Below are 57,671 nucleotides of genomic sequence, written 5' to 3' on the forward strand. Positions count from 1 at the left end.
ATAACTGTGAGCTTACGAAGCGAACAAGTGGATTCACATCTTTATATTCTTGATCAAGATAAGGAGAGGCTATATCAAAACAAGAACCTATAAAGTGACTGGCTAAGCCAGCCCAAGAACGAAATATTATTTTTAATTCTCCGTTATTTGATTCGAGCATATAAATTATCCTTACATAACTTTAATTATTTAATGAATGAGAACTCATCATGCCCTTAATTTATCAATATTTTAAAGTCATATAAGTAAATCATTTCTATATCATATTAATGATCTCAGAAAGTCAGCGTAAGCTCGTAGTTGTTCTACATCATGAAGCAACTGTCTTTTCTTTTTCATGATTTCACACGTTAGTTGAGGAAATTCTATTAGAGCTTGTTCAGAAGCTCTAATTTGGTTTTCATAAAGTTTTTGCTTTTCTAGTAATTCTTTAGTCTTCAATCCAACTCGTAAAAAGTCATTTTGGGCGCTTTGATCGTTAAATTGTTGTCTAATTGAATTCATGCTTTCGGTTTCAATAAATATTGAAAGTCTTGGGTTATCTAGATTAATTTTTTTTGTTAAATAACCTTGCTTTATGAGCTTTCTTAGAAGTCTATAAAGCTGTTGTTGATTCATTCTTTGCTTTTCTTCCTTAGAAGGATTCAATGTGTTCCAAATTTGATTACAGGTCCATCCATCGATCTGGTTTTGAGATAGAAGTACAAGAAAAGATTCAAAGATAGGAGAAGCTATTGGTTGCATGAGTGAAAACTAGAAAACTTAAAAAGAGGATTATAATCCGTGGATATATAGTCCTCAAATAGTGATAGTTCTGTTTTTTAAGCATTTAAATGTTTATGTCAGAACTTACTATTCAATTTGGGCAATTGGTTCGCAAGTACAGAAAAGAAATAAATATGTCACAAGAGCAATTAGCATTGCTCTGTAACATAGATCGTAGCTATCTGGGGAGGATTGAAAGAGGGGAAGTAAATCCTACTCTTGAGAAAATTTATGAACTATCTAAAGTCCTAGGAATCAGTCCACAAAATTTATTACCTTAGTTTTTTTAAGGTTTAGATACGAATAATTCAGCAATACCAGGTCTTGAAGCATGGTTACTTGCTCTTAAAATTAATTGATTGAGCAATTGCTCTCTTAGTCTATATTTCGCTTCAAACATTGAAGTTTTATATTTGGGTAAAGAAATTAAATATTTTAAGTTCACTACAATATGAAAAGGTTCTTTCTCTTGATCAGTAAAGAATAGCGGTGATACCCACTCAAAATCATATTTTCTCTTAAGCTTTTCTTTTATTGATATTTTATATCCCAAATAATATGGAATAAGCCCCTCTTTTTGTTGTGCATAATCACAAACTGCACCCAATCTAACAAATATGGGTTCATAGCTTGTAGAGGTTTCAATTTTGAGACCAAAAACCTCTGTTTGAATTTGTGAAGTGGTTAGTCCAAATAAATCACATGTCATTTCATTACCCCAATAGATTGGTTTTAATACTGCACCCCAATCTAAAGGAGACATATTCTCGTATCCAGTAACAGCAAGATGTAGCATCTTATTATATTTACCCACAGCTTGCGGATCTGTGATTTTGGAATCTGGTGTATTGACCTTTGTAATAGCATCTTTCCAAATTTGTGTGCTTGAATTTTTATTATTTAAAATCTTGTCCGTTAAAATTGGTGCAATTGTAATATTGAAAGCCTGTTGCGGATCTTTATTAACATGCCCATCACCCAAAGTAGAACTTGTAATAAAACTGAGTACCTTATCTATTTCAGATGGATAATCATTGAAATTTCTTTTATCACTTGGAACTAGATTCATTAGTTCAATTAGAGTTTGATTTACAGCTTCTAAGACTTTCGACTCCCAATCAAAAAGTGCTGCTATTTGTGGAACAGATGAAAAAAAACTTTTAATTTCTTCTTTGAATGCTTCACGATTACTTTCTTTTATTGAACTATTAGCATCAATATACATAGTTTTAGATAAAGATTTGATAAGTAAAGGTTTGCAATATTTTTTATTCGGATCTAAACGAGTTTCAATATATTCAATTAATTGATCACACTCTTGTGGATTATCTGTCCATAGAATCATTATAAAAGGGCCGTTATCACATGAAATAACTGTCTCTAAAATTCTAGTAATTTCAGCATAATGGGTACTTGATCCTAATGAACTACTACCAGATAAATTTAAATCTACAAATAAACCTCTCACACCTTTGTAATAGTCTTGATGTAAATGAGAGGCATCTTCTTCATTATATTGAACCCCAATACATGAAGAACCAATAAGTTTAAATGTCTCAATAATAGGCTCTAGGTGTTCTTTTTTATCATCAAGTACAACAAAACGTGGAGGTGTTAACATTATTAATTTAACCCAAAAAATTAATCAAAAACTAAAGCCATAGCTGCACCATCAAACTCTTTTGGTACATCATCCTGATCATCAAGAATAACTAGACGCCCTTTATTTACCTCCATTGCAAGATTTACATAATATAAACCAATTCCCATTCCATTTGGTCTTCTAGTGAAGAATGGTTTTACTAACTGCTCTTGCTCATCTTGGAAGCCTGGACCATTATCGGCAACAATAATTGCTGTTTTACCATAAAAGTCTCTACGTACATCTATATAAATCTTTCTCTGACCTATAGTATCTTCAGGCCAACGTGCTTGAAGCCAATATATTGAATTATCAAAGATATTGTTTAAACAACCAATTAATATTTTAAAAATATATTTTTGTTCAATATCAGGAATATTATCTTCCAAGAATGGACAAACGAATTGAACCTTATGTGCTCTGAATCGAATCGAGGCAATATCTCTTGCACGACGAATCAAGTTTTTTAAACTCGCAGGCTTATTATCACCTTTTCTCAATAAGTCAGAGAAACTATCTAAAATTTTCACAAGTTCATAGGCATGATCTTTAATTAAAGTAATATCTTCACTATGCTCAATAGTCCGATATAAAGATCTAACACCATGTTCAACTTCATGAAAAACAATAGCTAGTCCCATATTATTAAAACCTGAAGTAAGCATTACTTCACGCATTTCATTATAATTTTTCTCAGTTTTCTCAATTAATGGTTCTAATTCCTCAGTTAAATTATGTTTCTTTGCCAGTTTTCTGAGCTCAGTTAATGGCTTTTCAATTTTTTTCTCTTCTATATTTTTACCAGTTTCAGTTACTTGTCTTATACGTTCTTTATCTTTTTGGCGCTCTGTCTCAACAATAGTTAGTACACTTAATACAATTTGTTGGAATCTTTCGTACGTCTCATTTTCAATAAAGCCTTCTCGATTAGTTTTCTCTTGAAGATCAAAACTATCTTCAACACTAAGATCTAAAGATCCAACAATGATATTACGACTAATATGCCTACCAGGTACATTGACTCGTCGCAAATCTAAACCGAGCCAATCATCACCAGGTTCACCATAGTTATAAACTCGTATGTTATCTCGATATACACGAATACCGCCATTTTCATTTAGGAAGCTTTCAACAAGTTGCTGCTCTCCAAACTTAGATATAACTAGTTTATCGCGATCATAGATAAAAAATTCACCGCTTATATCACCAATTCCATGTAAGTCCTCAGGCTCCACAACAACTTTGTTTTTTTTCAAATTTGATGGTAATAAAAGTTTCTCATTTTCTAATAATTCTTGACGAGGCTCTACTTTGATTCCAGGAACACCAATAAAATTATAGTTTAAAGATAGTAAACCATTGGCGATTGAAAATGAGATATGCCAAGGAGCTCTTTCCTTTAATTTATCAATATCTGAAACACCTTCAGTCCAGTCAGGATGTCCTTTAACTTCAAGTAATGTTTCAAACTTGTCACTTCGCTTTTCATTAAAAGGTGTAGAGATCGAAGTAATTTGGCGTAAAAGTTTTCTTACATCGCCACGAGACCAGCTTTGTTCTCTCAAATTACTTATAGTAATTTGAGTACCTGTATTTTCTCCCGTAAAGACTATAGGTGTTCTTGTAATTACTTCTACACGGGTATCTTCTAGAAAAGGTTTGTCAATTAAATCTTGCCAGTTAATGTGAAGAACACATTCATCAGAGTTTTCAGATCTGGTGATTAATTGAATTTCATTTCCTAATTTATGTACTGCGAATCTTCCTAAACCTTTCTCCCCTAAAGGTAAACGACCAGCTTTGGTTCGTCTTTTTTCTTTTTTTTGCTGTTCCTTATGATCATGAGCAGGGACAAGCCAAATATTTTTAATAATATCAGCTGACATACCCTCACCATTATCTTCAACAATGATTTTTGCACTTGGGGTGTTGATTTTATCTAATGTAATTAAGACAGTATCGGCATCAGCATCATAAGCATTTTTCACAAGCTCAAAAATTGCTAGGCGAGAAGAACCGATTAGTTGATCACCTAACATTTGCAATAAGCGTGCTCGTGGGCGAAATGCCAAATCTTCGGAAGTAATATAATTTTCAGTCATTACCAATCCTTTAATAATTTTTCTGCAATTTTTTGCGCAAGTAAAACAGGTACAGCATTACCAATTTGTTTAAAAGCACTAGTACGTGCAGGCTTACCTGATACATTTTCAAAATAGTAGTCGTCAGGAAAACTTTGAATTCTAGCGGCTTCTCTAGGTGTAATCGACCGATTTTGCTCAATATCTGGATGAATATAATGATGTCCATCTTTAGATATATGTGCAACAACAGTATGGCAGGCAGCTAAATTACCAGCAACTACTTTAAAGCGGTCGACAAAGGAATTTCTACCTTTATGACTTTTTAAATATTCAGGTAAATCATCATAATGTAATCGTCTTTTCTCAGTATTCCATAAATTGACAGCATACTGATAAATTTCTAAATCTTGTTTAGAATGTGGACGAGCTTCATGCCAAGTTAGGGGAAGATTTGAATAAATTTGAGCTTGTTCAAGCCATTCTGACGGCTTACTGATCGGCTCTACTGGCCTAGTTTGACCTCCACCAGCAGGTATTTGAGGGAGATCTTTAAATAGATCCCACACATTAGCTTGTGGCAGCCATTGTTCAGGTTCAGGATAAAAAGATTTCTTACTGCGATGACCTCGTTTGCCTACCAAAATAATGCGTTTACGATTTTGTAGAACACCATATTCATTTGCAGATAGTACTCTATACTCAATTGTATAACCTATTTCGACAAATAGGGCTCTCATCTTATCAAAGTAGAGTTCACCATTAGGGTTTGTTGCAGTCAAAAGTCCCAGCACATTTTCAAAGACAAAATATTTAGGTTTATATCTTTTCAAAAACTCAGCATAGTATTTGTATAAATGATTTCTGGGATCATCATCCATATTTCCACGTGCCCTACCAATAAGAGAATAGGCTTGGCAAGGTGGCCCTCCAATAATTAAATCTAATTTAGATTTACCTAATTGTTCATCTACTTTTTGAAAAATATTATCTAGAGTATCTGGACCAATAAATTCGTTGATAACAGAGTCGATTTCACTTATTGGAACAGCACTATACAGCTCATTTCGAGTAATCTCATTTTTTAAATATTTTGAATATAAATCTATCGAATTATTGTTTTTTAACCAATGAAAAGCTTGGCGCGTTTTTAGCGTAAAGCATGCTGAGGCATCTGCTTCAACGTGGGCAATTGGTTTGAACCCAGCACGAATAAACCCCTCTGACAAGCCGCCAGCACCAGCGAATAAATCAAGAAATTTTAAAGTGCTAGACATAATACATCAATAGAAAATAAATAAGTGCCAGGATACCAGGAAACTTAAGATTTAGCAAAAATATAGTAACTAATTTAAAAGGCTAAAACCCTAGCACCCCAACGGTTTCTATTCAAAATCTATCGGTTCTTACGATCGATCTTTAGTGGTCCCAAATGCTATTTGAAAGCAAAATCTGTAAATTGCTTAAAACTTAAAGGTCGATCAACAACGTAGAGTTGCCCAAACTCAATCTGCCCAGCTTGCATAGCTAGAATTAATCGAACTATTGAGTAGCCTCTACGCTGCATGCTTATCATTGAGAGTGATCCCGAAAGTGTGGGGCTCTTCCGTGCTTTCTGGCTCAAGCTTACTATCAGCTCCTGACATTGTGCTTTATCAATGATCCAATCACGGTTGAACGCATCTGGGCGCTGAAACGTATGTAATATTCCGGCATCTAACAACTGCTTTAGCTGGTATCTTGTGAGCTGTAATGCCTCACAAGCCTCATCCATCGACCAATTTGAGTATATCTGTATTGCAAGGCCCTCAACCTGTTCACGGGAATAGTGCTTTTTCCCTTCAAAAACACGAGGTTTAAGCTTTTGTTGTTGTACTAATTTATCTACTCTATCTGGATGACAATTAAGAATTTTGGCAGCTTCCTTTTTGGAAACAATATTTCGTTCTCGGGTAGTTAACTGAATACGTGTTACACGCGTCGACTCTAAGACACTAGGCCAATATTTCTCTATGTAATAGTCAAATTCAACTTTTATCCGAGCAATCCCCTTATTTTCACCCTGACGATGTAGAGACTCATATAAATCCCTAAAATGTTTATGTAGGCCCCCAACACCTTTATTGCTCATCGGATGCTCAAGATATTGGTTGAGAAACTTGTAGTAAGTATCTGGCCAATTTTCAAGCATTGCCCATACGTACTGATAATGTTGAACAAGCTCACCATTCGTTATCGAAAGAGGTTGAAATGAACCATCCAATAACCTTGATCTATAATGAGCAATAAAATGAATTAAGCTAAGAGATTCTCGGAGCTCCAAACCATGTAGAATTTCAGGACAAGAAATTCTATTTCCTCCTTGTAACAGTTCTTCAATATATTGACTGAGTTTGATTGCCTCAGTCGGAGCAACATCACTTAATGAGTTGATAACATCAGTATCATCAAACTTATTTAAATACCTACGATACCAATTTAGTCGTTTGCCAGTACCAGAAATATCTATCAATAATTTTCCATGTCGAACACATGCAAGGTATGGCAATAAGCTCCATTCAAATCTACAGAATCCAAATTCTTCAATACAATCTGGACATACCTTTGGATATTTAACAAGTAGATAGTGCGTATCAATAACATTTTGAAAAGATTGAGATATTGGCCCAATTTTAGAGGAGAAAGTTGTTAACCCAAGCTGCAATAAATACACATTAAGATCAAACTCACCAGTTAAAATCTGATGAACTGGTACACGATTATTTTTCCAAGCCAAACCAGCGTGACGCAGCAAATGACCTATGTGCTTAAAGCCATTTTTCTCTGATATTCGAATTAAATAACTAACTAAGCATTCATTTGGTTCGATTCTAGGTCTGGCGAGAAGCATCTCAATGATCTCACAATCAATAGTAAAGTATCCAATACCCACCAAAATCTTAAGACTATCAGTCTATCTATAGATATTTCTTTATCAATCCATATTTCTTTGAAGATAAAGTTCCTTCTGGGATTAGATCAGCGAAATAAGTCCTATCTGACAGAGGTGAAGTATTTAGCCCAAGCTTACTCATAGAACACTGTATCAAACCACAATATTCTTCTTTATTTTTAGTTTTAAATAATTGCTGTAATGGCTCATATTTTTTACTAGTAAAAGTCGGCCCTACACATGGATATTCAGCTATCTGACTCCACGACCAGTTTTCTGGGTATCGATCAAGGCATCTGAAACATTGTGTCCGCATAATATCTGGATCTTCTACTTGATCAATACCAAGTTCAATATAAAGCCCAGAAATAATTCTAAATATATTAATACTATCAATAGAATAGATGTAATACCGTTTTTTAGAGGAATTTATTAGAAATTTTTTAAAGGTTTGGATATCAGTGAAACCATTTTTCTTTCCCAAATCATTCAAGTAATCACTAAATTTTTGCTGATCATTTGGTCGTAATCGATCAAGTAACACAATGCTTCACCTTGAAACAATTTATCATTTATCCTGCCAAACAATACACTTTATTGCTTTTTGATACGCCAAACTCAATATATTCAGCATCGATGATCGCATTTTTATTTGCCCTATACCCAAAATGCCAATCTGAATGAACAATGAGCTCTCTCAAAACCAACTTCTCAATAGGCTGTAAAAAAGCATTATTTCGCTCATCAATACCATAGCTGCTAAGAACCTCAGCAAACAAATCAGTATCTACCTTCATATCTTCCATTTCAGACATCATCTTAGCATCTCGAACAATGTTAACCGTAGTTGCTAGATTTCCACTCGTTGCGCTAAAAAACCTTAGCGACATTGTAACTTCTTCCAATTTAATCTTTTTAGACAACCCATATGCTTCTGATAGGCACATCAAAAGTCTTCTGTAATCATCACGATCCTCGTTACTACTGATCCTAAAGGGTGGAATGGTGTAACGGTATGATATTCGACGTGCTAATTGCTGATTCGATTCAACAAGATATCTACTCCAAGGCATTCCCATAAAAATAATCGGTATTTCAGTATCATTGATTAGATCTTTGAATAAATCTGCAATTCCTGTAACAACCTTTGCACTACGACGTTCAATGATCACTTGAATTTCATCAAGGATTAGCAACTCGATACCAACCACTTTAAGTAGCGTAATCAATCGCTCATAAAGCTCACCTTTGTTTCTCGCACCCCGTCCACACTGTGGATCACCAATAGTAACTAACAACGATCTTAGGAATTCTTCTGGTGTAGAAACTGATCTTAGTTCGTAGTGTAGAACGGGGATATGTGTCCGCTCCGCTTGTTCTATTTTCGGATTATTCTTTGCATAATATTTTGCTAACTCAGATTTCCCGCTCCCAGATTCTCCAGTTACCAACATACAAGAAGCAACACCGTATTTTTTCTTCTTATTGCGCAAAGAATCAAATAGATTCACCATCTTCGTAAGAAATGGACTTTTAATGAATGGATGATCCTCAAATGTAGTTCTCATTAACCCATACTCCATCCATTTAAGCTGAGATTATCCCCATCATCCTCAAAATCAACTTTCATCGTGCGATGTGAGTTATCCCCCACAAGACTAATATTAGGGATACCTGTTTTATCTGATCTTGCTACTTTTGATGTTGTTACTTGCTTATTTTTTCGAGCATTTCTTGCATGATACTCTTCACGTTCTTTAGCAAGTTGAACTTTAGCCTTTTGGAGATTCAAGTTATCAAATTTGGATTGTCGAACAGCTTTTGCAGCAGCTCGGATCTTCTTATGCTCAAACTCAGAAAGATTGGAGGCATAAGAATATTTCAAGCAATCTACTTTTAAATAGACCTTGTTAATCTTATCTAGCACCAATATATAACCAATATCAAAAGGATTGTATTTTACAGTTACCTCTCCAGGCCCATCTCTTCTATATAAGTCTTTGAGAAGGCTTGAGTCATAGTTCATCGAAAAAATTTCGATACCACCTTTATGTAGTGTACGTGTAGTAGTAGCCAATAAAATAGTAGTCAACTCTTCTTTATCTTCTACTGGTACTGGAAAGCATTCCTCCGAACTCATCCAAATTTCATACGGTGTTAAATCTGAATCTTCTATAGGTGTATGGTGATAATCTTCTGTCACCCACTTCACGAAATAGCGTTTAAACTCTGAAAATGTGAGCACAGCTTCCTGCCGTGCATCATAGCCGTCCCCAGATTTACCAATTTTTCTAACCACACCAGGCAAATCATCAAGCACTAGTGCATTAACTATACCGAAGAAACGTTCAATACGACTTTTATAATTACCTTTACGAATCGGACAATACTGAAAAACGGCCCCTAATTCATCTGCAACAGCAATAAACTTCTGTCCCCAAAACTCATTACCATTGTCTGTTACAAGTGTAGAAGGAATACCGTGAGCAGGCCACAAATTGTTTAAGCCCAACTCTTTCACACAATCATCTTTTGGCAAAAATGCATTCAAACAAGCCAAACAAACTGATGCATATGAAGGCTCTTCAAAAGACATTTGAAACCCAAGTAACATTCCAGAATAATGATCTATCAAAGCAGTAATATAAGGCCGGCCAAGTAAGGTTTTATAGTCGTCATGCAGAACATGAATATCCAACTGAGTATGATCAAGTTCAACACGTTCTAAGACTCTAGTGGTAGTCATTCCACTTAATGCTTTAGCAAGTTCAGCCTGCAAAACTCGAGCTCCATGTCGCCCTTTTCTCTTAGTTTGGTAAAGTCCACGTAAAACACGATCCTGAACGGTATGATATGTAGGTTTCTGAAGCGGCGCATCAGGATGATCTAAATTGTGTGACATAATTTTAGCTTCAACATTACGAACTACCGAAGCCATTGACGACTGGCTAAGTGTGTAATATCGCTTTGCAGCATCTTCAATAATTTCAATAACTTTTATATCAATCTTAGGGTTTCTATGACCTTTAAATCGATGCTTAGGATAAAGACCTCGTATCTTTAGACCTGCCTCGACAAAACTCACGTACCAACTTCTTACTGATTGCCAATGTGGTGCTTTTTCACCTAATTCTAAAGCAACTTCATCTATCGTATTTCTGGCACTTTTCTCAGTGATTTTGCTAATACCATTTTCCTGAAGCCTTTTGATATATTTATATTTTCTATTGGTTTCACGCTGCTCAGCTTCTGAAAGATCAATAAGCTTAAGATCCCCGAAATCTCGTGACTCAGCAAGAAATTTGATACCTCCTGAAGCATACACTGTACCCAGTTCTTCTCGACTCAATCTAGATACGGCCCCATTCTCGATATCTGCTAAAACAACTTCTGCTTTTCCTACAAACCTGACCATAGCACGATGAAAAGGAATGCCATTGTTAAACTCAATGATTACACCTTGTTCCCATAACTCAACAGACATCAAATTTCACCTCTGTTGTCATACTCAATGGCTCAGAGCTCATATCAAATCGCAAATACCCCAGCGCAATCCATGAATATATTTCTCTCAAGTGTGCACGATCACCAAGTCTATTTACTAACTGTACTAATGGCATCGAATCTTTAATATCTTCGGCACACTGCTGAAGATTCTTCATTTTTAATAAGGGGCGTTTTCTATATTGATAAAGCTTTTCATAGTTTGATAGCAATGGCTGCTGATAGATTTCAATTTCACTCACTATCAGAAAGTCTGTATTAGTATCCTGCAAGAAATTGGAAAAGCGAGAAAAGAGGGACTTATAGTGTTCGGTTTGAGTATTTTCAGAGGGTTTGACCTCAACATATTTCCGAACACCAGAAGTATAAATAACTTCAAAATCAGGTGTATAGATACTACTACCACCATCATCTTTAGGAATCTCAAATTTTCGAGGTTGCGGAAAATACCTTTCAACCTCTGCGTCAAATTCTAGGTAAAGACAATATTTCGACTCTAAGATGGATTCAACAAGAATTGTCTTTCCATCATTAGCCTTTATTGAAGGGAAGCGAACAATATTTTTAACAGCAGATTTCTGAATTTTACGCGCAGGGCTATTCATTTTCTAGCTCATCCTGAACTTCCTTGTTCAAATTATAAGCTTTTTTATAAGTTTATCCTACATAATTTATAGACTATTCCTACAATTTTATAAACTTATCCTACAATCTACATTAAACCACTAGCTCTGCCAAATTGCCTTTTTGCTCTAACCACTCTTTACGGTCACTCGAACGTTTTTTAGCCAGCAATTTATCCAATAAACCTGCGGTGAAATGACTATCATCCAAGTCCAACTGCACCAAACGGCGTGTATTCGGATCCAGTGTAGTTTCCCGTAGTTGGCTAGCATTCATTTCACCCAAACCTTTGAATCGGGTAATTTGTGGGTTCTTGGTTTTACATTTTTTTAAAATGCTTTCCAGCTCTTCATCATCCAAGGCATAGTGCACATCTTTGGCATCATCAATTCGATACAGCGGTGGCATCGCCACATACAGATGTCCTTCTTCAACCAAGACAGGAAAATGCTTCACAAACAAAGCACACAGTAGCGTCGCAATGTGTAGACCATCCGAGTCAGCATCGGCCAAAATACAAATCTTGCCATAACGTAGTTCTGATAAATCATCCGACCCCGGATCGACTCCTATGGCAATCGCAATGTTATGCACTTCTTGCGAAGCCAAGACTTCATCGGAAGAGACTTCCCAAGTATTTAAGATTTTCCCACGAATTGGCATGATCGCTTGGAAGTTTTTATCACGTGCTTGTTTAGCTGACCCCCCCGCAGAATCCCCTTCCACAATAAACAGTTCAGACTCTTCTAAGGTATGTCCAACACAGTCTGACAGTTTTCCGGGTAATGTTGGCCCTGCCACAATCTTCTTACGTTCAACCTTTTTCGCAGCTTTCAGACGACGACCCGCTTTCGAGATCGCCATTTCCGCTAACTGCATGGCAATATCGGAGTTTTGGTTTAACCACAGTGCAAAAGCATCTTTGGCGATATTTTGGACAATCCCTGCTGCTTCACGACTGGATAAACGTTCTTTAGTTTGCCCTGAGAACTGTGGCTCTTGGAACTTGAGCGACAAAATATAGTTCACACCATCCCAAACATCTTCAGCAGAAAGCTTCATGTTTCTTGGCAATAAGCTACGAAGCTCACAAAACTCGCGCATTGCATCGGTCACGCCTGAACGTAGGCCATTCACGTGGGTTCCGCCCTGCGCGGTTGGAATCAAGTTCACATAACTTTCTTGAACCAACTCACCGCCATCAACATTCCAGCAAATGGCAAATTCGGCACTGGCACGCTCAGCATCTCCTGTAGCCACAAAGGCTGGATGAGGCAGAATCTCACGATCTTCTATTTCATCCATCAAATAATCGACGAGGCCATTCTCAAACTGCCAAACAATTTTTTCATCATTGATTTGGTCAACATAATTGATTTGTAAGCCTGCAGCCAAAACGGCTTTGGCTTTTAAATTATGCTTCAGCGCTTTCAGGGCAAATTTCGGTGAATCAAAATATTTGGCTTCAGGCCAAAAGTGAACAGAAGTCCCTGTCGCACGCTTCGGTGCTTTACCTTCTAATACCACCAAGGGCGCAGTCGGCTCCCCCTGCTCAAACGCCATTTGGTAAAGGTTGCCCTGACGTTGAACTTCCACCTCAACTCGGCTAGATAGCGCATTGACCACGGAAATTCCAACACCATGCAAACCACCTGAGAACTGATAGTTGTCAGTACTGAATTTACCCCCTGCATGCAGTTTGGTCAGAATGATTTCAATGCCGCTTTGACCATATTCAGGGTGGATATCGACAGGCATACCACGACCATTGTCTTCCACCGACAGCGAACCATCTTTATAAACGGTGACAGTAATTTTATTGGCATGACCTGCAAGTGCCTCATCGACCGCATTATCAATAACCTCTTGCGCCAAATGGTTTGGGCGTGTGGTATCGGTATACATGCCAGGACGACGACGTACCGGATCTAAACCAGATAATACTTCAAGGGATTGGGCCGTATATTGAGACACGTTGTACTGTTTCCTTATTTTAAGCAGTCCGATAAAAACTGTAATGCCATCGGTATTTTGTCTGCGAAATCTTCCATCGCATGATTGCCTTTCGTTTCCGAAATCACAAGCGCTGCGCCATTATAATAGCGCTCTGCGTCACGATAATCCAAAACTTCATCGCCTTGTTGCAATAACACTAAAATTTTGTCTGCATCTTGCACAAATGGCAGTTCGATCTGCTCAAGATAATCCAACTGTGCATCATCCAGCGTCCAATGTTCATTCACCTTATAAGGCAACTGAGCCACACCAAATAAATCTCTGAACAATTGCCATGGTTGCATAGCAGGGTTAATCAGCACAGCAGGGACTGCCAACTTCGCGACCAATTGTGTCGCATAAAAACCGCCTAAACTGCTCCCCACGAGCACCACTTGATCCAACTCTTGAATCAAAGCCGTTAATTTTTCCAAGGCCAAATGCGGAGGCATATTCAAGTCAGGTAAATGTACTTGCCACCCTGAATGGGCTTCACAGTAGTGTTTCAGCAATTGACCTTTTATTGATGAAGAACTGCTTTGAAAGCCATGTAAATAAATTATATTCATGCTGTAAATTTACTCTTCCACATCATCATTTATATTGTGCACTCAAAGGAGATCCTTTTAACTGACTGATTTTTTTTGTATGTATCGAATATTGTCAGACAAAAAAATAAGATCAACCTTACATTCATCGCTATTGTAAAAGTTATTCGAGATGAATTAGATAAGCTAGAGTGCTAAGAATTTATACCGTGATCGTTGAAAAAAATAAAGTCCCTGCCGACACAGAAACTCAAGGGTAGAAAAAATGCCAAGTTTAACGCCTCTGCACGAGACCTATTGTAAATGGGATCGTACTCCTCCCAGCCAAGCCGATGTGCTTGAAGGGGTTGCTCAGCTGCTTACCACGCGCCTAGGCGACGTTGTCCATGATTTAATTCAGGCCATTCAGCGTGAAATTTTAATCAGTTTGTTTGGGATGAACGAGGCCAGCTCAAAAAAGTTTCTATCTACCCGCTACATTGAGAAGCTTTACCAATTTTCTTTCAATACCCTACAAAACTACGGTAGCTATTTATTAGCACCGAGTTTACGCCATATTATTGAAAAATTTCCCAATTTACACCATAAACCCTTAACCCCAACCTTGCATTATTTAGTTGGGGCGCTGAATGGTGTTTTGGGTGACTATTTACTCAAATACCATAACCCTGTGGCACTACCGATGGTGCTGTATGATCATTATGGCGCTGTCCAACAAGGTGAGTTATCTGGCCGTGTGGTAATTATGGTTCATGGTCTATGCATGAATCATTTGTACTGGAGTACAGCGCGTTATGGCGGTATTGGGGAAAAGCTGTTGGCACAACGTGCCCAAAACACGATGTTGTATTTGAACTACAACACAGGGCGTCGTATTTCAGCCAATGGACGTAGCTTTTCTAATACTTTACAAGACTTGCTCAACCGTAACCCCCGTATCAGCTCAATTGATCTGATTGGACACAGCATGGGTGGGCTGGTTTCACGCAGCGCACTGTTCTATGGCAAACAGAATATGCAAAGCTGGATTCATGTAGTGGAAAACATGGTCTGTATCGGTTCTCCACACCATGGCGCAGTTTTAGAACGCTTTGGCTTTCATTTACAAGATAAACTCGGGCGTTTCCCATTTGTCAAAATTATCGGGCATGTCGTCAATATTCGCAGTAATGGCATTCTAGACTTGCGTCATGGCAGTGTGCGTGATGACGACTGGGAGCACAATGAAGCACGTATTGGTCAAGTTGATGACAACCGTAAACCTGCCCCATTGCCCTCACATATCAATACATTCTTGATCGCAGGTACGATTGAATTTGAAAAGCGCAAATATCGCGCGCTGAATGTGATTGGCGATTATCTAGTTAGTGTAAAAAGTGCTTTAGGCGAACACATGAATCCACGCTTTCAATTGAAAGTGCCTGATTCGCATAAAGCAATTTTCTATGGCTTAAACCATTTTGAACTGCATACCCATGCCAGTGTGGCAGAGCAAATCGTACATTGGTTCTATCCAAATCCAACTGAAACGGAATATGGTCAGGTGCATGAATACATGGTTGGGCTGGATGATTTTGAGGGTATTGCGCTGACCTAAGCCCCTCATACAGCTCATAAAAAAGCCAACATGACGTTGGTTTTTTTATCTTTATTATTTTTTCTTTGCGTGGTTCGGATATTTACGGAACAGCTGCCACAAGCTAATCAACGCCAGTGCCACAAAAAACACCAAAGACCATACAGGTAAGGACTGACCCAAGAACGTCCAATCCACAAGTGCACATTCACCAGAACCTGTCAGTACCTGTTCAAACACTGAACGCAAAGGCAAGGTGTCTAACCAATAATCCAGACCTGGTCCACAACTCGGCACTTGATCAGGTGGTAAGTTTTGTAGCCAAACATGACGTGCTGCCACACCTGCAGACCATAAGACCGATACACTACCAAGAAACGTATAAAAACGTTTAAAACCATTTGATGCCGGGTTATGTAAAAAGGCAATCAGTGAAATTAACCCAAGTCCAATCAGTCCCACACGCTGGAACACACAGAGTGGGCAAGGGTTCAACTGTGCAGGGCCATGCTCTAAATACAAGGCAAAGGCCATACCAATAATACTGGCTAAAACCAACACACCACTCACGAAGCGATAACTCCATTGCATGGTTAATCCTCTTAATTTTTTATCTAAATTGTGCAAGATACTGCTCAAAACTCAGTTGGCTGTCTTGCTCTAATTGTGCTTGCTGTTGTAAAGATACCGTAGCCAAATCATCAAAATAAGCCCATGTCTCTGCACTCAGCTGATGACGCTCATAACTTGATGCATGTTGTGCGGCCATTTGGCTACCAAAGCCCCATGTCCCACCCGCTTCCAAAGTATCTTCGATCATCTGCGCCGACAAAGTATCATCAACTTCGGCCACTCTCTGTTGCATGACTGTCATTGCTTTACTGTAGAGTGTGGTGTCATAGCACTGATCTAACAACACAACCAGTTCTTGCATAGCCTCTAAATGAGACTGACTCCATGCTTCAATCGGGAACGATTGCTCACCCACGGCAATTGTGGCATTCGGTGCGCGCCCACGATTGACCACTTCCGCTTGGTTTTTCTCGATTTGATCTTGCTCTGCGGACAAAAGTTCTGGGCTATCTAACAGTAAGCAATACAGTGCCAGTACTTCTAAGAAACCAGCGGTATCTTCATTGATTCCAATCGGGCTATACGGATTGATATCCACCGCGCGAAGCTCGACATAACCAACGCCTCGATTACTCAGCGCTTGGGACGGTGTTTCCCCTGCTTGTGGTACTTGCTTTGGACGTACCAAACTGTAGTACTCATTTTCTATTTGCAAGACATGATCATTAATCTGAATCGGTTCGCCCTGCGCATCATTGAGGCCTAAACGACTAAACGGTGCATAAGCTGTTTTGACTGCTTTTTGTAGACCTTCGAGATAACCGTCGATATTGTTATAATGAATCCCGAGTTGCTTTTGTGCTGAGTTTTGATAACCAAAACGTCCCATCCGCAGAGCAGTTGCATAGGGCAAATATAAGGTTCCGCGCAACAACGGCAATAGGTGGTGTTCACGTCCTGTCATAAAACACTGGCAGACCGATGGGCTTGCCCCGACCAAGAACATCACCAATGGCGTGAGACGAATAAAGTTGCGGATCAAACCAAAATAACGATGACTGCGATAATCCTGTGCAGACAAGGCTTTCAGCGCTTCATCTGTCTCATGTTGTTGTAATTGTTCAAACAGCTGATCGGGAAAGGACAAATTATAGTGCAGTCCTGAAATGGTTTGCATCCGTCGCCCATAACGAACACCTAAACCATGACGGTATAGGGTTTTAAACTTTCCAATATTAGATGTGCCATATTGAGCGAGACGGATTTTTTCGTCATCGTCATCCAACATACAAGGCATTGACAAGGGCCACAATTTTTCACCGCTTTCCAAGTGTCGATGTGCCACCGTATGGATATCTTTTAGATAATCCAAGGCCTCAGTAATAGTCGGCTGTGGTGGGGTAATAAATTCTAATAACGCTTCTGAATAATCTGTCGTGATGTGTGGGTGAGTCAGTGCAGAACCCAAAGCTTGGGGATGATCAGCTTGAGATAAAAAGCCATTACTTTGCATACGCAAACTTTCACGCTCAATTCCGCGTAACATCCCTTGCAAAAGTGATGAATTGAACCAAGTCGGTAACACAGCTGTAGATTTAGATGCGGGTTGACCCATTACAATCTCACTTTTTGGAAGAAACAACGACCACGACGAATAAAATAAAATCATCAGTTTAAATCAGTATAACGTGATTTTAACTCGGCACATTACACCCAGTCCTATTTTCAAGTAAACCATCTGTTCTATTTTTCGGAAAATATTTATCACAAAGTTACGCTATTAGACATGTCAAAAGTGTGATTCTATTGAAGAATAAATGCTAAAGAATTGTAAACTTTATGAATTATCAAGAAATTTTAGACTTTTGGTTTGATCCTCAACACCAAACTTGGTGGTTTAGCCAAAATGATGCCTTTGATGCCCTGATCGAAGAAAAATTTAAGAGCATTCATGAGCAAGCCATACATGCTGAGCTCTGGTCTTGGCGCAGTAGCGCTGAAGGACGTTTGGCTGAAATTATTGTACTCGATCAACTGTCGAGAAACCTGTATCGCAACAGCCCTTTGGCCTTTGCTCAAGATGCGCTGGCTTTGGCTTTGGCACAAGAAGCGATTTCACTTAAATTAGATATCGAATTATCAGCGACGCAACGCAGTTTCTTATATATGCCTTTTATGCATAGTGAATCAAAACTTATTCATCAATATGCTTTAAAATTGTTCCAAGACTTGGGTAATCCGATCAATCTCGACTTTGAACAACGTCACAAAGTCATTATTGACCGTTTTGGACGTTATCCTCATCGTAATCAAATCCTTGGACGTAACTCAAGCCAAGAAGAACTGGAATTTTTGACGCAACCCAACAGCCATTTTTAACTGTTCGGTTTCTCCCTCTGTGCTAAGGAGTCTACCTCATGACAAAAATTTTAATTGCCTGCGCATTGGCCACTAGTCTGAGTTTAGTGGGTTGTGCCTCTACCCCCTCAAAACCCTTAACCTTCGACCAATTGGGTCGCTTTAGTAACACACCTTTAAATAGCTCAACCTACCGAATCAGCTTTCAAGCACGTCCCAATATGAGCCATGGTACAGCTGAAGAAATCACGTTGGTTAAAGCCGCACAAACCACCGTACAAAATGGTTATCGCTTCTTTAAAGTGTTGAATGACCCAAGCAATCAGAATCAAGCACCAAGGCAGGCCGTGGTTTACTCTAACCCAATGCCTTATTATCCCTATGGCTATTACTCACGCCACCCAGGTTTCTGGCCCGACCCATTCTATGACACACCACGTCTTGTAAACATTGATCCTGTACAAGTGTCATACAGCATTCAATGCTTTAAAGACCAAAAATCGGCACCAAGTGATGCCTTTGACGCCACGCTGATTTTACAGTCATTGGGTGGAAAGTATGGCCTAAGCCCAACAGGTGAGGTTTTGCCACCACCTGAACCCACAACGCCAGCGCCCACAACCAAAACAAAGTAAGACATAGAGTTCGCCTATGAATGAAACACAAACGACGTCTTCTAACCTACAACGCAGTAAACGCTTTGCCACTATTGCTCTCATCACTGCAGTCGTGACATGGCTTTTGCTGATGGTGGTTGCTAAGTTTGTCCCGACAGACAAAGTGTGGATCATTCATATTTTGATGTTATCTGCTGAAGCAGGTGTGGTCGGTGGTTTAGCAGATTGGTATGCGATTACTGTGCTGTTTCGTAATCCTTTTGGGAAAATGCCCATTCCAAAGTTTTTGCGCGACCACACCGAAATCATCCCTCGTAACAAAGCACGGATTGCTGAATCCATGGGGCGTTTTGTACAAGAGAATTTTCTTTCACCCCAAGTGGTGGAAAAAAGCTTACAAAGTACCGACCTGTCTTTGGCAGTGGGTCAATGGCTCGCCAACCCGCAAAACAATCTACAAATCACCCAAGTGATTCAACAAACCGTGCCTAAAGTATTTGAGTTTGTGGGGCAAGAACAAATTGGCCGTTTTATTCAAAGTAATAGCGTGCAATGGGTGCGTAATACCCAAGTTAATCATTTGGCCAGTGAAATGCTACGCGCCGTACTGGAAAATGATTTCCATCAGGATGTATTACAACGCGGCCTCGATTTAGCACATGACTGGATGACCCAACACCCTGAACAAAGTCGCGAGCTGACTCAAACCTTGTTCAAAGAACTCGGGGTCTGGAAGTTGGCCAAAGGAGCCAGTTGGATTGGGATAGATATTCAGCAAAGAACCATTGACTCACTCATTCAACGAGTAGAGTCAATGCTGGCCGATCCAGAACATCCATGGCGTCAAAAAATTGAAGCGATGGGACATGAACTCATGCTCGAACTGGCAGATGCCAACAGTACAGCCAGCCAACGCTTGAACCAAACCAAAGATGCTCTATTGGATAGTCCACAAGTACTGAATTTTATTAGTGGTGCCGTCGCCATTTTATGTGATGCCATAAAACAAGATCTACAAAAAACCGACTCAGGCATTGCCCACAACATCCGCGTATCCATTCAACAGATTGGTGAAAATATCATCTCCAATCAAGCTGTACGAGATCTACTCAATCAGCGTTTAAGCGGCATTGCAGTCAATCTAAGCGATCAATACAGTGAAAAAGTGATTCATTTTATCAGTGAACGCATCCACGAATGGGACTCCAGTGTCATGATCGACAAAATCGAAAATGAAGTTGGTGGTGACTTACACATGATTCGAGTCAATGGCGTGGTGGTCGGTGCATTTATTGGCTTAGCGCTGGGGATTATTCGCGCGGCGGTTGAACTGCTCTTATAAAAGCAATCCACAAAAATGCATGCTTCACCCCTGCCCTACATGCAAAATTTGCATAAGAAAAAGTGGCCTACTGTGCTATTTTGGATGAATATTTAAATACTTATAAAGATTTATGCTTCAATTACCTACATCCAAACTACCCGCACAGGGCATCACTATTTTCAGCACCATGACTGCCATGGCACAGCGCTTAAATGCCCTAAATCTATCCCAAGGTTTTCCAGACTTCGAAGCCCCCGCTGAACTGCTGGATGCTTTAGCACAGGCCACACAAAGTGGGTTCAATCAATATGCTCCGGGCGATGGGGTCTGGTTATTACGCGAACAACTGGCACAGCAGTTTGCACAGCGCGATCAGATTCAGCTGGACCCGATGACTGAAATTACCATCACCCCAGGTGCAACCATTGGCCTTTTTGCCACCATTCAAGCCGTGGTTCATGCGGGCGATGAAGTCATCATTTTTGACCCCAGTTATGACAGCTATGCACCCAGTGTCGCTTTGGTTGGGGGTAAGGCCGTTCACCTCCCTCTGCATGCACCACATTTTTCGGTGGATTGGGAGCAGGTCAAATCCGCGATTACAGCCAAAACCAAACTGATCATTATCAACACGCCACATAATCCAAGTGGCGCCATTTGGAGCCAGCAAGATTGGTTGACGCTGATTGAACTGATTCGCGACACCAATATTTTAGTGCTGTCCGATGAAGTTTATGAGCATCTAGTATTTGATGGTCAATGTCACTATTCAGCGCTGTCTTTTCCTGAACTGCGTGAACGCAGTGTGGTGGTGGGTTCCTTTGGCAAAACCTTTCATGTAACGGGTTGGAAAACTGGCTACTGCATTGCCGCACCAGCACTGATGCAATTATTCCGACAGGTCTATCAGTTTGCCAACTTTTGCGGAGTCACCCCTGTACAACTGGCTTTGGCCAATTATATGCAGCAACATCCTGAACATATTCAAAACTTAGCGGGATTCTATCAAGCAAAACGCGATCGTTTTATTGAGGGTTTAACAGGTTCACGCTTTCAATGGCTACCTTCTCAAGGCACTTACTTTCAAAATGTGGACTACAGCCACATTCGGCCCGATTTAAGCGATGTTGAATTTTGCCACTTTCTGGCAGAGCAGCATGGCATTGTTGGCATTCCTGTTTCGGTGTTTTATCAGCAGGCACCCGAAGCACTACGCCTGATTCGCTTTTGCTTTGCTAAGACTGACCAAACGCTGGCACAAGCGACCGAAATTTTGCAGAAAGTCTAATTTTTTGACCGCCACACTCTGTTCAAAACTCGCCTTTGCTTACTGAAATACATCGGTTTTTCAGCACAGAACTATGCTAGGGTAAGACTGAAAAATGTAATAAAAATGACCTTCAGGATGACTTATGTCAGCACACAACCCATTGGTGCAACAACAAAAGCTATGGAAAGCCTTTTTCATTTTCTTGATGCCTTTAATTGCAACCAATATTCTGCAAAATCTGTCTGGAACCATCAACACTGTTTTCGTCGGACAGATGATGGGGGTACAGGCGATTGCTGCAGTTGCTGTTTTCTTCCCCATTCTGTTTTGCTTAATGGCATTCGTGATTGGTCTTTCTGCGGGTTCTACAGTCCTCATTGGCCAAGCGTGGGGCGCACAAAATATTGAGAAAGTTCGTGCAGTGGTTGGATCTACGCTATTCATGACCTTGATTGGAGGCAGTTTTATTGCCTTTTTAGGGGGAGTTTTCGCACGTCCAATTTTATCGGCTTTGGGCATAGATGAAAATGTCATGCACCTATCCTTGCCTTATGTACGATGGATGTTGGCTGGAAGCCCACTATTATTTATTTATATTATTTATACCTCAATTTTACGCGGTGTCGGTGACAGCACCACGCCACTCATCGCCTCTGGCATGACCATTTTGATTGGGCTTTGTGTCACACCGATCCTCATCGCTGGCTATTTTGGTTTTCCCAAACTCGGGATTGTTGCACCTGCCATTGCAACAACCTTAGGTTTCGTTTCTGTTTTGGTGTTTTTATATTTCTATTTGGGCTATAAGCAGCACCCTCTAAGACTTGATGCACAAATGCTCAGCCATATTCGCTTTGACCGTCAGCTGAGTAAAATCATTCTCCGCCTAGGGATTCCAACTGGCATTCAAATGATCACCACTTCCGTGGCAGGCCTTGTAATTGTTGGTCTGGTTAACCGTCACGGCGCCGATGCAACAGCTGCTTATGGCGCAGTCAACCAAGTCCTAAACTATATTCAATTTCCTGCACTTTCAATTGCGATTGCCGCATCCATTTTTGGTGCTCAAGCCATTGGTGCGGGCAAGTCCGAGTTATTGGCCAAAGTCACGCGTACAGCGCTCAGCATGAACATCATCATTACAGGCTCCTTGGTGGTGTTGGCCTACCTCTTCTCCAAATATCTCATGGCACTCTTTATCACTGACCATGCGGTAGTTGAGTTGGGGCAACAGTTGTTGTTTATTGTACTGTGGTCGATTTTATTCTTTGGTGCCAGCGCCATTTTTGCCTCCATCATGCGAGCTAGCGGTACAGTCACCATGCCGATGGTCATCAATATCGTGGCGATTATTGCGATCGAAGTGCCCTGTGCCTATATGTTTAGTGAATGGTGGGGACTACAAGGTATTTGGTATGCTTATGCACTGGCCTTTGTCAGCTTATGCATTATGCAAGGACTGTACTATCAATTGGTCTGGAAGAAAAAGACTATTGAAACGCTCATCTAAAATAGGATTTCTGCTGCCTTGCTTACACGCACGCCACGCATCATTCTTTCAGATATCCTTCAAAAATGAAGCATAAAAAAACCCGCCAAGGCGGGTTTTTTTATCACGATATTAAGACTTTCTTTGGCTTAATTTGGTCGCAAAAGCGGTCACTTTTTGGTAGCCCGTCGGTAAAATACGCTGGATCAAATCTAGCGTTTTCGCATCATTGCCAATCAATAAACGGCGTTTATCTTTTTGCACCGCCTCTAAAATCTGGCGTGCCGCTTCTTCTGGTGGGCAGCGTAGTAGTTTATTGAAAGTCTGTGCAGACTTGTCTGGATTCATCCCGATACTACGCAAGCTGTCATTCACTTTGGCAGCATTGGCAATATTGGTTCGAATCCCGCCTGGATGCACACACAAAGCACTCACACCAGAGTTTTCCATGTCCAGCTCTTGGCGTAGTGACTCCGTAAAACCACGTACTGCAAATTTAGTTGCATTGTAGGCAGACTGGGTCGGTTGAGCAGTCAAACCAAACAAGCTTGAAATATTGATGATATGCCCATCGCCTGTTTTCTTAATAAACGGCAGAAATTCTTTGGTACCGTAGACCACCCCCCAGAAGTTGATCCCTACAATCCATTCTAGCTCTTCATAGGATGCCCCTTCTACCGTTGAACCCAGAGCCACCCCTGCATTATTAAAAATCATATTCACTGAACCATGATTCTGTACCGTTTCTTCAGCCCATGCTTTCATCGCCAAACGGTCAGAGACATCTAATTTTTTCGTGGTAACCCGTACATTGCTACCTTGCAGTAATTCAACTGTTTTCGCCAGCCCCTGTTCATTGACATCGCTCAACGACACATGACAGCCCGCCTTGGCCAATAAAAGTGCCAATTGTTGTCCAATACCCGACCCTGCACCTGTAATTGCTGCGACTTTATTCTTAAAATTCTTCATGAGATTTTGCTTATCCTTTATCTTTGTACATCGACTGTAGATGCTTTTTTTATAATTGACAATATCAATTGTCATAAATTTGATAGCTAAAAGTGTCAAGTCCATGAAAACCCAATAAAGATCTTTGCTTACGCATAGGTACAGACCTTGTTTATTGTTAAACTACAGCAAATCTTGGCTTTAATAGGGCGATGAAACCTGATGACTGCATCTGAACAAATACAACAAAACAGCGATCACAATAAAACCAAAGAACGCCAATTTAAAGGCTTATCACTTTCTGAGCGTAAACAGCTACGTCGTGAAAAACTGATTGAAGCAGGGATCGAAGCCTATGGTACTCACGGTTTTTTTGCTGTAACAGTGAAAGATATTTGTAATGAAGCCAAACTCACCGAACGTTATTTTTATGAATCGTTTAAAAAAAGTGAGCAACTGTTTCAAACCATTTTTTTAAAACTAATTGATGAGTTACAGCACAACGTCATGCAAGCCATCATGCAAGCCTCATCTGATCCACATAAAATGATTGATGCTGGACTACGTGCTCTGCTCACTACACTAAAAGACAATCCCCGCATGGCACGGATTATTTATATTGACGCGATGTTGGTCCAAGAATTACATAATCAAGCCACCATTCATGAAACCATGACCCGTTTTGACCGAATGATTCAAGCCTTTGTAATGCTGATGATGCCGCAAATTAACCGTTCTGAACGTGAAATTTCACTGGTTGCGACAGGCTTGAATGGTTATGTGACTCAAATTGCAATCCGCTGGGTGGTCAGTGGCTTTAAACAATCCTTTGAAGAGGTTCTATCTTCAAGCCGTATTGTGTTTATTTCACTCTTAGAAACCTTTTCAGACCCCAATACACGTGCAAAACTAGATATCTAAGACGCTCAATTTGGATTGCATCTGCACTTTTAAATAAATTTTAGATTAAACTTCCATTAATTTTTTAATCAAATATGACGATTTTTTGTCACATTTTTTTGCAAATTTCATCAATCGTCTGTTTTTTGCAATGATACTGTCATAATTAATCTTTGTAATAAGCCTGTCATAAAATTAAAACGGCCTGCCGTTACCTACAATAGGATATTGCGTTGTGAAAGATGACTACATTTTAATCGTCGATGATGAACTTCCCATTCGAGAAATGATTCACACCTCGTTGGATATGGCAGGCTTTCAATGCTTACAAGCAGAAGATGCAAAACAAGCCCACCAAATGATTGTGGATCAGCGTCCTGCATTGATCCTACTCGACTGGATGATGCCTGGCGGGGTCAGCGGTGTAGATCTATGCCGCCGCCTGAAACGTGATGAAAATCTCTCTGAAATTCCAGTGATTATGCTCACGGCGCGTGGTGAAGAAGACCATAAAGTACAAGGTCTGGATGCTGGTGCAGATGACTACATGACCAAACCGTTTTCGACCCGTGAATTAGTTTCACGAATTAAAGCAGTTCTACGTCGTGCCAATGCCCTCAGTGGTGAAAAATCAATTGATGCCAATGGCTTAATCTTAGACCCTGTCAGCCAACGAGTGAGTTTCGGTGACCATATTCTAGATATGGGACCAACAGAATACCGTTTATTGGCGTTCTTTATGACCCATCCTGAGCGTGCTTATACCCGTGCTCAACTTCTTGACCAAGTTTGGGGTGGAAACGTGTATATTGAAGACCGTACCATTGACGTACATATTCGTCGTTTACGTAAAGTGCTTGAGCCTTATGCTGCTGATCGCTTTGTACAAACAGTGCGTGGTACAGGTTATAGATTCTCTACACGTGCGGATATCGCTCTAGGTTAATTTTCTTTTATGTATGAACCCTACCCAGTCCCAGAACTTGCACGCGAACATAAAAAAACGCGATACAGCAGTTTATGGGGCTTTGCCAAACAGGACTTACGTCTGCTTGCCTTTTTCTTGCTGATTGCGAGCTTGATTGGCTTTGGTGTTGGTTATTTTTGGACGTGTATCGCGGTTGCCTTTGCCGTTTTTTTTATTCTGCAAATGCGCTCTTTGTATTTGGTCAATGACTGGATTTCTAACCGTCCCTATGAAGTTCCACCCAACTTGGGGGGCATTTGGGGAGCACTATTGTTCAATGTCTACCGTGCCCAGCGCCAAGAACGAATCGTACAGGCGGAAATGGTCGGACTGATTGATCGAGCACAGTCATCCTTGGTCGCTTTACAAGAAGCAGTGGTACTGGTCGATGACATGCAACAAATTGAATGGTGGAACCCTGCCGCAGAGCGTTTATTGGGCATTGAACAAAATGATCGTGGCCGCAATATTTTGACTTTATTACGCCAACCGAATTTTGTGGATTATTACAATAATATTGATGCTGCACCAGACGGCTTAAAAATGAAGTCATCCAGCTTTGATGAACATTATGTTCAGGTCAAAATGACTCGATTTGGGGGTGAAAGTCGCTTACTGGTCGCCTATGACGTGACCCGCATGCACAATCTTGAACAAATGCGTAAAGACTTTGTCGATAACATTTCGCATGAACTACGCACACCACTCACAGTACTCAGTGGTTATATTGAAACTTTTACAGACCAAGAAGACCTCAACCCACGTTGGAAGCGGGCTTTTGACCAAATGCAAGCCCAAGCCAAACGTATGAATGCCTTGGTGAATGATTTACTGTTATTGTCACGCTTAGAAAACGACAAGCAGATCGCAAAAAATCAAATCATTGATATGCCTAGTTTGATGAACCAACTCTATGATGATGCACATGCCTATAATATTGATTATGGTCATACGCTAAATCTTGACATTGACAGTCACTGCGACTTGATCGGTTCTGATATGGAGTTGGCCAGTGCGTTTAGTAACCTGATTACCAATGCCATCAAATACACACCAAAAGGTGGAACCGTGACCATGGGCTGGCACGACAATGGTGAACAAGCTTATTTCACGGTGGAAGATACAGGTATCGGTATTGATCCCAAACATATACCACGTTTAACCGAACGTTTTTATCGGGTCGACAGTGCACGTAGTCGACAAACGGGTGGCACAGGTTTAGGACTCGCAATTGTGAAACACGTGTTGATGCAGCACCAAGCACATTTAGAGATTGAATCTAAAGAAAACCAAGGCTCTATTTTTAAAGTGATTTTCCCCAAAGAACGCACCTATAATCCTGAATAAACCTTTCTTCAAAAGTATGAAAAAAGCACCGATATCGGTGCTTTTTTGTCACTCATCTTCCGTTTAACAAAGACAGAGACCGAGAGCTGAAACGATTAAAGCGTGTGTCCCATCGCTTCACCCATCACCACAGTCGAGTTGGCTTTAAAGGCTGCATCCCACGTCATTTTGTCTTTTTCAAACAGTACCACAGCGGTTGAACCCAAATAGAAGCGACCCAGTTCAGCACCTTTATCCAAGAACAGCTGATGCTGATTTAACTCTAAACGGCCCGTAGGTTTCACCTTACCAGTTGCAACGGTTTCAATCCCCGCCACAATCATGGCACCGACTAAAACCACGGCCATACGACCGATTTCTGTATCAAATAAACAGACCATACGTTCATTGCGGGCAAACAAGCCTGGAATATTTTCAGCAGTCGTTTGATTGACCGAGAACAATTCACCCGGTACATACAACGTTTCCGTCAATGTGCCTGCAAATGGCATATGCACACGATGATAATCTTTAGGTGATAAATATACTGTTGCAAACTGACCATTTTTAAACGGTTCAGCCAACTGCGGATCCGCAATCAAATTATCAACAGTAAACTTCTGCCCTTTGGCTTGGAAAATATCACCTTCTACAATTGGACCCAGTTGCGAAATAGCCCCGTCGGCAGGCGACACAATGCTGGTCACATCAGTATCAATATCACGCACACCCTCTTTTAATGCACGGGTAAAAAACTCATTAAAAGATTTGAACTTCAGTGCATTGCTTTGCTCCGCAATCGACATATCAATGCCGTACTGCGCTTTAAAAGCCGTGATGACTGCATTTTTCACAATCGGGTTTTCACTGGCTGCAACTTTACCCACGACACGTGATAATTGATGTTGCGGTACAACACGTTGTGTCTGAATGAAAATTTGTTTTTTTAAGCGTGATGTGAGGCTCAAGACGGCATCTCTCCGGTAATGATAGGACTGTCGAGGCGGTTGCCCCATTCACTCCACGCACCGTCATACGCCTGAATATTCCAACCCAATAAACGACCTAAAATATAAGCCAGTCCTGAACGGTGATGTGACTGACAATACACCACCACAGGTTCATTTAAGTTAAAACCCAATTGCTCTAAGCGTTGCTGCGTGCGTTCTAAAGGGTGCAATCTTAAATGATTTTCACGGTTAAGTGCAGTACTCCATTCAAAATGTAATGCATTTGGAATGTGACCACCGCGTCGTGCTGCAAGGCGGAGACCCGTATATTCATCTTCTGTTCGGCAGTCCCAGAGTTGGACCTGACTACTTTGAACTTTCTCTAATAACTCAGTATATTCAATTCGATACTGTTGTATTTTGGCTTGATCGACCTGTACCAAAGCACTAACAGATTCAAACTGCTCCACCTCAGACGTCGTTGGCAATCCTGCTGCAAGCCATGCATGAATTCCACCATTCAGCAGGCTAGTATTTTCAAAACCTAAGCAGTGTAAATTCCAAATCAAACGCCCTGCCCATGCGCCACCTTCATCATCGTAAACCACCACATGATGCTCGGGTGAAATATTCAGATAAGAAATCAGTTCTCGTAGCCCCTCAGCATCGGGTAGTAAACCCGTAGCCTGTTCGTCTTGGCGTACTAAAAATTTTGGCTTTAAATGCAAAGCATGTGGAATATGCAACTGGTCATAGACCGAGGCGCGACTTAAATCTACGATGCGTAGTTTTTCATTGCCTAAATGCGGAACCAACTGTTCTGCTTCTATCAGTAAGCCAAAATTAAAGGCAGAATGTGTCATATTATTTCGTATATTTTCAGGTCATGCTTTGATCTTAGCACAACTCATTTTTACAATTATTCTGATTTTTTGCATTCCTTTAGCAGAATTATAGATATCTCTATTTGTCTCATTTAAAAAGCGTAATGCCAAAATGAATTCTGGCATTACAAACACTGGAGTTATATAAACTTATACCTCAGTAATCTCAAAAATTTGACGTAAATAGGCCAAAAAAGTATCGTTATCAGTCATGGTCTTACCTGGACTATCAGAAATTTTCGCAACCGACTGACCATTACATTCAACTAGTTTAAGCACAATATTTAGTGGCGTTTGCCCCATGTCATTGGTCAAATTGGTGCCTATCCCGAAACTCACTTGAAAACGGTCTTTGAAATAGTTGTGTAAATCCCACGCTTTCTCTAAATTCAGTCCATCACTAAAGGTCAGCATTTTGGTTTTACTGTCAATTTTCAGCTTTTTATAGTGAGCATAGGCCTTATCGCCCCATTCATACGGGTCGCCACTATCATGACGCAAGCCATCGAACAGTTTGGCAAAGTACAGATCAAAATCACGTAAGAATGCATCCATCCCCACCACATCCGTCAAAGCAATGCCTAAATCACCGCGGTACTCTTGTACCCACGTTTCCAGTGCTGATTTTTGGAAATTACGTAAACGTACATCCAACGCTTGGAAGGCTTGTAGGAATTCATGCGCCATGGTGCCAATCGGGGTAAGACCTAATTGCTTCGCAATTAAGACGTTACTGGTACCACGGAAAATATGTGGTGCAGCTTGATTAAACACTTCAATCACATGTTTTTGCCACGCCAGACTATAGCGTCGACGTGTACCAAAATCAGAAACTAAAAATGGGGGATCATTTGGGGTTTGCGATGTTTCATAGTGTTTTAATAAGGCCACTTTAGCTTGTAGTCGACGTTCGCCCTCAGCCATGACCTCATCTGTCCGAATACGACGGAAATACAACTCATTGACGATGGCAAGCACAAAGATTTCAAACATCATGGCTTGAACCATCGGCCCTTCAATCCGAATATCTAAACGACCTTGGTGATCAATACTGGCCACAATAAAACGACGTTTGAGTTGAAACAACTCTAAATAATCGACAAAGTCACTTTTGATAAAGCGCAAACCGCGTAGATATTGCAGTTCATCGTCTTGAAAACGCAGTTGGCAAAGCAAATCTAATTGGTGATTTAAATCATCCAGAATGTCGACCAAAGGATAAACCGTGTCATCCAAATTACGGCAACGAAACTGGTACACACTATGTGCTTGAGGGAACTTATGCAGTACCACCTGTAGCATCGTAAATTTGTACAGATCAGTATCTAATAAGGATTGGATGATGGCAGACATATCATTTTCGGTTTTTAGCAACTTATTGCATTAAAGCACATTTTTTTAAACTGCATAGCCATGTTTTAGTAATTCACTAGTGCTATTCGACCAAGGTTCAAAGTGAAATGTGCTTTTTACTTTTGTTGAGACTCTGTTTCTATCCATTTTTCCAGCTGTTGTTCTTGACCAATCACTTTTGCAAATTCTCGTACTGTTTTTTGACCTGTCTGTTTGGCCTGTACATCACAATCAACTTGGCGTAGCTGATTGGCAATCGACCATTCCAACTTAAATATTGCCCCCATAAGAGCCGTATTGCCTTTGTGATCGCGTAAACATCGGTCAGCACCATGTATTAATAACAGCGTTACGACATCTTGATGACCATAATAACTGGCGATCATGAGCCCAGTAAAACCTGCGTGGTTTTTCTGATTGACTGGAAAACCATACTTTAAAAATTCACTCATCACATCTTGATTGCCAGTTCGAGTTGCAGCAAAAAATAGATCTATTAAAGCTTGTTGCGATTGCGCTAAGGATGCTGTCGAAGTCGTTTGTTCTGCATAGACAACCGAAGTACTTAGACTGAGCACTGCAACCATTAAACCGTTAAATAGAAATTTCATGACATATCTTCCACTGTTTAGCGGTTAAAAATACAATGCCTGTAAAACTCGCCCTAGGGTTGCAGGAAAGGTTCTGAGTTTTACAGGACTTTTGGGAGGTGACGTCCTCGCCCTAGTCACCAATTTTGTTCAGACGTGTCCATTAGTCTTGTAGCAATGCTGCTTTCGCTTCTACTTGCTTAAGATTTCCTTTGGTTGCCGCAGTTAAACGTCTGCCATAATCTGCATCCGCTTTATAAAAATATGACAACATCAGATTTTTGGTTTCTGGATCTTTGACTTGACCTAAGTCGGCCGCAAGGTTCCGAATCAAATCATTTTTTTCCTGTGTTGAATAAGAGCGGTATAACTCACCAGCTTGTTTAAAAGGCTGTTCTTTTTGAATCGCCTGTTGCAACACTTTTTCACCCAGAGGTGTATTCACAGCCTTGGCATGTAATACCGCGGACTTAGGCTCGGCACGACTCGGTTCATAGTTCACATCAGAATCACGATGCGACATATTCATCGCGCCTTCCTGATTGTTATTTTGGACAGCGACAAGCGGACGGTTGACAGGAATTTGTTGATGGTTTGCTCCCAAACGATACATTTGCGTATCTGAATAAGAGAAAATGCGACCTTGCAACAAACGGTCTTCTGATGGTTCGATACCTGGGATTAAATTTCCTGGTGCAAAAGCTGATTGTTCCGTTTCATTAAAGAAGTTCTTTGGCATGCGATTCAGCGTCAATGTTCCAACTTTGAATTCTGGAACTAAATGAGTTGGCCAAATTTTAGTTGCATCCAATGGATTAAAATCAAAATTATTTAAGTCTTTAGGATCAATCACTTGAATATACAAGTCCCATTTCGGGAAATGACCTGCATTGATATTGTTATACAAATCATTGGTTAAATGGTTGAAGTCCTTCGCCTGCATTGCAGCCGTTTCTTCCAGATTCATACCTTTTACCCCCTGCTTCGTACGGAAATTAAATTTCACGTACTTATATTCACCTTTAGCGTTATAAAGCTTAAAGGCATGTACCCCAAAACCATCCAGATTACGGTAGCTCACAGGTGTACCCAAATTTGAGTAAACATAGGTCAACATGTTGACTGACCAAGGTTGGCTTTGTAGAAAGTCGAATACGCGATTGGCATCTTGTACATTTGACACAGGACTTGGCTTCATGGCATGAATGAAGTCTGGAAATTTGATGGCATCACGAATAAAAAACACAGGAAGATTATTTCCCACTAAATCCCAATTGCCCTCTTGTGTGTAAAATTTCAAGCCAAAACCATGTGGATCACGTAAAGTTTCTGGTGAACCTTTCGGATGAATGACGGTAGAAAAGCGTAAAAATACAGGGGTTTTAGTGCCTCCCTTAAACATGGAAGCCACGGTTAAATCGGATAAATCTTTGCTTGCAACAAACTCACCATAGGCCCCTGTACCACGCGCATGTACGACTCGCTCAGGAATACGCTCTCGGCCAAAGCGTTGCAGTTTTTGAACGAGTTGAACATCTTGCAGTAAAGTCGGTCCGTATTCGCCCGCAGTTATTGAGTTCTGATTGTCTCCGACTGGTGCACCATTATCTTTGGTTAATGTCGCTGCTTGTGTAACACCCGTCGCAGTTGCCAACATTGCAACTAACAAAGAAAACTTAAACATCGTTTCTATCTCACTAAAATTCCTACCTTTCCTGCGTCAGCCAAGATACAAAAATTACACAAATTGCTAAAACGGATAATTTTCATAAATTTAATCGGTTTATGGAATAGTGTGATCTTTATTCGCTATTCTTCAGTCATTTATGTGCAAAATATGCTTGATGATCTGCTCAGGCAATATAGGTTTGCTACAATTCCACTTTGCATAATCAAGCGATAGATCAAATCAATCATGCGAGCCTTATTACAACGCGTTCTCGAAGCCAAAGTGGTCGTCAATGGTGAAACCACTGGCGAAATTCAACACGGTATCTTGGTTTTCTTGGGTATAGGAAAAGACGATACCTTTGAAAAAGGGAAGAAACTGGTCGATAAGATCTTAAAATATCGTTTCTTCGATGACGAACAAGGTAAAATGGGTTGGAACGTGAGTCAGGCAGGTGGTGGAATCTTACTGGTCTCTCAGTTTACCTTGATGGCGCAGACGCAAAAGGGCTTGCGTCCTGACTTTGGACCCGCTATGCCACCAAATGATGCCCAAGCCTTATATGAACAATTGGTTGACTATGCCAAGGCCCAGTTTGAAACTGTACAGACAGGTATTTTCGCCGCCGATATGAAAGTACATTTGGTCAATGATGGCCCTGTGACTTTTAATTTAGAAGTCGAATAAAAAAGCAACGTATCAAAAAGCCCTCAGTTGAGGGCTTTTTGATAGGATTAAATTTGCTTGATGAATTGTGCTCGCGCCAACATATCCTTAGGTACTTCATCAATGAGCATAACGGTAAGATTTTGATTGTTTTGCATCTTGTTACTTTCAGTATTAGAAATCTCTAAAAGTGTATTCACATCATTAGGGCTTAAGCTATACATAGCACCAGTAGCAGGATCAACAATCAAAAAGCCAACTAATCCACCAAAAACGATATTAGCTATATACCAACCATTCATTTTTGCAGTGACATGTACGGTTTTCTGTTGATAGCCTTCTTTTGAAAACGTAACGTCATAACTTGCGGGTTTAAAATACCCATTACCACGTTTAAGAGTGACCGTTGCAGGGGTTGAGCCTGTATGAATTTTCTCACCCAGTTTATTCGTGATCACAATATTTGCTGTGTCAGGAACTGACTTAAATGTCAGTGTCTGCGTTGAGCCAGACATAATACTCGCACAACCTGTTAGTGCTAAAGATGCTGTCATTAATGTTGCAGTTAAAAAAGTTTTCATGAAAAAAATTACCCCCATAATTTGGGGGAAATCATATTGATAAATATATTATTTTTCAATAAAACTTACTTACCCGTTTTTTCCTTCAAAAACGCTCGAGCGGCTTTAATTTTTGCTTTCACAGGCTTTGGTAGCTTTGGCGGAACCAATTTTGCAACTTGATTAAACCAAACCAAGAGACCAAAATCACCTTCCATTTTAATGCTGCCGTTTTGCATGCCAGTCATAAATGCGGTTGGATCACCTTTGATTAAAGTTTTCACACCCTGCTCACTGTCCGCAAACTGTAAAATAAAATCGGCTTTTTCAGCATCACCTGAAACCGTATCAATCTGTCCATTATTGACAATAATTTGGCGGGCCATACCCAAATCCGTACCAATCTGAATACGGAACTGACGCTCATGAACCAATTCAATAAATTTTGGGCTAGTGCGTGCCAGTTGTTTCATACGCAGTGCCAGACCTGTAACCATTAAATCCAGCGGATCCGTGCTGACATCAACCAATGGAAGTTTAACCACAGGAATTGAAGATAGTTTCATGACATGTAAGCCTATTGTAATTGTTGATAAATTGACTGTTTCCAATCCTACCACAAGTTGCCATTTTTACTGCTAGGCTTTGTATAACAATCATGTAAGAACGTAAAAAAGATGCCCTAGGCATCTTTTTGTACGGTATGTACTTATGACTTAGCGGCTAGAACATTGCTGTTGGTCATCTTCATATACAGGTGTATGTTCAATACAACGGCGCTGCGCCAATGCACGTTCTGCACGACGGTCTTCACGTAGAAGTAACATCGTCACAATAAGCATCGCTGAAGTTAAAGCAGTTAAGTAGCTATAAGTGATTGGCATTTCAAAGACTGCTTGCACACCTAGGCGAATGACTTCCAGTATTCCCCAAAACACCATACCCGCCACCATAAAACTCAACCAGCGACGATAAGGCGAAAAGAAAACAGCAATCAACGCAGCGGCGACTAAACTCAAGCCAACGATGGTAGCTAAATTCGCTGTTACCATAAAAACCTCCGTCTAAGATCAGTTCAAGCGATCTATAAACTGCGCTGAACCCATCCCCTATACCGTTTAAAATTAATGGATTGTGTAGCTTTCAAACTCTATGCATGCATTATGAGCAGTTTTGAAAAGAAAAAAAGGCTTGTATTTTTAGAATGCGACATACCTTGTCGCCATATTATATTGTCATTACATTTTTTTAGATTTGAACTTTTCCAAAACAAAGACACGCTCGGTCTTGGCGTGTCATTACAAAATAAAACCCTTAATTTCAGCAGTTAAAAATATTTTTTTCGATTCTGTTGATCGTTGTTTTTATCAACATTTTTCACTGACCACTCATCGCTTTTTGCTTAAATTTGCAACAAAAAAACGCAGCTCAAGGGCTGCGTTTTTTATCCTCACAAATGCTTTTAGGCACGATTCAAATCTTTATCATGCACGCCCAATAAATACAGAACACCATCTAAACCAACACTTGAAATGGCTTGATTCGCGTTTTGTCTTACCAATGGTTTCGCTCGGAATGCGACCCCTAAACCCGCAATCGACAGCATCGGTAAATCGTTTGCACCATCGCCTACAGCAATGGCTTGTTCAAGCGAAATCCCCATCTTTTCAGCTAATTCACGCAGCAATAATGCTTTACGTGCACCATCGACAATGTGGCCTTTCACTTCACCTGTCACTACGCCATTTTCAACATCTAGGATATTGGCATGCACTTCATCAATGCCCAATTTCGCTTGTAAATACTCAGCAAAGTACTGGAACCCACCCGACAAAATCGCGGTACGGTAACCTAATGCTTTTAAAGTTGAGATTAAACGTTCCGCACCCTCTGTAACGGTCAAGCGCTCCGCAATCTTAGGTAGAACAGAAGCATCCATTCCTTTGAGCAGTGCGACACGTGCACGGAAACTTTGTTGGAAGTCCAACTCACCCTGCATGGCACGTTCTGTAATTTCAGCTACTTGTGCGCCGACACCTGCTTCAATAGCTAACTCATCAATCACTTCTTGCTCGATTAAGGTCGAGTCCATATCAAAACAGACCAAACGACGGTTACGGCGGTAGGCATTGTCTTCTTGAACCGCGACATCGACATTCAACTCATGTGATAAGCGTAAGCAAGCCGCACGCATCGCTGCAGCATCCAGCATTTGTCCGCTTAAACCAAATTGGACACAAGCGCGCTTTGGCCCATCCAATTCGCCATTTAAGACTGGACGACCTGACAAACGGGTCACAGTTTCAATGTTGAAACCTTGGTTGGACACAATATTTGTAACTGCTTGTAAGTGTGCAGCCTCAAGCTCTGGCGCCAAAGCCGTGACTATATAGCGCGTCCGTCCACCTTCGCTCACCCACTGGTCGTATTCAGTTGTAGTGATTGGTTTAAAACGTACAGTTAAACCAATATCATGTGCTAAAATTAGAATTTCTTTCATCGCCAAAGCCGTTGCGGTTTGGTCATCTGAAGAAACAACTATACCCAAGGTCAATTGGTTATGAATAACTGCTTGTCCAACATCTAAAATTTGTAGTGAATGAGTGGACAATACCTGCATTAATCGAGTGAACTGATTAGGCTGGTCTGGTCCTAAAAATGAAATAAGAATGATTTCTCGCATGAATTGACTCGGGTCTGAGCTACGACTATTGTTAGAATCATAATCGAAATTGAATATATTTTCTTTGGAAGTTTACGTTGAATGCGCCTAGACAAGGGCTATTTGCTAGCCTATTAATTGTAAGTTTTGCTTTACATACCTTTTTATTGGTATTGGCAACGACTCATCAACTGAATGAAAACCGTGCCAGCCAAGGTCAACTGATGACCTCTCAATTGGTGACAGACAGTCTTACAGAACTGGAACCTGCCAACACGGTTTCTCTCGCGCTTTTGGTGGATCGCTATGCGACCAACCCAAGCGTAGCTTCCATTCGTATATTGGATGCCAATAATCAAGTGCTGGCAACTGGTGGTCAGGTACGAACACGAGATGGTGAAGTGTTTGTTCGTGATGCGCTACAAAACGAAAAGAAAGTGGGTAGTATCGAGATCACACTCATCAAACCAAGTATGGGCGAAATTCTACGGACGCAATGGTTAGCAATTTTATTGTCTTTGGCGATTCATGGTTTACTGTGGTTGGCTTATCGTGCGATTGCTCGCCCAAGCCGTACTGAATACTTAGCACGGATCAATAATGAATCTCGCTTAAAACACGAAATTCAAGTGTTAACGCAAACACTAGAACAAGAAAAGCATCATGCTGCGGTCGCGATTGCTCAAGCACAGCAACAACTCAAAACCAGTGCTAAGCCGAAAGAGCAAAAACCTGTGATCGTGGACAACCATTCGGTCGCACTCAATATTCAATTCTATGACCCAAAACAATTGATGGACTCAGTCAATACCACGGTCTCAATTCCGTATTTTAACTTGTGCCAAATTTTTCTGAATAAAAGTACAGAGCTTTGCTTAAAGCACTTTAAATTAAACAGCTCAGACGTCAGCACACATCAGTCATTTAATGAGCATGGTGCAACCCTCACCATGTCGACCGACACGCCGAATGCCGTGCCATGTCTCATGATGATCAGCAGTGTGTTCCAGCTATTGTCTGACGTTTTATATAAACGTTACCGCGAAGAAAAGCGCTTTGTTTTGCAAACACGTTGTGGTATTTCAACTGCAGTTGATGCAATGCAACTGTCTGCCACTCAAGCATCTGAACGTTTAGTGCAACAACTATCTGCCAAAGAAAGTGCGGTGCATTTAAGCAATGAATTATTGAAAGACATTTCCGAAAGCTATCAATTGATCAATTTACCGAATCCAACCAATGTCTTGACCCGTCATGCCTTTATGGTCAATGGTATGGGTTCAGAGTCTGCCGAATTGGCACAAACTTTAAGAACTGAAATTCTAAAAGCAAAACAATCTAAAGCCTCTTAATTACGTCCGAGCAGAAAAAAAGCCTGACACATGTCAGGCTTTTTTTCTCTGTCGAACTCAAATTTTCAGTTGCTTTTGGGCAACCAAATGTTGCTGTGCGCTATAGCGCTGCTCTGGATCAGTACAGGCTACTTTAAGCCAATGACCATCGGCTTGTAGCTCCCAAGCATTTAAACAATCATTCAGGTAGCTTATTAGCCCATCTTTATAAATTTGTTTTTTCAAAGTGCGATCTAATATTGGAAAGCAGGTTTCCACACGTGAAAATAAGTTGCGTCCCATCCAGTCTGCACTGGCGCAGTACAGCTTTTTCTCACCGCCATGTTCAAAAAAGTAAACTCGCGTATGCTCAAGAAAACGACCCACGATCGAACGTACACGGATATTCTCAGACATACCTTGGACCTGTGGAATCAAACAGCAGATCGAACGAATAATCAGATCAACCCGCACCCCAGCTTGTGACGCACGATACAACGCAGCAATCAGTTGCGGTTCAGTTAAAGCATTAACTTTAATGATAATACGTGCGGCCTGACCAGCTTGTGCAAACTCAATTTCTTGCTCAATCAGCTTTAACAGTTCACTGTGTAAAGTAAAAGGCGCATGTAATAATGCCTTCAACTTGGCCATCTTACCCATCCCCGTCAGTTCTTGAAACATGCGGTGAACATCTTCACAAATATCAGGCTGTGTAGTCATCAGCCCATAGTCGGTATACATACGGGCATTACCCGCATGATAATTGCCTGTGCCTAGATGAGCATAGCGAATCAACTGAGCATTTTCACGGCGTACAATCAAAATCATTTTGGCATGCGTTTTATAGCCCACAATGCCATACACCACCACCGCGCCCGCCTCTTGCAAAATATTGGCCACAGTAATATTCGACTCTTCATCAAAACGCGCACGCAACTCAATCACTGCCGTGACTTCCTTGCCATTTCGTGCTGCCTCTGCCAAGACCTGTACAATTTCAGAGTCGGGCCCACTGCGGTAAAGGGTTTGTTTAATCGCTAGTACATTTGGATCTTTCGCAGCTTCTTTTAATAAGCCAATTACAGGCTGAAAAGAATCAAACGGATGATGCAACAATACATCCTGTGCTTTTAAAGTATCAAAGGTACTTTTTTGTTTACGCAAAACTTTGGGAATAACGGGAATAAAAACTGGATGTTTCAATTCAGGTCGATCACAACTGGTACTAAGACGTGAAAGATTGATCGGCCCATCAATGCGATAAAGCTCCTGCTCAGTTAAATCAAACTCCTTGAGCAGATAATCAATCACCGCTTCAGGACAGTCATCTTCAATTTCTAAACGCACCGCGCGCCCAAAGCGACGTGAAGACAATTCATCTTTTAACGCAACCGCCAAATCGTCAACATCTTCCGACAAAATCAAATCGGCATTACGTGTCACACGAAAGGCATAACAGCCTGTAGCTTTCATACCTGGGAACAAATCGCTGATGTGTTGCTGAATCATCGCAGTTAAGAAAATCTGCGTGTCTACACTGCCTGAAACTGCTTTGGGCATCGAAATCAGGCGAGGCAAAGAACGTGGCGCAGGAACAATTGCCATCTCAATGCTTCGCCCAAAAGCATCCTTACCTTGTAAACTCACAATGAAATTCAGACTTTTATTCACGAGACGAGGAAAAGGATGGGAAGGATCTAGACTGATCGGGGTTAAAACAGGTTGGATTTCTTTGGCAAAATATTCTGCAATCCACGTTTTATGTTTTTCTAAGATGTCTTGGAACTGAAGGAATTGAATACCGTGAGCCTGTAACTCGGGTAAAATCGAATGATTGAGCGTTTCAAATTGTTTTTGAACCGCAGTATGAATAGATTGAGACAGGTCTTGTAATACGACGTCTGTGGGGAGCGCATCAGGGGTTCTGGCAATGGCATTCATATCGCGTTGTTTCATCAAACCCGCAATACGAATCTCAAAAAACTCATCCAAATTACGTGAAAAAATAATTAAAAAATTTAAACGTTCTAGCACAGGCAAACTCAAATCTAATGCTTGTGCTAAAACCCGCTGATGAAACTCAAATAACGATAGCTCTCGGTTGAAATACGTCACCGATGAATGCTGAAAATTATCCATACCCTCTCAATGCTGTTTAAAACAGTCTGTTATGAAGTGTTTGGCAGGGATGTTAGGCAGTCTTTATGACAGTTTAGTTACAATCACAGCCCAAATAGAAAGTTCATCCTGACTTTATGCTTAAAGCTTGAACAGCGTACAGTATTTAAACCAAAATATGTTCTTTTTCACTTTTTTTTATTGAGCATTGAGTCTGCTTTTGTTGCCCAATAGCTGGCTAAAATAGGTCCTGAAATGTTGTGCCATAAACTAAAGATGGCGCTGGGGACCGCTGTAATTGGAGAAGCAGCAAAATGCACAGCCGCCAAAGCCACGCCGAGACCTGAATTTTGCATACCCACCTCAATCGAAACCGCTTTACAGTCGGCATGTGGCAAGTGAAACATCCTTGCAGCTCCAAAGCCAAGTAAATAACCAATCACGTTATGTAACGCCACCACAGCTAAAATCAATAAACCAGATTCTAAAATTTGTGCTTTTGAGCCACCAATAATCGCTGCCACAATCAACACAATTGCGACCACTGAAATTAAAGGCATGACTGAAATATAGCTTTCAACTTTATGTTTCAGTACAGCACGTACCACCAGCCCTAAAACAATAGGAAACAACACCACCTGTAAAATTGAACTCAGCATCGACCATGCATTGATATCAATCCATTGGCTGGCCAGCAGATAGAAAATCGCGGGAGTCAGTACAGGTGCTAATAAAGTCGATACTGTGGTACATGCAACAGACAATGCTGTATTGCCTTTCGCCATGTAAGTAATCACATTAGATGCCGTCCCTCCTGGACAACAGCCCACTAAAATGACTCCTATGGCAATTTCAGCGGGTAAGCGGAACAACACACATAACACATATGCCACACTTGGCATCACCACAAACTGGGCAGCCACCCCAATCGCAACTGCTTTTGGACTCTGCATCACACTTTTAAAGTCGTTCAACGTCATGGTCATGCCCATACCAAACATGATCAAGCCCAACATCCACGTGATATAAGCTTTCATCCAGACAAAGGTTTCAGGACTCAAAAGTGCTATCCCTGCAAATAATACGACCCACAAAGCAAAGGTTTTTTGAATCCAAGTGGTAAATCTTAAAAAAGTGCCCATGACCTTTCCCTACAGCATGTCTTATGATTTCTATGTTGATGATTACAGAGTCCCGATTGGATCAATGCATCCTTTGTGCATATTGTTGTGCAATGTCTTTGCAATAGAGACGTTTTACGCCTTGCGCCAGCATGTCTTGCCATGCATGCTGTAAAGATCCCTGTAAGTCGATACCTTTGGTGGCATCTGCAATGACATAAGTTTGAAAACCGAGTTGCGCAGCATCTATTGCGGTCCACGCAACGCAAAAGTCTGTTGCAATCCCAACAATAAATACCGTATCAATCCCACGCTCTTTCAAATAACCTGCCAACCCCGTTTGTGTCTTATGATCCGCTTCTAAAAAAGCAGAATAACTATCAATGTGTGCATGACATCCTTTCCGGATGATCAACTGCGCTTTGGCAAGGTCTAGATCAGGGTGTAATTCAGCATCCTGCGTGCCTTGTACACAGTGGCGTGGCCACAGCACTTGTGTGCCATAGTCCAATTCAATGGTTTGAAAAGCTTGCTTTTCAGGATGATTCTCTGCGAAAGAAATATGATTTTCTGGATGCCAATCTTGGGTGAGTACAATATTGTCAAAATAAGCGCCCAACTGATTAATTTTAGGAATGATTTGATCTGCTCCTGCCACCGCTAGATTTCCACCGGGGGTAAAACCATTTTGTACATCCACCACAATCAGTGCCATATTCTTCTGCATTCTTCTCTGTCCTTTTTGTTCTGTGCTCGAAGGCCAAGCTTAGCTTAATTTATAAAACAGTATTCATCCTCGCGGGTCAAAATTAAATGACTGTAGCCTTGAGTGCAATGGATATTGAAGCAAATCAGCAAGTACGCTACGCAGCATTGTCATTTTGATGAAAAAAAACCTGCTTCTAGCAGGCTATTTTCCAACTCATGCTTATGGATGATGTCATACGCCCTTCATACGACGGGTCAGTAACAACATCATCACCGCTGAAATCACAATACATGGAATCGCTGCTGAAATGACTCCTGCTGCACCGAAACCTGTGCTTAGTAATGCTCCAGCAATTGCAGGCCCTAGCATTGCGCCAATCCGCCCTACGGCAGAAGCGACGCCAATACCTGTGCCACGTACTTCAGTTGGGTAGACAATTCCACCAAAAGCATACAATACGCCCTGACAGCCAATCACAAAAGCACCAACCAATGCTGCGGCCAAATACATTTGATTCAGTGAAGAAGCCGCATTTAATGCCAATAATCCCGCCAAGATGCCGCCATACATCAGTACGATGACATAAGCTTTCTTCCAGCGGTCTGTTAGCATCCCTAAAATCACGGTCCCCACTGTCGCACTTAGCATAAAGTAGAACTGCGCCGTTGCACCTTCCTTACGTGAAAAGCCTAACTCAGTAAACAGTGATGGCAACCAACTGAGCATGATGTACACCACCATCAGGGTGAAAAAGTAGCTCACCCAAATAAATAAGGTTCTAAATAAATTATCCGCGTTCAACAGCTCTTTAAACGCGGCTTGAGGTGCAGCCTCAGTGGCAGATTCTGGGTTTTGGGTCTTTAAAAATTCCTTCGACTCAGGCAACAACCACATCATCACAGGAATGACAATAATCGGTAATAAACCACCCAAATAGAAAATATTCTTCCAGTTGGCACCAAACTCAGTACTTGCAACCAATGAAAGAATGGCAGCACCCACAGGCATACCGCAGTACATCAATCCAACAGCACGACCGCGGTTTTGTAGTGAAACTGCCTCAGAGGCTAAGGTAATTAAAATCGGCATCGCCGCACCAAGACCAGCACCTGCCAAGAACCGCACCAGCAATAAACTATTAAAGCTGTTGACCCACACCGTACAGAGTGTAAAGACCGCAAAAATAGCCACTGAACCAATCAACACTTTTTTACGGCCAATTCGGTCAGCAAAACGCCCGCCCACCAGTGCACCGGGCAATAGACCCAGAATCCCTGCACTAAAAAACACCCCCAACTGTGAACTATCCAAACCGAAATATTCACGAATGCCTGCGGCTGCAATACCTGCTGCTTGAATATCCAGCCCTTCGATGACTGCAATTAAGAAGCAAATCGCAACCGTGACAATTGCATGTTGCCTATCTGATTTTTGCATTGGGAAATCCTTGTTCAATCAGCGTTCCAAAAACGCCATCATCTATGAGCAAGGTCGGAGAAATAACTATCAAAAGGTGGAATGAAATCATACAAATGGCTGAAATTAGTGGATTAGTCCTGTATTAACATCCGTTCAGATATAGTCTTAAAAACAATAAAAATAAGGAAAAAATTTAGACTAAAATGCTGAAAATAGGCATATCACCGATTTAATAAAAGCAAGTTTCCCCCTTTTAGTGATAGCTGAAATGAATGATTAGACTGCCTTTTAGCAATGATTCTTTTGTAGCAAACAGATTTGCAGAAATCACATTTACATCTTGTATGAGTTTTAAAAGGTCTTAAATTCTGACTTTTATACACGGAATATCAGGTTTGATAGACTTTTAGGCCTCTTTTTCATCTAAAAAACCACTTTTCGATGGCTCCAAACGACTCACGTCTGCCTTGCGAAATACTATTTTCAGGTTTTGGATGAAAAGCATGTTCTTTGTACAGCATTTAAACAGGCTTTATTTTTGTAGCAAAAGATAAAGTTTTTATACACTTTGACTAAATCATATTGTTCTTCATGTTGTGTTCGTTCATAATTTGCATAAGCATTATTCAATGCATCAGCGCTTTGAAAATGCTATAAATTAAAATACGTACCCATCCAATCTTATGTTTTTCTGGCCTAACTGGATGGACAAATAGGATATTTTTTTAAAATGACTCAGCAAGCACAGACCATCCAAGGCTCAATTGTCGCAATCGTCACCCCTATGTTTGAAGATGGCAGCGTAGATTGGAAGGGTCTAGAGAAGCTCGTTGAGTGGCACATCGCACAAGGCACAAATAGCATTGTTGCTGTCGGTACAACGGGTGAAGCGTCTACTCTAAGCATGAAAGAACATACACAAGTGATCAAAGAAATCATTCGTGTAGCAAACAAACGCATCCCGATTATTGCGGGTACTGGTGCGAACTCAACTCGCGAAGCCATTGAGTTGACCAAAGAAGCCAAAGCACTGGGTGCAGATGCTGCCCTTCTTGTTACCCCGTATTATAATAAACCGACTCAAGAAGGCTTATACCAACATTATAAAGCCATTGCAGAAGCGGTTGATCTGCCTCAGATCCTTTATAACGTTCCAGGCCGTACTGGCGTTGATATGACAAATGAAACCGTTATTCGTTTGGCAGATATCCCACAAATTGTAGGCATTAAAGATGCCACAGGCGATGTTGCTCGTGGTCAAGCTCTGCTTGAGGGTCTTGCTGGCAAAGATATGACTGTGTATTCAGGCGACGATGCAACAGCCTACCAACTGATCTTGTCAGGTGCTCAAGGTAATATTTCTGTGACTGCAAACGTTGCACCAAAACAAATGAGTGATGTTTGTGCAGCAGCACTTGCAGGTGAAGCTGAAAAGGCAGAAAGCTTAAATACTCAAGTTGCAAATCTACACGAAATTCTATTTTGCGAATCGAACCCAATTCCTGTGAAATGGGCACTTCATGAAATGGAGTTAATCGAAACGGGTATTCGTTTACCATTAACACCACTTGCAGAACAATATCGCACACCGCTCCGTGAAGCACTCACAAAAGCGGGTGTCATTCAATAAAGAGCACATTAATATGCAATTACGTTTAGGTCTTACCCTCGCACTTTCAGTCGTCAGTTTAGCGGGTTGTAGTTCTCTTGCAGTCAATAACGGTAGTTTGGACTATAAAGAAACAGCAAGCTTGGAACCTCTTAAATACCCTGAAGGCTCAATGGTTCGACCTGCAACGCCGTTGTATCCAGCTCCAACGGTTGAGGCACTTGCTGTAGAACACGCACCAGTACTTGAAAACAAGCGTGGTAACCGTTTCGCAATGCCTCGCCCAGAATCAACTCAGATTACCAACCAAACAGAATCAACTGAAACCGTAGCTGTAGCCGTAGGTCGCCCTCAATTGATTATTGACGGAAATAAGAATCCGCTGCTCAAAGTTGAAGGAAATTCTGCTACAATTTGGCAATACACACTTGCCACCCTCAGCAGTCTCAACCATCAAATCGTTGGCCAAGGCAAAAATGGTTATGAAGCAACCATTAAGGTCGATCAACAGACCTATGTGTTAAGACTAACCGCTGTCGGTACAAGCAATAACCTTGCAGTGTTCAATGCCGATAACAGTTTTGCAGCGCCTGAAAAAGCCACAGAATTGTTAACTCAGATTTACCAAAATTGGCCAGCCTAGTCGTACTAGGCATTTTTTTTTGAAAAAGGTTCCCTCATGTTAAAACAAACCTTGCTCTATACTGGTAAAGCGAAATCTGTCTATGAAACAGACAGTGCAGACCACCTGATTTTAGTCTTTCGTGACGATGCTTCGGCATTCAATGGTGAAAAGATCGAACAACTAGATCGAAAAGGTAAGGTGAACAACCGTTTTAACGCCTTTATCATGGATAAATTGGCTGCGGCTGGCATTGAGACTCACTTTGAAAAACTTCTTTCACCAACAGAAGTTTTAGTGAAAAAACTCAGCATGATCCCTGTTGAATGTGTGATTCGTAACTATGCAGCAGGTTCTTTATGCCGTCGCTTAGGTGTAGAAGAAGGCAAGGAATTAACTCCGCCGACTTTTGAATTATTCTTCAAAGATGATGCTCTTGGCGACCCAATGGTGAATGAGTCTCAAGCGATTGCTTTAGGTTGGGCAACTGCTGAGCAACTTGAGCAAATGAAAGTCCTCACTTACCAAGTGAACGAAGTGCTTAAAAACTTATTTGACCAAGGTGGCATGCTACTTGTGGACTTCAAACTTGAGTTTGGTGTATTCCACGACCGTATTGTTCTTGGTGATGAGTTCTCTCCAGACGGCTGCCGTCTATGGGACAAAGAAACCAAGAAAAAACTCGACAAAGACCGTTTCCGTCAAGGTTTAGGTGGTGTGGTTGAAGCGTACGAAGAAGTTGCTGCACGTTTAGGTATCGACCTTTCTGATATCTAATCTATTACAGATTCAAAAAAACCGAGCTTAAACGCTCGGTTTTTTTGTTTAAACTTCATCTATAGTCTGCTCGTTTTCAAACCACGTTTCACTCAGAATACACTTTGTGGACATCGAAATTTGCTAAAAAATCAACAACGCTGTACGTCATAGCGCACAAGACTTCAGGTATATTTCAGCTATGTATCAGATATGTTTTTGAATATGATAAAAACTTATGAACAGGACGTTCTTTAGATAAAAATTTTCCAACCGAAACAGTACGCTTATTTCCTCCTATCTCATGGCGAAAGATCAACTCATCACCAACGATCGGAAAATTGGTATAAATATTGCTTTTATTCAAAAGTAATCAGTAGGATAAGTTCTATCTTCGTCTTATTTTCTAGATTTGATTTTTTACGGATGGCTATATTTACAATGAAAAACTGGCAAAAGAAATTACTCCTTTCGACCACATTCGTACTCACTGCGTTGAGCGGCTCTGTTCAAGCCAAAGAATGGAAAACTATTCGTTTTGGTACAGAATCCGCATACGCTCCTTTTGAATATAAAACCCCTGACAATAAGCTGGTCGGTTTTGACATCGACTTGGGAAATGCTATTTGCGCCAAATTAAAAGCCAAATGTGTTTGGGTAGAAAACTCCTTTGATGGAATGATTCCTGCCCTCAAAGCCAAGAAATTTGATGGAATTTTATCATCCATGACCGTGACGGCTGATCGTTCAAAACAAATCGCGTTTAGTAATAAAATTTATAATACTCCAACCCGCATGGTCGCGAAAAAAGGCTCTCCTTTACTTCCGACACCCGCTTCTTTGAAAGGAAAACGTGTAGGTGTGCAACAAGGGACCATCCAAGAAAGTTATGCAAAAGCTTATTGGGCACCTAAAGGTGTGAATGTGGTTCCTTATCCAAACCAAGACGTGCTTTATCAAGACATGGTTTCTGGGCGTCTAGATGCAACATTACAAGATGCAATTATGGTTGATGGTGGTTTCCTGAAATCAGCAAAAGGTAAAGGCTTTGCTTTTGCAGGCAATAATGTGGTCGATGCCAAAACACTCGGTGTAGGGGCTGCCATCGGCTTACGTAAAGAAGACGTCGATCTGAAAAAGAATATTGATAAGGCTTTAGCTGAAATTATTGCCGACGGCACCTATAAAAAACTCGAGAAAAAATACTTCTCCTTCAGCATTTATTAACCTATAAAGTGTCGGTTCAATACCGACACTTTTTATATATAGCTGATTTACAAAATATTATATTTTTACTCGGAGAAACTGAGTATGTTTTTGTCTGGCTATGGTCCCGTATTACTCAGTGGCACTTGGATGACCATTCAGCTTGCATTGTTATCCCTTGTACTTTCGATCATGATTGGATTGTTTGGTGCAAGTGCCAAACTCTCCCATATTAAAATCATACGCTATGTTGCGACTGTTTATACCACACTCATTCGTAGTGTTCCCGATCTGGTGATCATGTTGTTGTTATTCTATAGCCTGCAACTTGGACTGAACTCCATTACCGAATCTTTGCAGATGGAGCAAATTGATATCAATCCCTTCGTGGCGGGGGTGATTACTTTGGCATTTATTTATGGGGCCTATTTTACTGAAACCTTTCGTGGTGCATTTCAAGCCGTCCCCAAAGGTCAACTTGAAGCCGCATATGCCTACGGCATGACCCCATTTCAAGTTTTCAGGCGTGTCCTCTTTCCACAAATGATGCGTTTTGCCTTACCAGGCATTGGTAACAACTGGCAAGTCCTCATCAAAGCCACCGCTTTGGTGTCCTTAATTGGTTTGACCGACATTGTCAAAATTACCCAAGATGCAGGTCGAAGCAGCATGCAAGTGTTCTATTTTAGTATCGTTGCGGCAGTCATTTATTTGGCCATCACCACCCTTTCAAATTTAATACTCATGTGGCTGGAACGTCGTTATTCTGCTGGTGTGAAAAAGGGACAATTATGATTGAGATTATTCAACAATATTGGCAGTCCTACCTGTGGACCGATGGTTTTCAAATGACTGGCGTTGCCATGACCGCATGGTTGTTGGTGCTTTCTATTGCAATTGGCTTTGTTTTAGCTGTACCTCTATCGGTTGCCCGCGTATCAGAAAATCCTTTTTTACGTCTTCCTGTTTGGTTTTACACCTATGTATTTCGTGGTACACCCCTCTATGTACAACTGCTGATTATTTACACGGGAATTTATAGCCTTGAATTTGTCCATGCCCATGAACGGCTCGATGAATTCTTTAGAGAAGGGCTTAATTGCACCATTTTAGCGTTTGCACTCAATACAGCGGCTTATACCACTGAGATTTTTGCTGGCGCAATACGTTCAATTCCCTACGGTGAAATTGAGGCAGCAAAAGCCTTTGGAATGTCGCCGTGGAAACGCTATACCCGCATTATTATTCCGTCTATGCTACGCCGAGCACTGCCTTTTTATGGCAATGAAGTCATTTTGATGCTGCATGCAACCACCATTGCCTTCACTGCAACCGTGCCTGATATTCTCAAAATTGCACGAGATGTCAATGCTGCCACTTATGCCACTTTTGACGCCTTTGGCATTGCCGCTGTGCTATATGCCTGTCTGGCATTTATCCTCATTTGGATCTTTCGTAAATTGGAACAACGCTGGCTGGCGTTTTTAAAACCATCGAATCATTAGGAGAAAAAATGGAAAATTCAGCAAAACTGGTGATTCGAGATCTTTGTAAAAGCTTTGGCGATCATGAAGTCTTAAAAGGGGTTTCACTTGAGGCACATGCAGGCGATGTGATTAGTATTATTGGTTCCTCGGGTTCAGGTAAAAGCACCTTTCTTCGCTGCATCAATTTTCTAGAGCAGCCAAGCCAAGGTAGCATTGAACTCAATGGTGAGCAGTTAGAGACGAGCTTGGATAAAAATGGCAATCTCAAAGCCACAAATCCCAAACAGCTACAAAAAATGCGCACCCAACTGATGATGGTGTTTCAACATTTCAACTTATGGTCACATATGACGGTATTAGAAAACATCGTTGAAGGGCCCATTCATGTTTTAGGTTTAAAACGGAGTGAAGCGGAAGAACGGGCTCGTAAATATTTAAGAAAAGTTGGGCTCGCAGAAAGTGTAGAAACAAAATACCCCTCTTTTCTATCTGGTGGACAGCAACAGCGTGTCGCGATTGCTCGTGCCTTGGCAATGGAGCCTGAGGTGATGTTGTTTGATGAACCAACCAGTGCTTTGGACCCTGAGCTGGTAGGTGAGGTGTTGAAAGTGATGCAAAGTTTGGCTGAAGAAGGCCGAACCATGATTGTGGTCACCCATGAAATGGGCTTCGCACGCCATGTGTCCAACCATGTTATATTTTTAGATCAAGGTAAAATTGAAGAACAAGGCGACCCGAAAGAAGTCTTGATTCACCCGAAAAGTGAACGCCTAAAACAGTTTTTAGAAGGTAACTTTAAATAATTGATGTCCCTCAGAACTCTGTTCAGGAAAAACCCGTTTTAAACAGAATGCCAGTCAGTTCCGAAACTGACCGGCATTTTCTTTTTAAACTCTAGATCTTATTTAATACTGGTTAATGTCATCCGCCATCCGAACAAAAATAAAAACATTGCTTTTATCTGTGGTGCAAGACGAAGTCGTCAGCATTAAAAATGGACTGCTTTTACAGCAAAAGTTGTTTTACATATATAAATTGAACAAGTTCTGTGGTCGGGCACATCGCATCGCAAGATTTTTTCTTACCAAACCTTGCTTCATCAGAAACAAAACAAAGACCGAAAATTGAACTTAAAAACGCTAAGGCTCAGCAAAAAGGAGCTAAAAATTTAAGGAAATGAATATGGAGCGTATTTACTGGCTGACATTTTCTTTTTAATCGGGCCATTTTATTATAACCCTAAACCAACACTTTCAACTTGGCGCATATATAGGGCCGATAGCTAACGTTTTATCGCGGTACACTCAAACTGACAAGAATATTTCAACATCAACGCACGACTGAAAGGGTTTAACTCGCGAATAGCGATTCATGTTAAAAACCTCGCTAGAACATTCGGTGTCCTATTGACACGTTATATATTTGCATACTGATTTTTAGTGGTTTCCATCACTAAAAAACTGGTGATGGAGGTAATACAAGGAATCGTCCCCAAAACATCCGTATGGAACTTTTTATACGCTTTAATATCTGCCACTTCTACTCTAAGTAAATACTCAACCGAGCCCGTAATGGTATGACACTCGGTCACTTCATCCGCAACAGAAATCACATCCTCAAACTGAACCAAACTTTCTTTTGAGTGACAAGACAGCCCGATAGTCACATAAACCGTTAAACCAATCCCCAAAAGCGAACGGTCAATCACCGCTTTATATCCGCGAATAATGCCTATTTTTTCTAGTTCTTGCACGCGTCGTAAACAGGCCGAGGCTGACAAACCCACGCGTTCTGCCAGTTTAATATTGGTTAAATGTGCATCGCGTTCAAGCTCACACAATATCTTTCGGTCCAAGCGGTCTAATTCAATCATTTATTGCATAAAATTCATTTTTAAAGATCAATATACAATCAAATTGTGCTAGATCAACAATAAAATAATATTTATTTTGACCTTTCAGCCATTATGAATATGTCTCTCTTTGCACCTTATCTGCTGTTTTGTATTGTTATGACAAGCACACCTGGCCCTAATAATGCACTGGTCATACTGTCTGGTGCACGATTTGGAATATATAAAACTGTACCGCTCATTCTTGGCATTGCCTTTGGGGTTGCCGTACAACTCTTCACCATTGGCATCGGATTGAACCAAATTTTCCTTACTCTGCCTCAGCTTCAATTTATTTTAGGTTTTATTGGTTTTATGTATATTCTTTGGCTTGCATGGAAAATTGCATCTAGTGGGCCACTCAACATCGAATTAGAGCAGAAACCCTCCATGGGCTTTCTGCAAGGTGCGTTATTTCAGTGGGTCAATCCCAAAGCATGGATCATCGCTATCAGCACAGTCTCGACTTATTTTGCTTTAAATCCTCCTGTCAGCGAGATCATTTATGCCGCCCTGATTTTAATGTTGGTTTCGATTCCCTGCGTTGGCATTTGGGCGGTGAGTGGACTTTTCTTACGTCAGCATCTCATCAAACCTCAGTTTGCTTTTATCTTTAATATCACGATGGCAATTGCCTTGCTGGTCTCTGTTTTACCTACTGCATTGCGATTGATGAGTAGTTTAACGCCATGAGCATATAAAAATCCCTACACATGGCTACAACGCATACATAAACCACTCCAACAAAAAAGCCCGATCTTTCAATCGGGCTATGTTTACTGTTGTTGCTGCTGTTGTTGCCAACGTCGCTGTTGTAAGCGCTCTCCTTCAACCTCACGCTTATTGCGTGCTGACTCATATAGCTTGGTGCCTTTCAGTTCAGGTGGTAAATACTCTTGCATCACAAAATGCTCTGGATAGTTGTGTGGATACAAGTAGTCGACACCATAGCCCTGCTCTTTCATCAACTTAGTTGGTGCATTTCTTAAATGCAACGGCACAGGTAAATTTGCCGTTTTTTCAGCCAAATCTAAGGCTTTATTGATTGCAAGATATGTACTATTACTTTTTGCACTGGTCGCCAAATACACCGCACACTGCCCTAAAATAATTCGGCACTCTGGCATACCCACAGCTTGAACAGAGCGGAAGCATTCGCCCGCCAGAAGTAAAGCATTCGGGTTTGAGTTGCCAATATCCTCAGAGGCAGCAATCAACATACGACGTGCAATAAAAACGGGATCTTCTCCGCCTTTGAGCATGCGTGCCATCCAATATAAAGTAGCATCAGGGTCACTGCCACGAATCGACTTGATAAAAGCCGACACCAAATCATAGTGCTGCTCACCCGATTTGTCATAACGGGCAATATTTTGCTGTGCAACTTTGACCACCATTGCATTGGTCACGATATTTTCAACGTCTGGCTCGAAAGTTCCTGCAATCAACTCAATAAGATTCAAAGCTTTACGTGCATCACCTGCGGCAAATTGCACCAAAGCTTCAAATTCTTCGATCTGAATGTAGCGCTCTTTTAAAAATTTGTCGTTCTTAATCGCTTGTAATAATAAAGTTTGAATCGCATCAGCATCGAGTGCATTTAAGGTATAGACCTGACAACGTGACAGTAGCGCGCTGTTCACTTCAAAAGATGGATTTTCTGTGGTGGCGCCAATGAGGGTAATTTTGCCTTTCTCCACAGCATTCAGTAGCGCGTCTTGCTGTGATTTGTTAAAACGATGAATTTCGTCAATAAACACCACGGGTGGCATTAAGTCCCCGCCATCGGCAATGATCTCACGGAGTTCTTTGACCCCCGTATTGAGTGCAGATAGACTGACAAACGGTCGGTCGATCGCTTGTGCCAACAGTAAAGCAATCGTGGTTTTCCCCACCCCAGGTGGTCCCCAAAAAATAATAGATGGCAAATGTCCTTGATCAATCATTTGACGGAGCGGTGCCTGCTCACCCAATAAGTGATCCTGCCCAATAATTTCAGACAAATCACGCGGGCGTAAACGTTCAGGCAGTGGAATATTGCTATCGGACATAGGACTAAGACTTAAATGCGTTCATCGAATGCTTATGTTATGGCAAATTCAGGTAAATGACACAAGCTTTTCATGCAATTTCACGCCGCTTTTCTCCGCTAGCGAACCCAACGCACAATATAGTCTTCGATCTCTTCTTGATTGATCTCATCTTCAGAAATACAGCGTCCCGCCGCAGACTTTTTGGCTTTTAGAATGCTCTCACGTGAACCCGTGTTCAGATAGTGCCATCTGGGTAAATTTTTACCTTCATGTAAACGACGATAGGCACAGCTCGGTGGTAACCAATGAATCGTGTCTAAAAGTTCGGGGGTGAGCTGGATACAATCGGGTACATGCTGCTTGCGGTTGGGGTAATCACAACAACTGGCCGTTTGGCAATCCAACAGCTTACAAGACACTTTGGTATAGGCGACTTCCTGACTTTCCTCATCTTCAAGTTTCACCAAACAACACAGACCACAACCATCACACAGCGCCTCCCACTCTGCTGGATGTAACTCAGCAAGGGTATAATGCTTCCAAAACTCTGGGCGTAATTCGTGTGCCATGGGGGCTGCCAATAAACTCAATGACCTATTATAACCGATCATCAGCTTAGTTTTTAGCGTCAGATCATTTTCAAGATTTACATCATATTCATAAACTTAAAATAAAAACAGAACATTTTTTAAACAAAAGCAACACAGTGAGTTTGAAGGATCTTTTTATACTCAATAAGTGATCAATAAAAACATCTATGGAGAAGAGCTATGTTTCGTTGGGCGATTATTTTTGCAGTGATTGCACTGATTGCAAGTTTACTTGGCTTTGGTGGTGTCGCAGGTTTATCGAAAGACTTTGCAATTATTTTATTAGTGATTGCAGTCATACTTGCTATTGTCGGCTTCTTGTCCCGTGGCAAAGTATAGGGAGCTTAAATGCTTCACTGACAAAAAAGAAGGAATGATTTCCTTCTTTTTTCGTTATGGCATTGAAAAAATAATTTCTCACATTTCTTCTACAAATCAGGCTGTTTTTCAAATCCTTGTAAAAGTTTTTATGCTTTAATCAGAACATATTATCTAACAGGATTTGAGCATGACGATCAGTATTCAAACTCGGGAAATTCAATATAACACAGCAGATGGACAACGCTTAGTCGGTTATTTTGCAGCACCCAATGGCCAAACACCCCATGCAGGAATCATTGTTGCACCCGAATGGTGGGGTCGAAATGAATATACTGAACAACGTGCTCGCGAACTAGCTGAACATGGTTATGCTGCTCTGGCGATTGATATGTACGGCGACAAAAAAGTCACCACTGATGCCAAGCAAGCCTATGAATGGATGATGCAAACTTTTGCCGATGCAGACACCATCGTCAACCGTGCTCAAGCAGGTTTAGAGACGCTTGCAGCCCAGCCTGAAGTGAATGCCGATCAACTGGCGGCCATTGGTTTTTGTTATGGTGGTAAAGTGGTTTTAGACTTGGCACGTTCTGGTGCTCCACTCAAAGCTGTCGCAACCTTCCATGCAACTTTGGCACCGAAAGCCCCTGCGGTCGAAGGTCAAATTCAAGGTGAAATTTTAGTTTTACATGGTGAGTTAGACAGCATGGTCACCTTGGATGATGTTGCAAGCTTCCGTGAAGAAATGCATGCAGCGAAAGTAAATCATGAAGTCATTATTTTTGAAGATGCGAAGCATGGCTTTAGTAATCCGTTAGCCGATGAACGTGCCAAAGCCAATGGTGTAGACTTGGGCTATAACCCTGAAGCCGAAAGACAGGGTCTTGAAGCAATGTATGACTTGCTAGAACGCAATCTCAGTGCTTAACTAGAGACGAGCAAGCAAATATCACTTGCTCATATCCAGTAAGATAGATAATTAGATTTTAGAGGAGATAACAATGACTGAGACCCAATGCCAATATTGTAATTTTGATGAATTTGATGTGCTTGATAAAAACGAGTTTGGGGTGATTTTACCCGAACCCAATGCGCTCTCTAAAGGTCATTGCGTCATTATCCCTCTACGCCATATCAGTTCATTCTTTGATATCACTGACAAAGAACGTAAGAGCTTAATGTCTTTGTTAGAACTGGCACGTAATGAACTCCAATTGCGCCATCAACCGTCAGGTTTCCATATTGGGTTTAATGATGGTGAAATATTTGGAAATGTGTCTGAACACCTGCATATTCATATTATTCCACGCTATAAAGACCAAGAGCTCAAACTCGATGCACGCTGGGGCATGACACACGACTAAATGCTCATTTGATCAATGGCGCTTCGGCGCCATTTTTTATAGGCAAAATACCTGCGTATAAAAGACATTCCGTTATACTAAGTCGAATTTTTTGTTTGTGCTTCAGATGTCTCCTTTCTCTTTTTCAGATGCGTTACTGACTTGGTTCGATGTTCATGGTCGACATGACCTACCATGGCAAGTGGCCGATGACCCCTACAAAGTTTGGGTGTCTGAAATTATGCTACAACAGACCCAAGTCAAAACCGTACTGCAATATTTCGAGCGTTTTATCGAACGCTTCCCAACGGTTGAAACTTTAGGGACAGCATCATGGGATGAGGTCGCACCTTACTGGGCAGGTCTCGGCTACTACGCACGCGCGCGTAATCTGCATAAAGCGGCTAGTATTGTGGCACGCCATGGTGCTTTTCCTCAAACCTTGGAAGGATGGATTGAACTGCCCGGTATTGGACCCTCTACCGCAGGGGCACTGATGTCTTTGGGTTTACGTCAGTACGGCGTCATTATGGATGGTAATGTAAAGCGCGTTCTCGCACGTTTTTTTGCTATTGATGACGACCTGAGTAAACCCGCGCATGAGCGTAGCATGTGGCAACTGGCTGACGAACTTTGCCCAAATGAACGTAACCATGACTACACCCAAGCCATCATGGATTTGGGGGCAACCGTCTGTACACCGAAAAAACCGTTGTGCCTCTACTGTCCCATGCAGCAACACTGTAAAGCCCATGCACAAGGGCTAGAAACGGAATTACCCTTTAAAAAACCCAAAAAAGCTGTCCCAATAAAGTCGGCTCAAGTATTGGTGCTGCGTCATCACAATCAATGGCTGTGGCAACAACGCCCCAATAGTGGACTGTGGGGCGGTTTATGGTGTTTACCTATTTTTGAAAACTGTGATGCACTCACGCAACTGTGCCAAAGTCTAGGATTAAAACAAGTCTCGCAACGCGCTGAAATTTCGCATAGTTTCACCCATTTCACTTGGCAACTGGAAGCACTTTGCTTTGAAGTCGATGCCGATCAACTCGAACATTTAAGTATTGAACTGGCAGGCATGTGGTTCGATGTACAAAATGTCACAGAAATGGGCATCCCAACCGCCATGAAAAAATTGATCTCAGCAATTCAACTGTGACATAGTGATGTCATCAATTTGATTGATGATAAAACTTAAAATGAGATCACTTTAAAATGAGATCACAGAGATAAGAAAGGATTGTTCGTGCGTTATTGTTTGCCTCGCATTTCTGCCATGAGCAGTCTAAGTATTCTTCTCCTTTTACTTGCTGCTTGTCGTACCACCCCCCCTGTGCCCAGCGGTAGCCAATTACCCGCAGCTCAAGTTCAGCAGCTTAAAAATATGCGTTTAGCCCAACAATTCCCGGTACCAGTTCAGGGCATCAAACGTCATGCGCTCAAAGACACTTGGGGTGCCTCACGCAGCAGTGGACGAACGCATGAAGGCATCGACATTTTGGCACCAAAGGGAACCAAAGTTTTTTCCGCCACAGAAGGCCTAGTCGCGGACTTACGTAATAACAATTTGGGTGGTAAAGTGGTTTGGATTATGGGACCCGCTGGCACATGGCATTATTATGCTCACCTTGATGATCATAAACGTGGTTTAAAGGTCGGAGACTATGTTAAAAAAGGCGATGTGATTGGCTATGTTGGCAACACAGGCAATGCACGATACACCGCCCCACATTTACATTATGGACTGTATTTACAAGGCAAAGGTCGTGGTGCAGTAAATCCCTATCCTTATTTACGTTAACTTTAGGAATTTTTCATGTCAGAAGCGTTGATCAACCGTCTGGTCGAATTTGCTGAATCAGGCAATCAACAAAAAATTATCTTGGCAGGACAAAGCCACCAAGGCTGGATCATGGAAATTACTGAAGATGCACTCTTAATCAGCACTGGATTTGCAGAAAAGACCGGAAAAGATGTTTGGATTAACTTCTCCGAGCTCGAACACGCCCAATTATTTTATTGGGATAATCAACTCGATCAATGGGCAACGTTTACCCTATAAATAAAAAAGGAGCATTTCCAGATGACCACTCAACGCTGCGGATGGTGCTCCTCAGACCCGCTCTACATCGACTACCATGATCATGAGTGGGGTAAACCACTACATGATGAAAAGCAGCTCTTTGCGATGCTCTGCCTCGAAGGTCAACAAGCGGGGCTGTCATGGATTACCGTCCTGAAAAAACGTGAACACTACCATCGCCATTTTTTCCAGCATTCCATCGAGCAAATTGCAAGTTTTAGCGAAGCAGACTTAGCCACTAAAGTCCAAG

At 41.2% G+C, this 57,671-nt stretch carries 58 protein-coding genes (2 of these 58 cut by a window edge); 27 read left to right on the forward strand and 31 right to left on the reverse strand.

Annotation, left to right across the window (positions count from 1 at the left end):
* Together B9T36_RS15155 and B9T36_RS15160 are read right to left on the reverse strand one after the other, a co-directional pair.
* Nucleotides 1-160 carry the start of a DUF5677 domain-containing protein gene (locus B9T36_RS15155; RefSeq protein ID WP_086210302.1) on the reverse strand. It extends 725 nt beyond the left edge of the window, so only the first 160 of its 885 coding nucleotides appear in the window; it begins with the start codon at nt 158-160; its stop codon lies beyond the left edge, outside the window.
* Nucleotides 161-261: 101 nt separating this feature from the next.
* On the reverse strand, nt 262-618 hold the full coding sequence (locus B9T36_RS15160; RefSeq protein ID WP_228147015.1) for a hypothetical protein: 357 nt from the start codon (nt 616-618) through the stop codon (nt 262-264).
* Nucleotides 619-833: 215 nt separating this feature from the next.
* On the opposite strand from B9T36_RS15160, the gene B9T36_RS15165 reads away from it, so the two are divergent.
* Entirely contained in the window at nt 834-1,046 is a 213-nt protein-coding gene (locus B9T36_RS15165) for a helix-turn-helix domain-containing protein (protein WP_086210304.1), read from the forward strand.
* Nucleotides 1,047-1,051: 5 nt separating this feature from the next.
* On the opposite strand, the gene B9T36_RS15170 is transcribed toward B9T36_RS15165, so the two are convergent.
* The 10 genes from B9T36_RS15170 to B9T36_RS15215 form a co-directional block, all read right to left on the reverse strand.
* Nucleotides 1,052-2,386: a hypothetical protein gene (locus tag B9T36_RS15170; protein WP_086210305.1), complete on the reverse strand. Its 1,335-nt coding sequence runs from the start codon at nt 2,384-2,386 to the stop codon at nt 1,052-1,054.
* Between the two features lie 20 nt (nt 2,387-2,406).
* A complete protein-coding gene (locus B9T36_RS15175) occupies nt 2,407-4,509 on the reverse strand; it encodes an ATP-binding protein (RefSeq protein WP_086210306.1) in 2,103 nt (700 codons plus the stop codon).
* A complete protein-coding gene (locus tag B9T36_RS15180) occupies nt 4,509-5,765 on the reverse strand; it encodes a DNA cytosine methyltransferase (protein WP_086210307.1) in 1,257 nt (418 codons plus the stop codon). Before B9T36_RS15180 ends, B9T36_RS15175 begins: the two co-directional genes overlap by 1 nt.
* A gap of 158 nt (nt 5,766-5,923) precedes the next feature.
* Nucleotides 5,924-7,378 carry a TniQ family protein gene (locus B9T36_RS15185; protein ID WP_086210308.1) on the reverse strand — a complete coding sequence of 485 codons (1,455 nt, stop codon included), beginning with the start codon at nt 7,376-7,378 and terminating at the stop codon, nt 5,924-5,926.
* Nucleotides 7,379-7,445: 67 nt separating this feature from the next.
* On the reverse strand, nt 7,446-7,964 hold the full coding sequence (locus B9T36_RS15190; RefSeq protein ID WP_086210309.1) for a hypothetical protein: 519 nt from the start codon (nt 7,962-7,964) through the stop codon (nt 7,446-7,448).
* 28 nt (nt 7,965-7,992) lie between these two features.
* Complete coding sequence (locus tag B9T36_RS15195; protein ID WP_171073732.1) at nt 7,993-8,988, reverse strand: TniB family NTP-binding protein; 996 nt, start codon at nt 8,986-8,988, stop codon at nt 7,993-7,995.
* On the reverse strand, nt 8,988-10,904 hold the full coding sequence (locus tag B9T36_RS15200) for an integrase catalytic domain-containing protein (protein WP_086210310.1): 1,917 nt from the start codon (nt 10,902-10,904) through the stop codon (nt 8,988-8,990). Before B9T36_RS15200 ends, B9T36_RS15195 begins: the two co-directional genes overlap by 1 nt.
* Nucleotides 10,894-11,529 carry a TnsA endonuclease N-terminal domain-containing protein gene (locus B9T36_RS15205; protein WP_086210311.1) on the reverse strand — a complete coding sequence of 212 codons (636 nt, stop codon included), beginning with the start codon at nt 11,527-11,529 and terminating at the stop codon, nt 10,894-10,896. Before B9T36_RS15205 ends, B9T36_RS15200 begins: the two co-directional genes overlap by 11 nt.
* 112 nt (nt 11,530-11,641) lie before the next feature.
* Nucleotides 11,642-13,522 (reverse strand): DNA topoisomerase IV subunit B, encoded by a 1,881-nt coding sequence (gene parE, locus B9T36_RS15210; protein WP_086210312.1) that lies wholly within the window; start codon nt 13,520-13,522, stop codon nt 11,642-11,644.
* A gap of 14 nt (nt 13,523-13,536) precedes the next feature.
* Complete coding sequence (locus tag B9T36_RS15215) at nt 13,537-14,112, reverse strand: YqiA/YcfP family alpha/beta fold hydrolase (RefSeq protein WP_086210313.1); 576 nt, start codon at nt 14,110-14,112, stop codon at nt 13,537-13,539.
* 244 nt (nt 14,113-14,356) lie between these two features.
* Between B9T36_RS15215 and B9T36_RS15220 the strand changes: the two genes are divergently transcribed.
* Nucleotides 14,357-15,688, forward strand: coding sequence for a hypothetical protein (locus B9T36_RS15220; protein WP_086210314.1), 1,332 nt, complete (start codon nt 14,357-14,359; stop codon nt 15,686-15,688).
* A 54-nt stretch (nt 15,689-15,742) separates the two neighbouring features.
* Here the strand turns inward: B9T36_RS15220 and B9T36_RS15225 are convergent, their stop codons facing one another.
* Complete coding sequence (locus tag B9T36_RS15225) at nt 15,743-16,258, reverse strand: disulfide bond formation protein B (protein WP_086210315.1); 516 nt, start codon at nt 16,256-16,258, stop codon at nt 15,743-15,745.
* A gap of 19 nt (nt 16,259-16,277) precedes the next feature.
* Nucleotides 16,278-17,855, reverse strand: coding sequence for a glutamate--cysteine ligase (gshA, locus tag B9T36_RS15230; protein ID WP_086210316.1), 1,578 nt, complete (start codon nt 17,853-17,855; stop codon nt 16,278-16,280).
* Between the two features lie 224 nt (nt 17,856-18,079).
* Here gshA and B9T36_RS15235 point away from each other — a divergent pair, with 224 nt between their 5' ends.
* The 5 genes from B9T36_RS15235 (at nt 18,080) to B9T36_RS15255 (ending at nt 23,319) form a co-directional block, all read left to right on the forward strand.
* Nucleotides 18,080-18,619 carry a DUF924 family protein gene (locus B9T36_RS15235; RefSeq protein WP_086210317.1) on the forward strand — a complete coding sequence of 180 codons (540 nt, stop codon included), beginning with the start codon at nt 18,080-18,082 and terminating at the stop codon, nt 18,617-18,619.
* Between the two features lie 38 nt (nt 18,620-18,657).
* Nucleotides 18,658-19,233 (forward strand): CC0125/CC1285 family lipoprotein, encoded by a 576-nt coding sequence (locus tag B9T36_RS15240; RefSeq protein WP_086210318.1) that lies wholly within the window; start codon nt 18,658-18,660, stop codon nt 19,231-19,233.
* Nucleotides 19,234-19,249: 16 nt separating this feature from the next.
* A complete protein-coding gene (locus B9T36_RS15245; RefSeq protein WP_086210319.1) occupies nt 19,250-20,557 on the forward strand; it encodes a DUF445 domain-containing protein in 1,308 nt (435 codons plus the stop codon).
* A 112-nt stretch (nt 20,558-20,669) separates the two neighbouring features.
* The gene (locus B9T36_RS15250) at nt 20,670-21,827 is read left to right on the forward strand and encodes a methionine aminotransferase (protein WP_086210320.1); all 1,158 of its coding nucleotides are present in this window, start codon (nt 20,670-20,672) and stop codon (nt 21,825-21,827) included.
* Between the two features lie 124 nt (nt 21,828-21,951).
* Entirely contained in the window at nt 21,952-23,319 is a 1,368-nt protein-coding gene (locus B9T36_RS15255; RefSeq protein ID WP_086210321.1) for an MATE family efflux transporter, read from the forward strand.
* 111 nt (nt 23,320-23,430) lie between these two features.
* On the opposite strand, the gene B9T36_RS15260 is transcribed toward B9T36_RS15255, so the two are convergent.
* A complete protein-coding gene (locus tag B9T36_RS15260; protein WP_086210322.1) occupies nt 23,431-24,270 on the reverse strand; it encodes an SDR family NAD(P)-dependent oxidoreductase in 840 nt (279 codons plus the stop codon).
* A 201-nt stretch (nt 24,271-24,471) separates the two neighbouring features.
* Here B9T36_RS15260 and B9T36_RS15265 point away from each other — a divergent pair, with 201 nt between their 5' ends.
* The 3 genes from B9T36_RS15265 to phoR all read left to right on the forward strand — a co-directional run bounded on the left by B9T36_RS15265 (nt 24,472) and on the right by phoR (nt 27,463).
* Entirely contained in the window at nt 24,472-25,170 is a 699-nt protein-coding gene (locus tag B9T36_RS15265) for a TetR/AcrR family transcriptional regulator (protein ID WP_086210323.1), read from the forward strand.
* Nucleotides 25,171-25,384: 214 nt separating this feature from the next.
* Nucleotides 25,385-26,095, forward strand: a complete 711-nt coding sequence (phoB, locus tag B9T36_RS15270; RefSeq protein ID WP_086210324.1) for a phosphate regulon transcriptional regulator PhoB — start codon at nt 25,385-25,387, stop codon at nt 26,093-26,095.
* A gap of 9 nt (nt 26,096-26,104) precedes the next feature.
* Complete coding sequence (phoR, locus tag B9T36_RS15275) at nt 26,105-27,463, forward strand: phosphate regulon sensor histidine kinase PhoR (RefSeq protein ID WP_086210325.1); 1,359 nt, start codon at nt 26,105-26,107, stop codon at nt 27,461-27,463.
* Nucleotides 27,464-27,558: 95 nt separating this feature from the next.
* On the opposite strand, the gene asd is transcribed toward phoR, so the two are convergent.
* The 5 genes from asd to B9T36_RS15300 form a co-directional block, all read right to left on the reverse strand.
* Nucleotides 27,559-28,410 (reverse strand): archaetidylserine decarboxylase, encoded by an 852-nt coding sequence (gene asd, locus B9T36_RS15280; RefSeq protein ID WP_086210326.1) that lies wholly within the window; start codon nt 28,408-28,410, stop codon nt 27,559-27,561.
* The gene (locus B9T36_RS15285) at nt 28,407-29,255 is read right to left on the reverse strand and encodes a sulfurtransferase (RefSeq protein WP_086210327.1); all 849 of its coding nucleotides are present in this window, start codon (nt 29,253-29,255) and stop codon (nt 28,407-28,409) included. Before B9T36_RS15285 ends, asd begins: the two co-directional genes overlap by 4 nt.
* Before the next feature lie 171 nt (nt 29,256-29,426).
* Nucleotides 29,427-30,629: a nicotinate phosphoribosyltransferase gene (gene pncB, locus B9T36_RS15290; protein WP_086210328.1), complete on the reverse strand. Its 1,203-nt coding sequence runs from the start codon at nt 30,627-30,629 to the stop codon at nt 29,427-29,429.
* Between the two features lie 116 nt (nt 30,630-30,745).
* Entirely contained in the window at nt 30,746-31,240 is a 495-nt protein-coding gene (locus B9T36_RS15295; protein WP_086210329.1) for an ankyrin repeat domain-containing protein, read from the reverse strand.
* A gap of 142 nt (nt 31,241-31,382) precedes the next feature.
* Complete coding sequence (locus B9T36_RS15300) at nt 31,383-32,903, reverse strand: catalase (RefSeq protein ID WP_086210330.1); 1,521 nt, start codon at nt 32,901-32,903, stop codon at nt 31,383-31,385.
* A 231-nt stretch (nt 32,904-33,134) separates the two neighbouring features.
* On the opposite strand from B9T36_RS15300, the gene dtd reads away from it, so the two are divergent.
* Entirely contained in the window at nt 33,135-33,575 is a 441-nt protein-coding gene (gene dtd / locus B9T36_RS15305; RefSeq protein ID WP_086210331.1) for a D-aminoacyl-tRNA deacylase, read from the forward strand.
* A 47-nt stretch (nt 33,576-33,622) separates the two neighbouring features.
* On the opposite strand, the gene B9T36_RS15310 is transcribed toward dtd, so the two are convergent.
* The 4 genes from B9T36_RS15310 to serB all read right to left on the reverse strand — a co-directional run bounded on the left by B9T36_RS15310 (nt 33,623) and on the right by serB (nt 36,797).
* Entirely contained in the window at nt 33,623-34,135 is a 513-nt protein-coding gene (locus B9T36_RS15310) for a hypothetical protein (protein WP_086210384.1), read from the reverse strand.
* A 65-nt stretch (nt 34,136-34,200) separates the two neighbouring features.
* Nucleotides 34,201-34,680: an SCP2 sterol-binding domain-containing protein gene (locus tag B9T36_RS15315; RefSeq protein ID WP_004691804.1), complete on the reverse strand. Its 480-nt coding sequence runs from the start codon at nt 34,678-34,680 to the stop codon at nt 34,201-34,203.
* A gap of 150 nt (nt 34,681-34,830) precedes the next feature.
* Complete coding sequence (gene aciT / locus B9T36_RS15320) at nt 34,831-35,166, reverse strand: ciprofloxacin tolerance protein AciT (protein WP_004691806.1); 336 nt, start codon at nt 35,164-35,166, stop codon at nt 34,831-34,833.
* A gap of 410 nt (nt 35,167-35,576) precedes the next feature.
* Nucleotides 35,577-36,797, reverse strand: a complete 1,221-nt coding sequence (serB, locus tag B9T36_RS15325) for a phosphoserine phosphatase SerB (RefSeq protein WP_086210332.1) — start codon at nt 36,795-36,797, stop codon at nt 35,577-35,579.
* Nucleotides 36,798-36,874: 77 nt separating this feature from the next.
* Between serB and B9T36_RS15330 the strand changes: the two genes are divergently transcribed.
* The gene (locus tag B9T36_RS15330; RefSeq protein ID WP_086210333.1) at nt 36,875-38,128 is read left to right on the forward strand and encodes a hypothetical protein; all 1,254 of its coding nucleotides are present in this window, start codon (nt 36,875-36,877) and stop codon (nt 38,126-38,128) included.
* 57 nt (nt 38,129-38,185) lie between these two features.
* Here B9T36_RS15330 and ppk1 read toward each other — a convergent pair whose 3' ends face one another.
* The 4 genes from ppk1 to mhpT form a co-directional block, all read right to left on the reverse strand.
* Entirely contained in the window at nt 38,186-40,249 is a 2,064-nt protein-coding gene (ppk1, locus tag B9T36_RS15335; protein WP_086210334.1) for a polyphosphate kinase 1, read from the reverse strand.
* Nucleotides 40,250-40,416: 167 nt separating this feature from the next.
* The gene (locus B9T36_RS15340) at nt 40,417-41,370 is read right to left on the reverse strand and encodes a bile acid:sodium symporter family protein (RefSeq protein WP_086210335.1); all 954 of its coding nucleotides are present in this window, start codon (nt 41,368-41,370) and stop codon (nt 40,417-40,419) included.
* 61 nt (nt 41,371-41,431) lie between these two features.
* Nucleotides 41,432-42,076, reverse strand: coding sequence for a bifunctional nicotinamidase/pyrazinamidase (gene pncA, locus B9T36_RS15345; protein ID WP_086210336.1), 645 nt, complete (start codon nt 42,074-42,076; stop codon nt 41,432-41,434).
* Nucleotides 42,077-42,289: 213 nt separating this feature from the next.
* Nucleotides 42,290-43,495, reverse strand: a complete 1,206-nt coding sequence (mhpT, locus tag B9T36_RS15350) for a 3-(3-hydroxy-phenyl)propionate transporter MhpT (RefSeq protein WP_086210337.1) — start codon at nt 43,493-43,495, stop codon at nt 42,290-42,292.
* Nucleotides 43,496-44,207: 712 nt separating this feature from the next.
* Between mhpT and dapA the strand changes: the two genes are divergently transcribed.
* From dapA to B9T36_RS15385, 7 genes are all read left to right on the forward strand, one after another.
* On the forward strand, nt 44,208-45,107 hold the full coding sequence (gene dapA, locus B9T36_RS15355; protein ID WP_086210338.1) for a 4-hydroxy-tetrahydrodipicolinate synthase: 900 nt from the start codon (nt 44,208-44,210) through the stop codon (nt 45,105-45,107).
* 13 nt (nt 45,108-45,120) lie between these two features.
* Nucleotides 45,121-45,729: a lipoprotein-34 precursor (NlpB) gene (locus B9T36_RS15360; protein ID WP_086210339.1), complete on the forward strand. Its 609-nt coding sequence runs from the start codon at nt 45,121-45,123 to the stop codon at nt 45,727-45,729.
* 36 nt (nt 45,730-45,765) lie between these two features.
* A complete protein-coding gene (purC, locus tag B9T36_RS15365) occupies nt 45,766-46,485 on the forward strand; it encodes a phosphoribosylaminoimidazolesuccinocarboxamide synthase (RefSeq protein WP_004691818.1) in 720 nt (239 codons plus the stop codon).
* Nucleotides 46,486-46,905: 420 nt separating this feature from the next.
* Nucleotides 46,906-47,691 (forward strand): ABC transporter substrate-binding protein, encoded by a 786-nt coding sequence (locus tag B9T36_RS15370; RefSeq protein WP_086210340.1) that lies wholly within the window; start codon nt 46,906-46,908, stop codon nt 47,689-47,691.
* Nucleotides 47,692-47,775: 84 nt separating this feature from the next.
* Entirely contained in the window at nt 47,776-48,465 is a 690-nt protein-coding gene (locus B9T36_RS15375; protein WP_086210341.1) for an ABC transporter permease, read from the forward strand.
* Nucleotides 48,462-49,175 carry an ABC transporter permease gene (locus tag B9T36_RS15380; RefSeq protein WP_086210342.1) on the forward strand — a complete coding sequence of 238 codons (714 nt, stop codon included), beginning with the start codon at nt 48,462-48,464 and terminating at the stop codon, nt 49,173-49,175. The genes B9T36_RS15375 and B9T36_RS15380 overlap by 4 nt, the downstream gene beginning before the upstream one ends.
* An 8-nt stretch (nt 49,176-49,183) precedes the next feature.
* On the forward strand, nt 49,184-49,960 hold the full coding sequence (locus tag B9T36_RS15385; protein ID WP_086210343.1) for an ABC transporter ATP-binding protein: 777 nt from the start codon (nt 49,184-49,186) through the stop codon (nt 49,958-49,960).
* Nucleotides 49,961-50,571: 611 nt separating this feature from the next.
* Here B9T36_RS15385 and B9T36_RS15390 read toward each other — a convergent pair.
* Nucleotides 50,572-51,030, reverse strand: a complete 459-nt coding sequence (locus tag B9T36_RS15390) for an Lrp/AsnC family transcriptional regulator (RefSeq protein WP_086210344.1) — start codon at nt 51,028-51,030, stop codon at nt 50,572-50,574.
* A 93-nt stretch (nt 51,031-51,123) separates the two neighbouring features.
* On the opposite strand from B9T36_RS15390, the gene B9T36_RS15395 reads away from it, so the two are divergent.
* Nucleotides 51,124-51,741, forward strand: a complete 618-nt coding sequence (locus B9T36_RS15395) for a LysE family translocator (RefSeq protein WP_086210345.1) — start codon at nt 51,124-51,126, stop codon at nt 51,739-51,741.
* 83 nt (nt 51,742-51,824) lie between these two features.
* Here the strand turns inward: B9T36_RS15395 and B9T36_RS15400 are convergent, their stop codons facing one another.
* Together B9T36_RS15400 and B9T36_RS15405 are read right to left on the reverse strand one after the other, a co-directional pair.
* Nucleotides 51,825-53,099, reverse strand: coding sequence for a replication-associated recombination protein A (locus B9T36_RS15400; RefSeq protein WP_086210346.1), 1,275 nt, complete (start codon nt 53,097-53,099; stop codon nt 51,825-51,827).
* Nucleotides 53,100-53,197: 98 nt separating this feature from the next.
* Nucleotides 53,198-53,650 (reverse strand): YcgN family cysteine cluster protein, encoded by a 453-nt coding sequence (locus B9T36_RS15405; RefSeq protein ID WP_086210347.1) that lies wholly within the window; start codon nt 53,648-53,650, stop codon nt 53,198-53,200.
* 201 nt (nt 53,651-53,851) lie between these two features.
* On the opposite strand from B9T36_RS15405, the gene B9T36_RS15410 reads away from it, so the two are divergent.
* The 7 genes from B9T36_RS15410 to B9T36_RS15440 form a co-directional block, all read left to right on the forward strand.
* Nucleotides 53,852-54,010: a DUF1328 domain-containing protein gene (locus B9T36_RS15410; protein ID WP_004647174.1), complete on the forward strand. Its 159-nt coding sequence runs from the start codon at nt 53,852-53,854 to the stop codon at nt 54,008-54,010.
* 169 nt (nt 54,011-54,179) lie between these two features.
* A complete protein-coding gene (locus B9T36_RS15415) occupies nt 54,180-54,920 on the forward strand; it encodes a dienelactone hydrolase family protein (protein ID WP_086210348.1) in 741 nt (246 codons plus the stop codon).
* A gap of 73 nt (nt 54,921-54,993) precedes the next feature.
* Nucleotides 54,994-55,356 carry an HIT family protein gene (locus tag B9T36_RS15420; RefSeq protein ID WP_086210349.1) on the forward strand — a complete coding sequence of 121 codons (363 nt, stop codon included), beginning with the start codon at nt 54,994-54,996 and terminating at the stop codon, nt 55,354-55,356.
* Nucleotides 55,357-55,462: 106 nt separating this feature from the next.
* A complete protein-coding gene (gene mutY, locus B9T36_RS15425) occupies nt 55,463-56,497 on the forward strand; it encodes an A/G-specific adenine glycosylase (RefSeq protein WP_086210350.1) in 1,035 nt (344 codons plus the stop codon).
* A gap of 117 nt (nt 56,498-56,614) precedes the next feature.
* Nucleotides 56,615-57,139 (forward strand): M23 family metallopeptidase, encoded by a 525-nt coding sequence (locus tag B9T36_RS15430; RefSeq protein WP_086210385.1) that lies wholly within the window; start codon nt 56,615-56,617, stop codon nt 57,137-57,139.
* A gap of 15 nt (nt 57,140-57,154) precedes the next feature.
* Complete coding sequence (locus B9T36_RS15435) at nt 57,155-57,400, forward strand: hypothetical protein (RefSeq protein WP_086210351.1); 246 nt, start codon at nt 57,155-57,157, stop codon at nt 57,398-57,400.
* 21 nt (nt 57,401-57,421) lie between these two features.
* Nucleotides 57,422-57,671, forward strand: partial view of a DNA-3-methyladenine glycosylase I gene (locus tag B9T36_RS15440; RefSeq protein ID WP_086210352.1) — the start only. Its footprint extends 305 nt past the window's final position; 250 of the gene's 555 nt are visible here — the first part of the coding sequence; the start codon lies at nt 57,422-57,424; the stop codon falls past the right edge of the window.

The sequence above is a fragment of the Acinetobacter sp. ANC 4204 genome, from assembly GCF_002135205.1.
Taxonomy (GTDB): Bacteria; Pseudomonadota; Gammaproteobacteria; order Pseudomonadales; family Moraxellaceae; genus Acinetobacter.

What these genes read in the sequence shown, in the direction of transcription:
- B9T36_RS15160 (WP_228147015.1), bottom strand. Translation starts at nt 618, where the DNA reads ATGAATCAACAACAGCTTTATAGACTTCTAAGAAAGCTCATAAAGCAA.
- B9T36_RS15165 (WP_086210304.1), top strand. Translation starts at nt 834, where the DNA reads ATGTTTATGTCAGAACTTACTATTCAATTTGGGCAATTGGTTCGCAAG.
- B9T36_RS15170 (WP_086210305.1), bottom strand. Translation starts at nt 2,386, where the DNA reads ATGTTAACACCTCCACGTTTTGTTGTACTTGATGATAAAAAAGAACAC.
- B9T36_RS15175 (WP_086210306.1), bottom strand. Translation starts at nt 4,509, where the DNA reads ATGACTGAAAATTATATTACTTCCGAAGATTTGGCATTTCGCCCACGA.
- B9T36_RS15180 (WP_086210307.1), bottom strand. Translation starts at nt 5,765, where the DNA reads ATGTCTAGCACTTTAAAATTTCTTGATTTATTCGCTGGTGCTGGCGGC.
- B9T36_RS15185 (WP_086210308.1), bottom strand. Translation starts at nt 7,378, where the DNA reads ATGCTTCTCGCCAGACCTAGAATCGAACCAAATGAATGCTTAGTTAGT.
- B9T36_RS15195 (WP_171073732.1), bottom strand. Translation starts at nt 8,988, where the DNA reads ATGAGAACTACATTTGAGGATCATCCATTCATTAAAAGTCCATTTCTT.
- B9T36_RS15200 (WP_086210310.1), bottom strand. Translation starts at nt 10,904, where the DNA reads ATGTCTGTTGAGTTATGGGAACAAGGTGTAATCATTGAGTTTAACAAT.
- B9T36_RS15205 (WP_086210311.1), bottom strand. Translation starts at nt 11,529, where the DNA reads ATGAATAGCCCTGCGCGTAAAATTCAGAAATCTGCTGTTAAAAATATT.
- B9T36_RS15215 (WP_086210313.1), bottom strand. Translation starts at nt 14,112, where the DNA reads ATGAATATAATTTATTTACATGGCTTTCAAAGCAGTTCTTCATCAATA.
- B9T36_RS15220 (WP_086210314.1), top strand. Translation starts at nt 14,357, where the DNA reads ATGCCAAGTTTAACGCCTCTGCACGAGACCTATTGTAAATGGGATCGT.
- B9T36_RS15225 (WP_086210315.1), bottom strand. Translation starts at nt 16,258, where the DNA reads ATGCAATGGAGTTATCGCTTCGTGAGTGGTGTGTTGGTTTTAGCCAGT.
- gshA (WP_086210316.1), bottom strand. Translation starts at nt 17,855, where the DNA reads ATGGGTCAACCCGCATCTAAATCTACAGCTGTGTTACCGACTTGGTTC.
- B9T36_RS15235 (WP_086210317.1), top strand. Translation starts at nt 18,080, where the DNA reads ATGAATTATCAAGAAATTTTAGACTTTTGGTTTGATCCTCAACACCAA.
- B9T36_RS15240 (WP_086210318.1), top strand. Translation starts at nt 18,658, where the DNA reads ATGACAAAAATTTTAATTGCCTGCGCATTGGCCACTAGTCTGAGTTTA.
- B9T36_RS15245 (WP_086210319.1), top strand. Translation starts at nt 19,250, where the DNA reads ATGAATGAAACACAAACGACGTCTTCTAACCTACAACGCAGTAAACGC.
- B9T36_RS15250 (WP_086210320.1), top strand. Translation starts at nt 20,670, where the DNA reads ATGCTTCAATTACCTACATCCAAACTACCCGCACAGGGCATCACTATT.
- B9T36_RS15255 (WP_086210321.1), top strand. Translation starts at nt 21,952, where the DNA reads ATGTCAGCACACAACCCATTGGTGCAACAACAAAAGCTATGGAAAGCC.
- B9T36_RS15260 (WP_086210322.1), bottom strand. Translation starts at nt 24,270, where the DNA reads ATGAAGAATTTTAAGAATAAAGTCGCAGCAATTACAGGTGCAGGGTCG.
- B9T36_RS15265 (WP_086210323.1), top strand. Translation starts at nt 24,472, where the DNA reads ATGACTGCATCTGAACAAATACAACAAAACAGCGATCACAATAAAACC.
- phoR (WP_086210325.1), top strand. Translation starts at nt 26,105, where the DNA reads ATGTATGAACCCTACCCAGTCCCAGAACTTGCACGCGAACATAAAAAA.
- B9T36_RS15285 (WP_086210327.1), bottom strand. Translation starts at nt 29,255, where the DNA reads ATGACACATTCTGCCTTTAATTTTGGCTTACTGATAGAAGCAGAACAG.
- pncB (WP_086210328.1), bottom strand. Translation starts at nt 30,629, where the DNA reads ATGTCTGCCATCATCCAATCCTTATTAGATACTGATCTGTACAAATTT.
- B9T36_RS15295 (WP_086210329.1), bottom strand. Translation starts at nt 31,240, where the DNA reads ATGAAATTTCTATTTAACGGTTTAATGGTTGCAGTGCTCAGTCTAAGT.
- B9T36_RS15300 (WP_086210330.1), bottom strand. Translation starts at nt 32,903, where the DNA reads ATGTTTAAGTTTTCTTTGTTAGTTGCAATGTTGGCAACTGCGACGGGT.
- dtd (WP_086210331.1), top strand. Translation starts at nt 33,135, where the DNA reads ATGCGAGCCTTATTACAACGCGTTCTCGAAGCCAAAGTGGTCGTCAAT.
- B9T36_RS15310 (WP_086210384.1), bottom strand. Translation starts at nt 34,135, where the DNA reads ATGAAAACTTTTTTAACTGCAACATTAATGACAGCATCTTTAGCACTA.
- B9T36_RS15315 (WP_004691804.1), bottom strand. Translation starts at nt 34,680, where the DNA reads ATGAAACTATCTTCAATTCCTGTGGTTAAACTTCCATTGGTTGATGTC.
- aciT (WP_004691806.1), bottom strand. Translation starts at nt 35,166, where the DNA reads ATGGTAACAGCGAATTTAGCTACCATCGTTGGCTTGAGTTTAGTCGCC.
- serB (WP_086210332.1), bottom strand. Translation starts at nt 36,797, where the DNA reads ATGCGAGAAATCATTCTTATTTCATTTTTAGGACCAGACCAGCCTAAT.
- ppk1 (WP_086210334.1), bottom strand. Translation starts at nt 40,249, where the DNA reads ATGGATAATTTTCAGCATTCATCGGTGACGTATTTCAACCGAGAGCTA.
- B9T36_RS15340 (WP_086210335.1), bottom strand. Translation starts at nt 41,370, where the DNA reads ATGGGCACTTTTTTAAGATTTACCACTTGGATTCAAAAAACCTTTGCT.
- pncA (WP_086210336.1), bottom strand. Translation starts at nt 42,076, where the DNA reads ATGCAGAAGAATATGGCACTGATTGTGGTGGATGTACAAAATGGTTTT.
- mhpT (WP_086210337.1), bottom strand. Translation starts at nt 43,495, where the DNA reads ATGCAAAAATCAGATAGGCAACATGCAATTGTCACGGTTGCGATTTGC.
- dapA (WP_086210338.1), top strand. Translation starts at nt 44,208, where the DNA reads ATGACTCAGCAAGCACAGACCATCCAAGGCTCAATTGTCGCAATCGTC.
- B9T36_RS15360 (WP_086210339.1), top strand. Translation starts at nt 45,121, where the DNA reads ATGCAATTACGTTTAGGTCTTACCCTCGCACTTTCAGTCGTCAGTTTA.
- purC (WP_004691818.1), top strand. Translation starts at nt 45,766, where the DNA reads ATGTTAAAACAAACCTTGCTCTATACTGGTAAAGCGAAATCTGTCTAT.
- B9T36_RS15370 (WP_086210340.1), top strand. Translation starts at nt 46,906, where the DNA reads ATGAAAAACTGGCAAAAGAAATTACTCCTTTCGACCACATTCGTACTC.
- B9T36_RS15375 (WP_086210341.1), top strand. Translation starts at nt 47,776, where the DNA reads ATGTTTTTGTCTGGCTATGGTCCCGTATTACTCAGTGGCACTTGGATG.
- B9T36_RS15380 (WP_086210342.1), top strand. Translation starts at nt 48,462, where the DNA reads ATGATTGAGATTATTCAACAATATTGGCAGTCCTACCTGTGGACCGAT.
- B9T36_RS15385 (WP_086210343.1), top strand. Translation starts at nt 49,184, where the DNA reads ATGGAAAATTCAGCAAAACTGGTGATTCGAGATCTTTGTAAAAGCTTT.
- B9T36_RS15390 (WP_086210344.1), bottom strand. Translation starts at nt 51,030, where the DNA reads ATGATTGAATTAGACCGCTTGGACCGAAAGATATTGTGTGAGCTTGAA.
- B9T36_RS15395 (WP_086210345.1), top strand. Translation starts at nt 51,124, where the DNA reads ATGAATATGTCTCTCTTTGCACCTTATCTGCTGTTTTGTATTGTTATG.
- B9T36_RS15400 (WP_086210346.1), bottom strand. Translation starts at nt 53,099, where the DNA reads ATGTCCGATAGCAATATTCCACTGCCTGAACGTTTACGCCCGCGTGAT.
- B9T36_RS15405 (WP_086210347.1), bottom strand. Translation starts at nt 53,650, where the DNA reads ATGGCACACGAATTACGCCCAGAGTTTTGGAAGCATTATACCCTTGCT.
- B9T36_RS15410 (WP_004647174.1), top strand. Translation starts at nt 53,852, where the DNA reads ATGTTTCGTTGGGCGATTATTTTTGCAGTGATTGCACTGATTGCAAGT.
- B9T36_RS15415 (WP_086210348.1), top strand. Translation starts at nt 54,180, where the DNA reads ATGACGATCAGTATTCAAACTCGGGAAATTCAATATAACACAGCAGAT.
- B9T36_RS15420 (WP_086210349.1), top strand. Translation starts at nt 54,994, where the DNA reads ATGACTGAGACCCAATGCCAATATTGTAATTTTGATGAATTTGATGTG.
- mutY (WP_086210350.1), top strand. Translation starts at nt 55,463, where the DNA reads ATGTCTCCTTTCTCTTTTTCAGATGCGTTACTGACTTGGTTCGATGTT.
- B9T36_RS15430 (WP_086210385.1), top strand. Translation starts at nt 56,615, where the DNA reads ATGAGCAGTCTAAGTATTCTTCTCCTTTTACTTGCTGCTTGTCGTACC.
- B9T36_RS15435 (WP_086210351.1), top strand. Translation starts at nt 57,155, where the DNA reads ATGTCAGAAGCGTTGATCAACCGTCTGGTCGAATTTGCTGAATCAGGC.